The sequence below is a fragment of the Paracoccus sp. J55 genome (assembly GCF_000513975.1).
Taxonomy (GTDB): domain Bacteria; phylum Pseudomonadota; class Alphaproteobacteria; order Rhodobacterales; family Rhodobacteraceae; genus Paracoccus.
Genome location: NZ_AZVA01000004.1, coordinates 1 through 54,299, shown reverse-complemented (window position 1 = coordinate 54,299; position 54,299 = coordinate 1). Strand labels below are relative to the sequence as shown.

At 68.0% G+C, this 54,299-nt stretch carries 59 protein-coding genes, 2 tRNA genes and 1 riboswitch (1 of these 62 running past the window's edge); of the genes, 27 read left to right on the top strand and 34 right to left on the bottom strand.

Annotation, left to right across the window (positions count from 1 at the left end):
• On the bottom strand, positions 1–596 hold the start of the coding sequence (locus tag PARJ55_RS0105505; RefSeq protein ID WP_028712115.1) for a TonB-dependent siderophore receptor. The gene continues 1,309 nt to the left of window position 1, outside the view; the window shows 596 of its 1,905 coding nt (coding positions 1–596); its start codon is at positions 594–596; the stop codon falls past the left edge of the window.
• Between the two features lie 134 nt (positions 597–730).
• A riboswitch (cobalamin riboswitch) is annotated at positions 731–945 on the bottom strand.
• Between the two features lie 532 nt (positions 946–1,477).
• On the opposite strand from PARJ55_RS0105505, the gene PARJ55_RS0105500 reads away from it, so the two are divergent.
• Complete coding sequence (locus tag PARJ55_RS0105500) at positions 1,478–1,675, top strand: hypothetical protein (protein ID WP_028712114.1); 198 nt, start codon at positions 1,478–1,480, stop codon at positions 1,673–1,675.
• 398 nt (positions 1,676–2,073) lie between these two features.
• On the opposite strand, the gene PARJ55_RS0105495 is transcribed toward PARJ55_RS0105500, so the two are convergent.
• From PARJ55_RS0105495 to PARJ55_RS0105480, 4 genes are all read right to left on the bottom strand, one after another.
• Positions 2,074–2,161, bottom strand: a tRNA-Ser gene (locus PARJ55_RS0105495).
• A 124-nt stretch (positions 2,162–2,285) separates the two neighbouring features.
• Entirely contained in the window at positions 2,286–3,626 is a 1,341-nt protein-coding gene (locus PARJ55_RS0105490; RefSeq protein ID WP_028712113.1) for a HAMP domain-containing sensor histidine kinase, read from the bottom strand.
• On the bottom strand, positions 3,623–4,285 hold the full coding sequence (locus PARJ55_RS0105485; RefSeq protein ID WP_028712112.1) for a response regulator transcription factor: 663 nt from the start codon (positions 4,283–4,285) through the stop codon (positions 3,623–3,625). The genes PARJ55_RS0105490 and PARJ55_RS0105485 overlap by 4 nt, the downstream gene beginning before the upstream one ends.
• Before the next feature lie 24 nt (positions 4,286–4,309).
• A complete protein-coding gene (locus tag PARJ55_RS0105480) occupies positions 4,310–4,699 on the bottom strand; it encodes a hypothetical protein (protein ID WP_028712111.1) in 390 nt (129 codons plus the stop codon).
• A 129-nt stretch (positions 4,700–4,828) separates the two neighbouring features.
• On the opposite strand from PARJ55_RS0105480, the gene PARJ55_RS0105475 reads away from it, so the two are divergent.
• The 7 genes from PARJ55_RS0105475 to PARJ55_RS0105445 all read left to right on the top strand — a co-directional run bounded on the left by PARJ55_RS0105475 (position 4,829) and on the right by PARJ55_RS0105445 (position 14,553).
• Positions 4,829–5,713, top strand: a complete 885-nt coding sequence (locus tag PARJ55_RS0105475; protein ID WP_028712110.1) for a hypothetical protein — start codon at positions 4,829–4,831, stop codon at positions 5,711–5,713.
• A gap of 219 nt (positions 5,714–5,932) precedes the next feature.
• Entirely contained in the window at positions 5,933–7,486 is a 1,554-nt protein-coding gene (locus tag PARJ55_RS0105470) for a glucan biosynthesis protein (protein ID WP_232215665.1), read from the top strand.
• 5 nt (positions 7,487–7,491) lie between these two features.
• Positions 7,492–9,630, top strand: a complete 2,139-nt coding sequence (gene mdoH, locus PARJ55_RS0105465) for a glucans biosynthesis glucosyltransferase MdoH (protein WP_230378505.1) — start codon at positions 7,492–7,494, stop codon at positions 9,628–9,630.
• The gene (locus tag PARJ55_RS0105460; RefSeq protein WP_028712107.1) at positions 9,627–10,760 is read left to right on the top strand and encodes an OpgC domain-containing protein; all 1,134 of its coding nucleotides are present in this window, start codon (positions 9,627–9,629) and stop codon (positions 10,758–10,760) included. Before mdoH ends, PARJ55_RS0105460 begins: the two co-directional genes overlap by 4 nt.
• A gap of 68 nt (positions 10,761–10,828) precedes the next feature.
• On the top strand, positions 10,829–12,496 hold the full coding sequence (locus PARJ55_RS0105455) for a formate--tetrahydrofolate ligase (protein WP_028712106.1): 1,668 nt from the start codon (positions 10,829–10,831) through the stop codon (positions 12,494–12,496).
• 3 nt (positions 12,497–12,499) lie between these two features.
• Complete coding sequence (locus PARJ55_RS0105450; RefSeq protein WP_028716920.1) at positions 12,500–13,105, top strand: nicotinate-nucleotide adenylyltransferase; 606 nt, start codon at positions 12,500–12,502, stop codon at positions 13,103–13,105.
• Positions 13,102–14,553 carry a D-alanyl-D-alanine carboxypeptidase gene (locus tag PARJ55_RS0105445; protein WP_028712104.1) on the top strand — a complete coding sequence of 484 codons (1,452 nt, stop codon included), beginning with the start codon at positions 13,102–13,104 and terminating at the stop codon, positions 14,551–14,553. Before PARJ55_RS0105450 ends, PARJ55_RS0105445 begins: the two co-directional genes overlap by 4 nt.
• Here the strand turns inward: PARJ55_RS0105445 and PARJ55_RS0105440 are convergent.
• Positions 14,550–14,972, bottom strand: a complete 423-nt coding sequence (locus PARJ55_RS0105440; RefSeq protein ID WP_028712103.1) for a tellurite resistance TerB family protein — start codon at positions 14,970–14,972, stop codon at positions 14,550–14,552. The genes PARJ55_RS0105445 and PARJ55_RS0105440 overlap by 4 nt on opposite strands.
• Positions 14,973–15,061: 89 nt before the next feature.
• On the opposite strand from PARJ55_RS0105440, the gene PARJ55_RS0105435 reads away from it, so the two are divergent.
• Complete coding sequence (locus tag PARJ55_RS0105435) at positions 15,062–16,654, top strand: lysine--tRNA ligase (protein ID WP_028712102.1); 1,593 nt, start codon at positions 15,062–15,064, stop codon at positions 16,652–16,654.
• 140 nt (positions 16,655–16,794) lie between these two features.
• Entirely contained in the window at positions 16,795–19,089 is a 2,295-nt protein-coding gene (locus PARJ55_RS0105430; RefSeq protein ID WP_028712101.1) for a hypothetical protein, read from the top strand.
• Between the two features lie 39 nt (positions 19,090–19,128).
• Here PARJ55_RS0105430 and PARJ55_RS0105425 read toward each other — a convergent pair whose 3' ends face one another.
• From PARJ55_RS0105425 to PARJ55_RS0105400, 6 genes are all read right to left on the bottom strand, one after another.
• Complete coding sequence (locus tag PARJ55_RS0105425; protein WP_028712100.1) at positions 19,129–19,614, bottom strand: HugZ family protein; 486 nt, start codon at positions 19,612–19,614, stop codon at positions 19,129–19,131.
• Between the two features lie 56 nt (positions 19,615–19,670).
• Positions 19,671–20,684, bottom strand: coding sequence for an oligopeptide/dipeptide ABC transporter ATP-binding protein (locus PARJ55_RS0105420; RefSeq protein WP_028712099.1), 1,014 nt, complete (start codon positions 20,682–20,684; stop codon positions 19,671–19,673).
• Positions 20,681–21,736 carry an oligopeptide/dipeptide ABC transporter ATP-binding protein gene (locus PARJ55_RS0105415; protein ID WP_028712098.1) on the bottom strand — a complete coding sequence of 352 codons (1,056 nt, stop codon included), beginning with the start codon at positions 21,734–21,736 and terminating at the stop codon, positions 20,681–20,683. Before PARJ55_RS0105415 ends, PARJ55_RS0105420 begins: the two co-directional genes overlap by 4 nt.
• Before the next feature lies 1 nt (position 21,737).
• Positions 21,738–22,661 carry an ABC transporter permease subunit gene (locus tag PARJ55_RS0105410; RefSeq protein ID WP_028712097.1) on the bottom strand — a complete coding sequence of 308 codons (924 nt, stop codon included), beginning with the start codon at positions 22,659–22,661 and terminating at the stop codon, positions 21,738–21,740.
• A gap of 3 nt (positions 22,662–22,664) precedes the next feature.
• Positions 22,665–23,582 (bottom strand): oligopeptide ABC transporter permease OppB, encoded by a 918-nt coding sequence (gene oppB / locus PARJ55_RS0105405; RefSeq protein ID WP_028712096.1) that lies wholly within the window; start codon positions 23,580–23,582, stop codon positions 22,665–22,667.
• Positions 23,583–23,646: 64 nt separating this feature from the next.
• A complete protein-coding gene (locus PARJ55_RS0105400) occupies positions 23,647–25,251 on the bottom strand; it encodes a peptide ABC transporter substrate-binding protein (protein ID WP_028712095.1) in 1,605 nt (534 codons plus the stop codon).
• Between the two features lie 138 nt (positions 25,252–25,389).
• Between PARJ55_RS0105400 and cobU the strand changes: the two genes are divergently transcribed.
• The 5 genes from cobU to PARJ55_RS0105375 all read left to right on the top strand — a co-directional run bounded on the left by cobU (position 25,390) and on the right by PARJ55_RS0105375 (position 30,299).
• Positions 25,390–25,923, top strand: a complete 534-nt coding sequence (gene cobU, locus PARJ55_RS0105395; RefSeq protein WP_028712094.1) for a bifunctional adenosylcobinamide kinase/adenosylcobinamide-phosphate guanylyltransferase — start codon at positions 25,390–25,392, stop codon at positions 25,921–25,923.
• Complete coding sequence (gene cobT / locus PARJ55_RS0105390) at positions 25,920–26,876, top strand: nicotinate-nucleotide--dimethylbenzimidazole phosphoribosyltransferase (RefSeq protein WP_028712093.1); 957 nt, start codon at positions 25,920–25,922, stop codon at positions 26,874–26,876. The genes cobU and cobT overlap by 4 nt, the downstream gene beginning before the upstream one ends.
• A complete protein-coding gene (gene cobS / locus PARJ55_RS0105385) occupies positions 26,869–27,636 on the top strand; it encodes an adenosylcobinamide-GDP ribazoletransferase (RefSeq protein ID WP_028712092.1) in 768 nt (255 codons plus the stop codon). The genes cobT and cobS overlap by 8 nt, the downstream gene beginning before the upstream one ends.
• A 120-nt stretch (positions 27,637–27,756) precedes the next feature.
• Positions 27,757–28,380, top strand: coding sequence for a TRAP transporter small permease subunit (locus tag PARJ55_RS0105380; protein WP_028712091.1), 624 nt, complete (start codon positions 27,757–27,759; stop codon positions 28,378–28,380).
• The gene (locus tag PARJ55_RS0105375; protein ID WP_028712090.1) at positions 28,377–30,299 is read left to right on the top strand and encodes a TRAP transporter large permease subunit; all 1,923 of its coding nucleotides are present in this window, start codon (positions 28,377–28,379) and stop codon (positions 30,297–30,299) included. Before PARJ55_RS0105380 ends, PARJ55_RS0105375 begins: the two co-directional genes overlap by 4 nt.
• 105 nt (positions 30,300–30,404) lie before the next feature.
• Here the strand turns inward: PARJ55_RS0105375 and PARJ55_RS0105370 are convergent, their stop codons facing one another.
• Positions 30,405–31,529 (bottom strand): TRAP transporter substrate-binding protein, encoded by a 1,125-nt coding sequence (locus tag PARJ55_RS0105370; protein WP_028712089.1) that lies wholly within the window; start codon positions 31,527–31,529, stop codon positions 30,405–30,407.
• Between the two features lie 246 nt (positions 31,530–31,775).
• On the opposite strand from PARJ55_RS0105370, the gene nrdR reads away from it, so the two are divergent.
• Positions 31,776–32,240, top strand: coding sequence for a transcriptional regulator NrdR (gene nrdR / locus PARJ55_RS0105365; RefSeq protein WP_028712088.1), 465 nt, complete (start codon positions 31,776–31,778; stop codon positions 32,238–32,240).
• Positions 32,241–32,254: 14 nt separating this feature from the next.
• Entirely contained in the window at positions 32,255–33,247 is a 993-nt protein-coding gene (gene ribD, locus PARJ55_RS0105360; RefSeq protein ID WP_028712087.1) for a bifunctional diaminohydroxyphosphoribosylaminopyrimidine deaminase/5-amino-6-(5-phosphoribosylamino)uracil reductase RibD, read from the top strand.
• 179 nt (positions 33,248–33,426) lie between these two features.
• Here ribD and PARJ55_RS0105355 read toward each other — a convergent pair whose 3' ends face one another.
• From PARJ55_RS0105355 to PARJ55_RS0105345, 3 genes are all read right to left on the bottom strand, one after another.
• Complete coding sequence (locus PARJ55_RS0105355; protein WP_028712086.1) at positions 33,427–35,418, bottom strand: capsular polysaccharide biosynthesis protein; 1,992 nt, start codon at positions 35,416–35,418, stop codon at positions 33,427–33,429.
• Between the two features lie 4 nt (positions 35,419–35,422).
• Entirely contained in the window at positions 35,423–36,601 is a 1,179-nt protein-coding gene (locus tag PARJ55_RS0105350) for a polysaccharide biosynthesis/export family protein (protein WP_198019315.1), read from the bottom strand.
• Positions 36,602–36,700: 99 nt separating this feature from the next.
• Complete coding sequence (locus tag PARJ55_RS0105345) at positions 36,701–38,101, bottom strand: capsule biosynthesis protein (protein WP_371257418.1); 1,401 nt, start codon at positions 38,099–38,101, stop codon at positions 36,701–36,703.
• Positions 38,102–38,330: 229 nt separating this feature from the next.
• Between PARJ55_RS0105345 and PARJ55_RS0105340 the strand changes: the two genes are divergently transcribed.
• The 8 genes from PARJ55_RS0105340 to PARJ55_RS0105305 all read left to right on the top strand — a co-directional run bounded on the left by PARJ55_RS0105340 (position 38,331) and on the right by PARJ55_RS0105305 (position 44,298).
• Positions 38,331–38,924, top strand: a complete 594-nt coding sequence (locus tag PARJ55_RS0105340; RefSeq protein ID WP_028712083.1) for a riboflavin synthase — start codon at positions 38,331–38,333, stop codon at positions 38,922–38,924.
• The gene (locus PARJ55_RS0105335; RefSeq protein WP_028712082.1) at positions 38,924–39,502 is read left to right on the top strand and encodes a hypothetical protein; all 579 of its coding nucleotides are present in this window, start codon (positions 38,924–38,926) and stop codon (positions 39,500–39,502) included. Before PARJ55_RS0105340 ends, PARJ55_RS0105335 begins: the two co-directional genes overlap by 1 nt.
• Positions 39,492–40,610 (top strand): 3,4-dihydroxy-2-butanone-4-phosphate synthase, encoded by a 1,119-nt coding sequence (ribB, locus tag PARJ55_RS0105330; RefSeq protein ID WP_028712081.1) that lies wholly within the window; start codon positions 39,492–39,494, stop codon positions 40,608–40,610. The genes PARJ55_RS0105335 and ribB overlap by 11 nt, the downstream gene beginning before the upstream one ends.
• A gap of 4 nt (positions 40,611–40,614) precedes the next feature.
• Positions 40,615–41,166: a 6,7-dimethyl-8-ribityllumazine synthase gene (locus PARJ55_RS0105325; protein WP_028712080.1), complete on the top strand. Its 552-nt coding sequence runs from the start codon at positions 40,615–40,617 to the stop codon at positions 41,164–41,166.
• Positions 41,163–41,663, top strand: coding sequence for a transcription antitermination factor NusB (nusB, locus tag PARJ55_RS0105320; RefSeq protein ID WP_028712079.1), 501 nt, complete (start codon positions 41,163–41,165; stop codon positions 41,661–41,663). Before PARJ55_RS0105325 ends, nusB begins: the two co-directional genes overlap by 4 nt.
• Before the next feature lie 109 nt (positions 41,664–41,772).
• A complete protein-coding gene (locus PARJ55_RS0105315) occupies positions 41,773–42,078 on the top strand; it encodes a hypothetical protein (RefSeq protein WP_028712078.1) in 306 nt (101 codons plus the stop codon).
• A 415-nt stretch (positions 42,079–42,493) separates the two neighbouring features.
• Positions 42,494–43,429: a YdiY family protein gene (locus PARJ55_RS0105310; RefSeq protein WP_028712077.1), complete on the top strand. Its 936-nt coding sequence runs from the start codon at positions 42,494–42,496 to the stop codon at positions 43,427–43,429.
• A 380-nt stretch (positions 43,430–43,809) separates the two neighbouring features.
• Complete coding sequence (locus tag PARJ55_RS0105305) at positions 43,810–44,298, top strand: MmcB family DNA repair protein (protein WP_028712076.1); 489 nt, start codon at positions 43,810–43,812, stop codon at positions 44,296–44,298.
• Here PARJ55_RS0105305 and PARJ55_RS0105300 read toward each other — a convergent pair.
• Positions 44,279–44,506, bottom strand: a complete 228-nt coding sequence (locus tag PARJ55_RS0105300) for a DUF6324 family protein (RefSeq protein WP_028712075.1) — start codon at positions 44,504–44,506, stop codon at positions 44,279–44,281. The genes PARJ55_RS0105305 and PARJ55_RS0105300 overlap by 20 nt on opposite strands.
• A gap of 113 nt (positions 44,507–44,619) precedes the next feature.
• Between PARJ55_RS0105300 and PARJ55_RS0105295 the strand changes: the two genes are divergently transcribed.
• Both PARJ55_RS0105295 and PARJ55_RS0105290 read left to right on the top strand, forming a co-directional pair.
• A tRNA-His gene (locus tag PARJ55_RS0105295) sits at positions 44,620–44,696 on the top strand.
• A 204-nt stretch (positions 44,697–44,900) separates the two neighbouring features.
• Positions 44,901–45,650: a hypothetical protein gene (locus tag PARJ55_RS0105290; protein ID WP_028712074.1), complete on the top strand. Its 750-nt coding sequence runs from the start codon at positions 44,901–44,903 to the stop codon at positions 45,648–45,650.
• A gap of 536 nt (positions 45,651–46,186) precedes the next feature.
• On the opposite strand, the gene PARJ55_RS23240 is transcribed toward PARJ55_RS0105290, so the two are convergent.
• The 17 genes from PARJ55_RS23240 to PARJ55_RS21495 form a co-directional block, all read right to left on the bottom strand.
• The gene (locus tag PARJ55_RS23240; RefSeq protein WP_232215664.1) at positions 46,187–47,326 is read right to left on the bottom strand and encodes a Hint domain-containing protein; all 1,140 of its coding nucleotides are present in this window, start codon (positions 47,324–47,326) and stop codon (positions 46,187–46,189) included.
• A gap of 1,042 nt (positions 47,327–48,368) precedes the next feature.
• Complete coding sequence (locus PARJ55_RS0105280; RefSeq protein WP_232215663.1) at positions 48,369–48,644, bottom strand: pyocin activator PrtN family protein; 276 nt, start codon at positions 48,642–48,644, stop codon at positions 48,369–48,371.
• Complete coding sequence (locus PARJ55_RS0105275; RefSeq protein WP_028712071.1) at positions 48,644–49,285, bottom strand: HNH endonuclease signature motif containing protein; 642 nt, start codon at positions 49,283–49,285, stop codon at positions 48,644–48,646. The genes PARJ55_RS0105280 and PARJ55_RS0105275 overlap by 1 nt, the downstream gene beginning before the upstream one ends.
• Complete coding sequence (locus tag PARJ55_RS0105270) at positions 49,282–49,521, bottom strand: hypothetical protein (protein ID WP_028712070.1); 240 nt, start codon at positions 49,519–49,521, stop codon at positions 49,282–49,284. The genes PARJ55_RS0105275 and PARJ55_RS0105270 overlap by 4 nt, the downstream gene beginning before the upstream one ends.
• Positions 49,518–49,838 carry a hypothetical protein gene (locus PARJ55_RS0105265; protein WP_028712069.1) on the bottom strand — a complete coding sequence of 107 codons (321 nt, stop codon included), beginning with the start codon at positions 49,836–49,838 and terminating at the stop codon, positions 49,518–49,520. Before PARJ55_RS0105265 ends, PARJ55_RS0105270 begins: the two co-directional genes overlap by 4 nt.
• Positions 49,831–50,079: a hypothetical protein gene (locus PARJ55_RS0105260; protein WP_028712068.1), complete on the bottom strand. Its 249-nt coding sequence runs from the start codon at positions 50,077–50,079 to the stop codon at positions 49,831–49,833. Before PARJ55_RS0105260 ends, PARJ55_RS0105265 begins: the two co-directional genes overlap by 8 nt.
• Positions 50,072–50,263, bottom strand: a complete 192-nt coding sequence (locus PARJ55_RS0105255; RefSeq protein WP_028712067.1) for a hypothetical protein — start codon at positions 50,261–50,263, stop codon at positions 50,072–50,074. Before PARJ55_RS0105255 ends, PARJ55_RS0105260 begins: the two co-directional genes overlap by 8 nt.
• Positions 50,256–50,423 carry a hypothetical protein gene (locus tag PARJ55_RS23880; RefSeq protein ID WP_156929429.1) on the bottom strand — a complete coding sequence of 56 codons (168 nt, stop codon included), beginning with the start codon at positions 50,421–50,423 and terminating at the stop codon, positions 50,256–50,258. The genes PARJ55_RS0105255 and PARJ55_RS23880 overlap by 8 nt, the downstream gene beginning before the upstream one ends.
• Entirely contained in the window at positions 50,416–50,781 is a 366-nt protein-coding gene (locus PARJ55_RS23875; protein ID WP_028712066.1) for a hypothetical protein, read from the bottom strand. The genes PARJ55_RS23880 and PARJ55_RS23875 overlap by 8 nt, the downstream gene beginning before the upstream one ends.
• Positions 50,778–50,993, bottom strand: coding sequence for a hypothetical protein (locus PARJ55_RS0105240; RefSeq protein WP_036713838.1), 216 nt, complete (start codon positions 50,991–50,993; stop codon positions 50,778–50,780). Before PARJ55_RS0105240 ends, PARJ55_RS23875 begins: the two co-directional genes overlap by 4 nt.
• Before the next feature lie 58 nt (positions 50,994–51,051).
• Entirely contained in the window at positions 51,052–52,035 is a 984-nt protein-coding gene (locus tag PARJ55_RS0105235) for a DUF2303 family protein (RefSeq protein WP_028712064.1), read from the bottom strand.
• 12 nt (positions 52,036–52,047) lie between these two features.
• Entirely contained in the window at positions 52,048–52,419 is a 372-nt protein-coding gene (locus tag PARJ55_RS0105230; protein ID WP_028712063.1) for a hypothetical protein, read from the bottom strand.
• A gap of 227 nt (positions 52,420–52,646) precedes the next feature.
• Entirely contained in the window at positions 52,647–52,961 is a 315-nt protein-coding gene (locus PARJ55_RS21500) for a hypothetical protein (protein WP_051416160.1), read from the bottom strand.
• 181 nt (positions 52,962–53,142) lie between these two features.
• The gene (locus PARJ55_RS23870) at positions 53,143–53,307 is read right to left on the bottom strand and encodes a hypothetical protein (protein WP_155987263.1); all 165 of its coding nucleotides are present in this window, start codon (positions 53,305–53,307) and stop codon (positions 53,143–53,145) included.
• Positions 53,304–53,699, bottom strand: a complete 396-nt coding sequence (locus tag PARJ55_RS0105215) for a hypothetical protein (RefSeq protein WP_028712062.1) — start codon at positions 53,697–53,699, stop codon at positions 53,304–53,306. Before PARJ55_RS0105215 ends, PARJ55_RS23870 begins: the two co-directional genes overlap by 4 nt.
• The gene (locus PARJ55_RS23865; protein ID WP_028712061.1) at positions 53,696–53,962 is read right to left on the bottom strand and encodes a hypothetical protein; all 267 of its coding nucleotides are present in this window, start codon (positions 53,960–53,962) and stop codon (positions 53,696–53,698) included. Before PARJ55_RS23865 ends, PARJ55_RS0105215 begins: the two co-directional genes overlap by 4 nt.
• Before the next feature lie 214 nt (positions 53,963–54,176).
• On the bottom strand, positions 54,177–54,299 hold a 123-nt coding region (locus PARJ55_RS21495), incomplete at its 5' end, for an ATP-binding protein (protein WP_036713836.1).

Below are 54,299 nucleotides of genomic sequence, written 5' to 3'. Positions count from 1 at the left end.
TGGCGCGTCGCGGCCGAGAGGCTGATCTGGCCGCGCGCGCCCATGGCGCGAAGATGGGCGCTGGCGGCGCGGGTGCCCTGACCGCCGATCTCGACCCCACCGCCATAGCTCAGCCCCGGGGCCGAGGCGCGGCGGGTGGTGATCGCGATCACCCCGGCGGCGGCATTGGCGCCGTAGATCGTCGATTGCGGGCCGCGCAGCACCTCGATGCGCTCGACATCCTCGGTCAGCAGGCCGCCGAACACATAGTCGCCGCTGCCGGGGGCATTGGCCTCGACCCCGTCGATCAGCACCAGCACGTGATTGGCTTCGCCGCCGCGGATGCGGACCTTGGTCAGGGTCTCGCCGGTCGAGGTCACGGCCAGGCCGGGCAGGTCGCGCAGCGCGTCCTGGACGGTGACGAAGCCGCGCTCTTGCAGATCCCCGGCGGTCAGGATGCTGTGGGCGCGGCCATAGGCGCTTTCGGCGACCGGCGACAGGCCGCCCGACAGGATCACGGGGTCGAGCATGACGGGCGCCTGGCTCTCCTGGCCCGTGGCGGCGGCCGGAAGGAGCAGGGCGGCGGCGGCCAGCAGGGAGACCGGGGTTCTGAACATTCCAAAGCCTTTCCAGCACGGGGCCCGGCCCCGCGATTTGCAGAACTGCCCTGCGGACAGGCCCGACAGCCCGGCCGCGGGACGGCGACTGTCACCTCTGCGGAACGGCCGCTTCCCGGGCGCGCCCCGCGCCGGAAATGGGTGATCGCTGCGGCAGGTCTCCTGGCTTGCGGATCGTTGCTCGGGCCGGCCTTCCCGGGGGTTGCCCAGTGGCGCCTGCGGCCTTCGCTCACCGCATACAGTTGCGGGGGCAGCCCCGGCCTTGCCCTGGCCGTCTTGCGGCCGGCGGGCGCACCGGTGTTCCCTTTTCATCCGGCATGGCGCCGGAACCGTAGCGGCCTTGCATTGCCGCAGGGCGCCGCGGGCTGTCAAGCGCCAATCCGGTGCCGCCGCGCGGCCGCGACAATCCGCCGGGTGGAACCGGCCGCTGAAGCGCGCCGCGGGGGCAAGGACGCTTTGGTGCCGGAGGGATCGGTGCCCCTCTGCCTGCTGCGGGATGGAACCGGCGGAACCCGCCCGCCTGCGGCGCGGGAAGGCGCCGCCTGCCGGAAAAGGGGGCCGGAATCGGGAAGCCGCCGCGGGTTCCGCGCCGGCCCGAGAACCTCGCCACCGCCGGAGGGCGCGGCCGGGGCGCCGGCCGCGGATGGCACGGGCGCGCCGTCCATTCCTGAGCGTTTTCCACGGGACGCAAAATCCGAACCCGACAGTTCGCATCAGGAAAATGTCACCGAGGAATTCTGTCAACTATATGTTTTTGCTAGATTATTTATTGACCTTCCGCGAATCCCTCTCTATATCCGGCTCAAGGTCGCCAGCCAGCGGAAAGCCAGCCAGCCACCACAGGACCCAGCCAGCCAGCCAGCCAGCCAGGAGAAACAAACATGGCAAAGACCGCTTGCAACGCCTGCGCGTTCTATGAGGATCACGTCGCCAACTCCGCCAGCACGCTTTCGGATTCCGGCCTGTGCCGCGCCAACCCGCCGGTCACCCAGAAGGATGCGGATACCAGGGGCTATTGGCCGGTCGTCAAGTCGAACGACTGGTGCGGACAGTTCGCCACCAGCTTCGCGGCCGAGTGAAGCGTCGCCACCGACGCTGCAAGGCAGCCTCCGGGCTGCCTTTGGCGTTTCGGGGTCGTGCACCCGGCCCCGTCCATCTCGGCACGGCAGGCCGGATCGGCGGCGTCGGTCAGATTCGCTGGCTGAAGGTGGGGATGGGCGTGACGCGCCGCACGGTGATGAACTGGATCGCAGCCGGGCAGATCGAAAGCAGCCGGCACGGGCAACCGTCCTGGTGCGCTCACGGCCCTGCGACAGATCGCGGGCGGGGCAGGGGCTAGCTCTGATCCATTCCAGCGCGTGGCGCATCCGCATCACTCACGACCGCACTCGGCAGCAGCCAACCGCAGAGATAAAGGCGGGCATGATGGCGGGTATGCCGCTTGATAGCGATTTTTCTTATAAATATCAATTGATTGTGGCGGATGGAGTGGGATTCGAACCCACGGAACCTTTCGATTCGCTGGTTTTCAAGACCAGTGCCTTAAACCACTCGGCCATCCATCCGCATCAAGCCCCCAGGCCGGCGCTCCTGCCGGGCAAGGCATGGCAACGGCTTGCCGCTTGCGACGTTCACAGACCCGACATGAAACCGGAAGTCAAGCCTGCGCGTCGGCCCGGATGCGGCGTGCTAGCGCGCCCCCTTCGGCAAAGCCGGAATGCCCGGCAGGCACAGGGCCGCGCAAAGCCCGCCCAGGGCCGAACGCTCAAGCGCCAGCCTGCCGCCGTGCAACGCCGCAAGGTCGGCGACGATGGCTAGGCCGAGCCCGCTGCCGGGCGGGCCGGCCTCGTCCAGACGGGCGCCGCGGGTCAGGGCCCGCGCGTGATCCGCATCCGACATGCCGGGCCCGTCATCCTCGATCAGCAGGCGCAGCCGCTCGCCCTCGGAAAGGGCGGTGATGCGGACCCGGCGCGAGGCCCATTTCACCGCGTTCTCGACCAGGTTGCCGATCATCTCCTCAAGATCCTGCCGCTCGCCGGCGAAGGCGGGGTCCGCTTCGGCCCGGATCTCGACCTGCAAGCCCGCCTCGCGGATCGGGCCGCCCAGCACCAGCAGGATGTCCCGGATCACCGGGACGACCGGAGTATGCTGGCCCAGCAGGCGCGGCGCGGCCGAACTGCGGGCACGGCGCAGATGCCAGCCGATCTGCCGGTCCATGCGCGCGATCAGCGCATGGCCGGGATGATCGGCCGGCAGGGCATTGTCCAGCGCCGCCAGCGGCGTCTTGAGCGAATGCGCCAGGTTGCCGACATGCTCGCGCGAGCGGGCGAGGACGGCGCGGTTCTGTTCCAGCAGCCCGTTGATCTCGGCGGCCACGGGGCGCAGCTCGGCCACGCCGGGCAGGGGCAGCGCCTCGGCCCGGCCGGCGCGGATGTCGCGGAGGTCGCGGCCGAGCCGGTCGAGACTGCGCAGCCCCGCCGCCACCTGCAGAAGGCTGGCCAGCGCCAGCGCCAGCCCCAGCACGGCGAGCGAGACCGCCAGCGGCCGGCGCAGCCGCGCCATGGCGGCGTCGATCTCGGCCCGCGGCGCGGTGACGGTCACGGCCAGCGCCGAGGCGGAATCGGGCAGGGTGAAGGCGTGGCGCGCCACCCGCAACGGCTCGCCCGCGGGGCCAAGGCCGGGGCCGCCCTGAAAATCCGCCTCGGGCGGGTTCAGCACATTGTCGAAGAGCGAGGGCGATTTCGCCACCACCTGGCCGTCCTGGGTCAATTGCCAGAACCAGCCCGAAAGCGGCATCTCGAATCGTGGATCGGCGGGCGCGGGACCGGCCGCCAGCCGGCCGTCGGCGCCGATCGTGGCGCCCGCGATCAGCGCGTCGGCCACCGCCTCGGTCTCGGCGTCGAAGCGGCCGGTGATGAAATCCTCGAGGATCGCGGCGATGGCCAGATAGCCCGCGACCAGTGCCACCCCGGTCAGCAGCGCCGCCAGCCCGATCAGCCGGGCGCGGATCGAATCGCGCGGCAGGATCAAGCGTCGGTCCTCAGCACATAGCCCTCGCCGCGCCGGGTCTCGATCAGCCCGTCGCCGATCTTCCTGCGCAGCCGGCCGATCACCACCTCGATGGACTTGAAGTCGCGGTCGGCGGCGGAATCGTAGAGGTGATCCGACAGCTCGCTGCGGCTGACCACGCGGTTCTGGTGATGGATCAGATAGGCGAGGATGCGGGTCTCGAATGCGGTCAGCTTCAGCGCCAGCCCGTTGCGGGTGATGACCCCCAGCTGGGTGTCGAGCCGCAGCGGCCCGGCCTTGATCACCGCCTGCGCATGGCCGGCGGCGCGGCGCACCAGGGTCTGGGCGCGGATCACCACCTCTTCCAGCCGGAAGGGCTTCACCGCGTAATCGTCCGCGCCGGCGCGGAACCCCGCCACCTTGTCGGTCCAGTCGCCGCGCGCGGTCAGGATCAGCACCGGCATGGTCACGCCGCCCTCGCGCCAGCGGGTCAGCACCTCGATGCCGGGCAGGCCGGGCAGGCCGAGGTCGAGAATCGCCAGGTCATAGGTCTCGGTCGAGCCGAGGAACTCGCCCTGCGTGCCGTCGGCGGCGATGTCGCAGGCAAAGCCGCCGTCGCGCATGGCGGCGGCCAGCTGCGAGGACAGCGTCGGGTCATCCTCGACGATCAGGCATTTCATGGCAGGCATTTCATGGCAGGCACTTCATGGTTTCGGACCCTTCCGGCGGGCATCGGTCAGCCCGGCCCCCGCCACTTCCAGGAAATCGCCGCGATGCGCGTCCAGCCGGATCAGCAGCACGTCGCGTTTCGGCGTCAGCAGGCGCAGCTCGTGCACCAGCACCACGCCGCGGGCGCGCTCCTCGGGGCGGGGCGGCACGATGCGCGCGGCGATCAGCCGGCCGCGGAACCGTTCGGCGACGATCTCGGCGGCGCGGTGCAGCGGCAGGATGCGGAGATCGCGCCGCTCCAGGCTTTCGAACTCGGGCGCCCAGTCCTCGGGCCATGGCGGGCCGCGGTCGTGGCGCTCCTCGGCAAGCGCCGGCAGGGCCAGCACGGCGGCAAGGGGCAGGGACAGGATGCGCATACGGTTCATCGCCCCTATCTAATGGGCGAAATCCAAACGAAAGCCAAACGGGTCGTTGGCATTCGGTTGGTCGGGCGGCGGCTATCAACCGATTCGTCCGGGGCCGCTGAAGATGCCCCGAGAAGGAAGGAACCAGAGATGAGCAGAACATTCTCGACCTCGATCGCGCTTTCGGCGCTGCTGGCCGTGCTGTCGGCGCCGGTGCTTGCGCAGGAGACGCCGCCGGCGGCACCGCCCGCCGCCGAGGCGCAGGCCCCGGTGGCCCTGCCGCAGGCGCTGCAGGATGCGGGGCTTGGCGACGTGACCAGCAAGCGCGGACCGCGCGGCAGCACAAGGATCGAGGGCAAGCTGGCCGACGGCACGCAGATCGATGCCATGCTGGACGCCGAAGGCCAGCTGCGCGGCCTGCGCGCCCGTGGCGAGGCCGCCCTGCCGCAGGCGCTGATCGATCAGCTCGTGCCGCAAGCCGTGCGCGACAGCGCGGTCTTCGGCGAGTTGGGCACCCTGCAGGCGGTGTTCTCGGGCGAGCGCGGCGTGATGCTGGCGGGCCGGGACGGCGACAAGAACAAGGTCCGCGCCGCCTTTGCCCAGGACGGCACGCTGCTGCGCTTTGGCCGCGGCGATGCCGATCGCGGCGAACGGCATGGCAAGCGCCATGACGACCGGCGGGACAAGGGCTTCCATCACCGCGGCCATGACCGGCGCGAGGGTCATCGCGACCGGCACCAGGGCCCGCGCGGGGATCGCGGCGGCGAACGGCCCGCCCCGGGCCGCGACATGCCGCCGGCGCCCGCCGGGACCGCGCCCGAGGCGCCCGCGCCGCAGCAGCAGGGTGCGCTGTCCCCCGTCCAGCTTGACCGGGGCGAACTGCGCATGGCGCTGACCTCGGCCGGCTACAGCCGCATCGGCGAGATCATGCAGGACGGTCCGCGCGTCGTGGCCCTGGCCGTGAACCCCGAAGGCGAGCCGGTCGCGGTCGAACTGAACCCGCGCGGACAGGTGATGCGGGAAATCAACCGTTAAGGCAGGATACGGGCAAGACGGGCCGCGCGGGCTTTCCGGCGCGGCCCTTTCCCGCGCGTTTTCGATCAACTCTCGGCAAGAGCCTGCCTTTCGACGCGAAAAGGCTTGCCTGATCCGCGCGGCAATGCGAAATCCCCCCGGAATTTCCGGGCTTTTCCGCCCGAAGAATGGGGTCGGTCGATGCGTCGTCGCGAATTTGTCATCTCTGCCGGAGCGGCCATGACGGCCGTCAGCGCGCTGTCTTCCTCGCTGGGGGCGGCCCTGGCGCAGGAAAGCCCCGAAGCCCCGCCGGAACCCGCCGCCGAGCCGGTCGAGACGGTCGAGACGGTCGAGGAGGCCGCGCCCTTCGGCTTCGAGAACGTGGTGGAGATGGCCCGGGACCTGGCCGCCAAGCCCTATGAATATCGCGATGCCGAGCTGGTCGGCAGTTTCGCCAACCTGACCTATGACCAGTATCGCGGCATCCGCTTCCGCCGCGACCGCGATCCCTGGGCCGGCAGCCGCGACTTCGCGCTGGACCTGCTGCCGCCCGGCGCCATCTTCCACGAGCCGGTGGATATCAGCCTGGTCGACGAAGGCGTGGTGATCCCGGTGCGCTTCGATCCGCACATGTTCGACTTCGACCCGGCGCAATTCCCCGACGGCGTGGATTACGAGACGCTGGGCAGCATGGGCTGGTCGGGATTTCGCCTGCGCGCGCCGCTGAACCGCCCCGACGTCATGGACGAGATCGCGGTCTTTCAGGGGGCGAGCTATTTCCGCGCCGTGGCCCGCGGCACGCTTTACGGGCTGTCGGCGCGCGGGCTGGCTATCGGCACCGGCAGCGCCGAGGGCGAGGAGTTCCCGCTGTTCCGCGGCTTCTGGATCCACAAGCCCGCCTCGCAGGACCGCTCGGTGCTGGTCCATGCGCTCCTGGACAGCCGCTCGGTCTCGGGCGCCTTCCAGTTCCGCATCATTCCCGGCGCCGAGACGGTGTTCAACACCCGGGTGGCGCTGTTCCCGCGCCAGGACATGCGCAATGTCGGCATCGCGCCGCTGACCTCGATGTATTGGTTCGGGCCGACCGACCGGTCGCGCGTGGACGATTACCGCCCCGCCGTGCATGACAGCGACGGGCTGCAAATGCTGACCGGCAGCGAGCAGCGGCTGTGGCGGGTGCTGTCGGGGCACAGCACGCTGCAGATCTCGGCCTTCATGGACAATGATCCGCTGGGCTTCGGCCTTGCGCAGCGGGCGCGCGACTTCGAATTCTACAAGGATGCCGAGGCGCGCTATGAAAAGCGGCCCTCGGCCTGGATCGCGCCGCAGGACGACTGGGGCAAGGGCACGGTCACGCTGGTCGAGATCCCGGTCGAGAACGAGTTCAACGACAACATCGTCTCGTTCTGGCAGCCGGCCGACACGCTGCGCAAGGGCAATCGCTACGATTTCGACTACATTCTTACCTTTGCGGCGGAAGTGCCTGACCGGGCGCCGATTTCCCGCGTGATCGAGACGATGTCGGGCAAGGCGGTCAACAATGCCAATGCCCGGACCTATATCGTCGATTTCGATCTGGATCTCTTCGGCTCGGAGGACCCGGTGCCGCAGCTGCGCGCCTCGGCCGGCCGCATCGGCCACAGCTATCTGCTGCGCCTGCCCGAACAGGGGCGGATGCGGCTGGCCTTCGAATACCTGCCCGAGGGCGCCAGGCTGGCCGATCTCTCGGCGGTGCTGAACGGCCCCAACGGGCCGCTCAGCGAAACCTGGATCGCCCGTTGGACCCGCGAGTGAGCAGGGTGAGCGCGACATACAGCCCCGGCCCGCTGCCCCTTGCGGCGGAGGAGAGCTGGGAGGCGCTGGACCTGCCGCAGCCCGAGGGGCCGGCGACGCCGCCCGAGGCGCCGCTGGAGATGCCCGAGCAGGATTTCCGCGGCCGCCCGCCGCAGGGACCGGACAGCCGCTGGCCTTCGCCCGGCACCGTCGCGGCGCGGCTGGTGGCCTTCGGCGGCGCGGCGGCGATCGCCTGGATGGGCTGGCGGCAGATGGTGCTGACCTTCGGCACCAGCACGACCTGGCTGCAATCGGTGCTGCTGGTGCTGTTCGCGCTGACCTTCACCTGGGTCGGCTTTTCCTTCGCCTCGATGCTCGCCGGGCTTTTCGCGCGGCGGCTGCGCACGCCCGACGGGCCGAACGAGGCCAGGATCGCCGTGATCATGCCGGTCTATCACGAGAACGCGGCGGCCACGACCGGGCTGCTGGCCGCCCTGGCGCGCGACCTCTATCGCGTCGGGCTGGCCGGGCGGGCCGAGATCTTCGTGCTCTCGGACAGCCGCGAGCCGGGCGCCGTCTTCGAGGAGATGGCGGCGGTCAGCCGGCTGCGCGACATCTCGCCGGTGCCGGTCTGGTATCGGCGCCGCCGCAGCAATACCGGCCGCAAGGCGGGGAATGTCGGCGAATTCGTGCGCCGCTGGGGCGGGCGCTACGACCAGATGGTGGTGCTGGACGCCGACAGCATCCTGGGCGCCGCGACGATCAAGACGCTGTCGGCGCGGATGAACGCCGACCCGGCCATCGGCCTGATCCAGACCATGCCCATGCTGGTCGGCGGCCAGACCATCTTTGCCCGGCTGACGCAATTCGCCGGCCGCATCTATGGGCCTGCCATCGCCCGCGGCGTGTCCGCCTGGTCGGGCGACAGCGGCAATTTCTGGGGCCATAACGCCATCATCCGGGTCGCCGCCTTCGCGCAATGCTGCGGGCTGCCGGAGCTGCCCGGCAAGCCGCCCTTCGGCGGCACCATCCTGAGCCACGACTTCGTCGAGGCCGCTCTGCTGCGCCGCGCCGGCTGGAAGGTGCGGCTGGACCACGACCTGCGCCAGAGCTTCGAGGGCTGCCCGCCCACGCTGCTGGACATGGCCGTGCGCGAGCGCCGCTGGGCGCAGGGCAACCTGCAGCATGCGCGGCTGATCTTCTCGCGCGGCTTCGCCTGGATCAGCCGGGTGCATTTCGTCATCGGCATGCTCGGCTTTCTGATGTCGCCGATCTGGCTGGCGATGATCCTCGTCGGCCTTGCGCTTTCGGCCAACGTGCTGCTGTCGCGGCCGGATTACTTCCCGCAGACCTATCAGCTGTTCCCGACCTGGCCGACCTTCGACCCGGTGCGGATGCTGTGGCTGTTCGTCGCCGCCATGTCCTTCCTGCTGGTGCCGAAATTCATCGCCATCTTTCGCGCCTGGCTGCGGCCGCTGGCCAAGGATTCGGGCGGCAACGTGCGGCTTCTGGCCTCGGCCATGTTCGAGATCGTGCTTTCGGCTCTGATCGCGCCGGTGCAGATGCTGATCCAGACCCGGCAGATCGCCGAGATCCTGCGCGGCCGCGATTCCGGCTGGGAGGCGCAGGTCCGCGCCGGGCAGATGCCGCCCTGGCGCGTGGTGCTGCGCCGCCATGCCATCCATGTCGTCACCGGCACCGCGACGCTTCTGGTGCTGGCCTTCCTGGCGCCCTGGCAGCTGGTCTGGCTGTCGCCGATCTTGGCCGGGCTGATCCTGTCGCCGCTGACCTCGCGCTGGTCCGCAAGCCCGGTCTTCGGCCGCTGGGCGCGCCGGCAGGGCCTGCTGGTCACCCCCGAAGAGCGCGAGCCGCCCGAACTGCTGACCGCCGCCAATGCGCTGGACTTCCGCATCGGCGGCATGCTGCCGCGCGAGGGGCTGGGCCAGCTGGGCCGCGACCCGGCGCTTCGCGCCCGCATCATGGCGCTGCTGCCCGAGGCGCCGCGCACCCCCATCGCCGAGCGGCTGGACGCGATCTCGGCCGAGGCCAAGATCGGTCATGCCGGCTCTCAGGCCCAGGCGCTGAGCTTTCTCAGCCCGGCCGAGCAATTGGCGCTGATCGAGAACCGCGCGCTGATCGAGGCCTTCGCAAGGCTGCCGCAATGAACCGTATCGTCGCCCTGGACATGCTGCGCGGCTATGCGCTGGTCTGCATCATGCTGGACCACATGCCGATCGGCGTGCTGCGCAAGCTGACGCTGACCAATTTCGCCGTCTTCGACGCGGCCGAGCTGTTCGTGCTGCTGTCGGGCTTCCTGGTCGGCATGGTCTGGGTCAAGGTCGAGGCGCGTCAAGGCCGCCGCACCGCGCAGCTCCGCTTCCTGCGCCGCGCCGCGCAGGTCTGGCTGGCGCTGATCGCCGGGGCGATCCTGCTGGCGCTGTTCTCGGCGCTGCTGTTCAAGCTGCAGATGAACCATACCGCGGTCTGGTTCCAATACGCGCGCTGGATCGTCGAGCATCCCATCGGCTATGTCGCCACCGTGGCGCTGATGTGGATGCAGCCCAACCTGCTGGACGTGCTGGCGCTTTACGTGCTGCTGATCGCCACCGTGCCGGTGACGGTGCCCTTCATGCTGCGCTGGCCCTGGCTCGCCATGGCGGTCTCGGTGGTGGTCTGGATCTTCGCCCAGCCGCTGAACGCGCTGATCCCGAACCAGCGCCCGGGTCCGGGGCTGCTGTTCAACCCCTTCGGCTGGCAGATGCTGTTCTTTGCCGGCGTGGCCATGGGCGCCTTCCGCGACCGCATCATGCCGGTGCTGCGCCGGCATTCGGCCCTGCTGACCTGGATCTCGGCCGGCGTGCTGCTGTTCGGCCTGACCATCGTGATCGCCTGGAAGATCGGCGCGCCCGCCAAGCCGGTCAGCCAGGTCCTGCGCCAGATCACCGGCGGCATCGACAAGTGGTCGCTGGATTTCATGCGCTTCACCGCCATTCTGGCGGCCAGCTGGATCGTGGCGGTGCCCTTGGCGCGGCCCTTCGCCTGGATGGCCGCGACCGCGCCGGGTGTGGCGCTGGCCGAGATCGGGCGCGGCGGGCTGTTCTCGTTCATCGTCTGCGTGATGCTGTCGATCTGGGGCGACGCGCTGGACATGACGGCTCCGGCCGGGCCGCTGAATTTCTGGCTGCGGCTCGGCATCGACATCTGGCTGGTCACCGCCTTCTGGGCCATCGCGGCGGTCTGGATGCGCCGCGAGGGCTGGCTGCCGCCCCTGCAGGCGCGGCTGGGACTGCGCTAAGGCGGCGGCGGGGGCTTGCTTCGCCCGGCGCAAGCCGCTCAACTGTCCGCGCAAACCGAGGAGGGATCATGAAATCGGATATCCAGATCGCCCGCGAGGCGCGGAAACTGCCCATCGCGCAGATCGCCGGCCGGCTGGGCCTGGCCGAGGCCGATTTCCTGCCCTATGGCCATGACAAGGCCAAGGTTTCGCATGAGGCCGTCGCCGCGCTGGCCGGGCGGCCCCGGGGCCGGCTGATCCTGGTCACCGCGATCAACCCGACGCCGGCGGGCGAGGGCAAGACCACGACCACGGTCGGTCTGGGCGACGGGTTGAACCGGATCGGCAAGCGGGCGACGGTCTGCATCCGCGAGGCGAGCCTGGGGCCGAATTTCGGCATGAAGGGCGGGGCGGCCGGCGGCGGCCATGCGCAGATCGTGCCGATGGAAGACATGAACCTGCATTTTACCGGCGATTTCCACGCGGTGACCAGCGCGCACAACCTGCTGGCGGCGATGATCGACAACCATATCCACTGGGGCAACGCGCTGCGCATCGACCCGCGGCGGGTGACCTGGCGGCGGGTCATGGACATGAACGACCGGGTGCTGCGGCAGATCGTGGTGGCGCTTGGCGGGCCGGCCAATGGCGTGCCGCGCGAATGCGGCTTCGACATCACCGTCGCCTCCGAGGTGATGGCGATCCTGTGCCTTGCTTCGGACCTGGCCGACCTGCAGGCGCGGCTGGGCCGCATCGTCATCGGCCAGACCTTCGAGCGCAGGCCGGTGACGGCGCGCGACCTGGGGGCCGAGGGGGCGATGACGGTGCTGCTGCGCGACGCCCTGCAGCCGAACCTGGTGCAGACGCTGGAGAACAACCCGGCCTTCGTCCATGGCGGGCCCTTCGCCAATATCGCGCATGGCTGCAACTCGGTCATGGCGACGCGCACGGCGCTGGCGCTGTCGGATTACGTCGTGACCGAGGCCGGCTTCGGCGCCGATCTGGGGGCCGAGAAATTCCTGAACATCAAGTGCCGTCTGGCCGGGCTGCAGCCCGACGCGACGGTGCTGGTGGCGACCGTGCGGGCGCTGAAGATGAACGGCGGCGCCGCCCGCGCCGATCTGGGGACCGAGGACGTCGCGGCGCTGCGCGCGGGCTGCGCCAATCTGGGCCGGCATATCGAGAACCTGCGCCGCTTCGGCCTGCCGGTGGTGGTGGCGATCAACCATTTCGCCGGCGATACCGAGGCCGAGATCGCGGCGCTGGCCGATTATTGCCGCGCGCAGGGCGTGCAGGCGGTGCTGTGCCGGCACTGGGCCGAGGGCGGCAAGGGCGCCGAGGACCTGGCCCGCGCCGTGGTCGCGCTGGCCGAGGGGGGCGCGGATTTCGCGCCGCTCTATCCCGACGACATGCCGCTGGCCGGGAAGATCGAGACCATCTGCCGCCGGATCTATCGCGCGGGCCAGGTCGAGTTCCTGCCGCATATCATCGAGCGGCTGGAGGAATGGCAGGCGGCGGGCCACGGCCATCTGCCGGTCTGCATGGCCAAGACGCAATATTCCTTTTCCGCCGATCCGGCGGCGCTTGGCGCGCCCGAGGGCTTTACCATCCCGGTGCGCGAGGTGCGGCTGGCCGCAGGGGCGGGTTTCGTGGTGGCGATCTGCGGCGACATCATGACCATGCCCGGCCTGCCGCGCGAGCCCTCGGCCCTGCGGGTGGGGATCGATGCCGACGGCCATGTGCAGGGCCTGTTCTAGGGCATGCGGGCAGGCTTTCCCATCGCCCGGCCGGGGATGACGGTCGGTCTTCTGGGCGGCTCGTTCGATCCGGCGCATGAAGGCCATGCGCATATCACCGAGGAGGCGCTGCGCCGCTTCGGCCTCGACCGGATCTGGTGGCTGGTCAGCCCCGGCAACCCCCTCAAGCCGCACGGCCCGGCGCCGCTGGACGAACGCATCGCGCGGGCGCGGCGGATCATGCGCGATCCCAGGGTCGAGGTCACCGGCATCGAGGCGCGGCTGGGCACCCGCATGACCCGCGACACCATCGCCGCGCTGCAACGGCTTTATCCCGGCGTGCGCTTCGTCTGGCTGATGGGGGCGGACAACCTGGTGCAGTTCGACCGCTGGGACCGCTGGCAGGACATCGCCGCGCGGGTGCCGATCGGCGTGATCGCGCGGCCGGGCTGGCGGATGCCGGCGCGGTTCTCGCGCGCGGCGCGGATGCTGTGGCGCGCGCGGCTGCCCGAGTCGCGCGCCCGTGAACTCGCGCGCGCTAGGCCGCCGGCCTGGGCGATGATAAACCTGCCGCTGAACAAGCTGAGCTCCACCGCGATCCGCGCGCTGGGGCCGAAAGGACGCGCATGAACGGATGGACGCGGCGTGGCTTCATGGCCGGGCTGGGGCTGCTGGCGCTGGCGCCCCGCATGGCGGCGGCGCAGCAGGTGGCGCCCGCCGGCTTCGACGCCGAGGCGCTGGTGGCCGGGGCCGGCCTGGGCGGCGCGGTGGGCTGGGCGGTGATCGATCCCGCCTCGGGCCAGCTCATGGCCGAACGGCAGGCGGACCGGCCGATGGCGCCGGCCAGCACGCTGAAGGCGGTGACGGCGCTTTACGCGCTGGACCGGCTGGGCGAGGGGCACCGTTTCGCGACCCGGGTCATTCGCGCCGGCAACACGCTGATCCTGGCGGGCGGCGGCGATCCGGTGCTGGACACGGATGCGCTGGACGCCCTGGCCGCGGCAACCGTCGCGGACGAGCAGGCCGCGGGCCGCGCGGCGCCGACCGCCCTTGCCGTCTGGGGCGGGGCGCTGCCGCGCATCGGCCGGCTGGACCCGGCGCAGGACGAGCATCTGCCCTACAACCCCTCGATCTCGGGGATGATCCTGAACTTCAACCGCGTGCATCTGGACTGGCGGCGCGGCGACAAGGGCTATCAGCTGTCCCTGCAGGCGCGGGGCCGCAAGCTGTCGCCGCGGGCCTATACGGCCTCCGTCGCCGCGGTGGACCGGGCCCTGCCGCTGTTCACCTATGAGGCGGGCAAGCTGGAGAGCTGGACCATCGCGCGGCGCAGCCTCGGCAAGTCCGGCAGCCGCTGGCTGCCGGTCCGCCGCCCCGAGCTTTATGCGGGGGACGTGTTCCAGACCCTGTGCCGGGCGCGCGGGCTGGCGCTGCCCAATCCCGAGGTGATCGAGATCCTGCCCGAGGGGGTCGAGATCGCGCGCCACGAAAGCCCCGAGCTGCGCCGGATCGTGCGCGACATGATGGAATACTCCACCAACCTGACCGCCGAGGTGATCGGGCTGGCCGCCAGCCGGGCGGGCGATACGGCGGTCTCGGCCGCTTCCATGGCGGACTGGCTGCGCGGGCAGGGGATCGCCGGCGACTTCGCCTTTCACGACCATTCCGGCCTGTCGCCCCGGAACCGCGTCACGGCGCGCGTGCTGGCGCAGCTGGTCGCCGGGCCGGGCGCGGCGCGGGGGCTGCGCGGGCTGATGAAGACGATCCCGCTGCGGGACGCGCAGGGCAAGCGCAAGCAAAGCGACATCGCCGTCGAGGCCAAGACCGGCACCTTGAACTTCGTCTCGAACCTGGCCGGCTATGCGCAGCGCCCGGGCGGGCGGGAACTGGCCTTCGCCATCCTGACCGGCGACGAGCCGCGCCGCGCGGCCAGCGAGGGGCAGGAGCTGCCCGAAGGCGTCACGGGCTGGACCAAACGCTCCAAGACCCTGCAGCAGGCGCTGATCGAGGGCTGGGTCGGCGAGTTCGGCGCCCCGGCGATCGCCACGGCCGCGCCCGAGCTTGAGGGCAGGCCCTAGAGCAGGCGGTGCCGGGCGCGGGCCGCCAGTTCGATGGCCGCGGCGTGCAGGCGCTCGATATCGAGCTGGTCGCGGATCTCGGCCAGCATCTCGGCCTCGATCTCGCCCAGCCGTCCATCCGAGGCTGCCACGTCGCAAGCGAGCACATAGGCGGTGTCATAGAGCTTTTCCGGCAGCGCGTCGCGGACCAGGCCGAAGAGGGCGTCCAGCCCGTCCTCTTCCTCGAACAGCGTCACCACGGTCTGCGACACGGCGCGGATGCGGTCGATGTCGTAATCGGCAAAGACCGGGGTATGGTTCACCGCGCGTTCGATGGCCAGCAGTTCGGCGGTGCGCGGGTTCTGGTCCGAGGCCGAGACCGCCACCATGACCGCGACCAGCGCGTCGCAGGGCGAGAACGAGGGCAGGCTGTCGGTCATGGCATTTCTCCTTGCGTTTCCGGGGGTAATTATTGACCATCCGCCAGCGTTTCAATACGGGGAAGTTCCGAGCCAATGGAGACCCGAAAATGACCGCCCTGCGTGACGCCGCGATGAAATCCAAGGCCTGGCCTTTCGAGGAGGCTCGCCGCGTGCTGAAACGCTATGAGAAGAAGGACCCCGAAAAGGGCTATGTGCTGTTCGAAACCGGCTACGGCCCCTCGGGCCTGCCGCATATCGGCACCTTCGGCGAGGTGGCGCGCACGACCATGGTGCGCCGCGCCTTCGAGATCATCTCGGACATCCCGACGCGGCTGTTCTGCTTTTCCGACGACATGGACGGCATGCGCAAGGTGCCCGACAACGTGCCCCAGCAGGAGATGCTGCGCCAGCACCTGCAGGAGCCGCTGACCACCGTCCCGGACCCGTTCGGCGAATATGACAGCTTCGGCGGGCATAACAACGCCATGCTGCGCCGCTTCCTGGACACTTTCGGTTTCGAATACGAGTTCATCAGCGCGACCGAATTCTACAAGTCGGGCCAGTTCGACGAGACGCTGCTGAAAGCGGCCGAGAAATACGACGCCATCATGGAAGTGATGCTGGCCAGCTTGCGCGAGGAACGCCAGCAGACCTATTCCTGCTTCCTGCCGATCAGCCCCAAGACCGGCAAGGTGCTTTACGTGCCGATCAAGCATGTCGATGCGAAAGCCGGCACCATCACCTTCGACGACGAGGACGGGCAGGAGCTGACCCTGCCGGTCACCGGCGGCCATGTGAAGCTGCAGTGGAAGCCGGATTTCGGCGCCCGCTGGGCGGCGCTGGATGTCGATTTCGAGATGTATGGCAAGGATCACAGCACCAATACGCCGATCTATGACGGCATCTGCAAGATCCTGGGCGGCCGGCCGCCCGAGCATTTCACCTATGAGCTGTTCCTGGACCAGCACGGTCAGAAGATCAGCAAGTCCAAGGGCAACGGCCTGTCCATCGACGAATGGCTGACCTATGCGGCGACCGAGAGCCTGAGCTATTTCATGTTCCAGAAGCCCAAGACCGCGAAGCGGATGTATTTCGACGTTATCCCCAAGGCGGTGGACGAATACCACCAGCAGTTGCGCGCCTATCCCGACCAGACGGTCGAGCAGCAGTTGGCCAACCCCGTCTGGCACATCCATGGCGGGAAGGTGCCGGAATCGGACATGGTGGTGCCGTTCCAGATGCTGCTGAATCTCGCCTCGGTGGCGGGGGCCAAGGACAAGACCGGGCTCTGGGGCTTCATCCGCCGCTATGCGCCCGAGGCCAGCCCCGAGACCAACCCGGCGCTGGACCAGGCCGCGGAATTCGCCGTGCGCTATTTCAACGATTTCGTCGCCCCGACCCGGACCTATCGCCAGCCTTCCGAGATCGAGCGCCGGGCGCTGGAGGATCTGGCCGGACGGCTGGCCGCCTGGGAACAGCCGGCGGATGCCGAGGCCCTGCAGACCATGGTCTTCGCCATCGGCCGCGAGCACGGATTCGAGCCGATGAAGGACTGGTTCCAGGCGCTCTACCAGGTTCTGCTGGGTGCCGATCAGGGGCCGCGCTTCGGCGGGTTCATCGCGCTTTACGGCGTGGACGAGACGCGGGCGCTGATCGAGCGGGCACTGGCCGGCGAACTGGCGGGTGAGGCAACCGCCTGATCCTGCGCAGGAATCTCATGTTGCGCGCGGCCGTGTTGCCGCGCGCGCATGGTTAACGACCGGTTAACGCGACATTGCCAGAGTCCTGACAGACCGCGCGGGCATCTGCCTCGCATGATCTGGAATAGGGAGAAATTGGCATGACCATTGCGATTATCGGCAACCAGTCGTTGATGCCGCGCGCCTTCCGGCTGGGCCTGAATCAGTGGTCCCAGACCGATGGCCGGGCCGGGTCTCCGACCTGGGCGGGTGCGGCGAACGCGGCGGTCGTCCCGGCGGACGAGGATTTCGGCAGTTGTCTCGAAATCCTCAAGCTCGAGACGGTGACATCCATCCGCTACATGCAGCGCACGCCGATCAATCCGGGCAGCTATCTGCGCGTCTCGGCGCGGGTGAAGGCCATCGCCGGCAACCTGCCGCAGGTGCGCATCGCCGCCTTCGCCGGCAATGCCGCGGGCGAGAATGTCGCGGGCGTGACCCAGATGGGCCCCGCGGCCACGCTGCCGGGCTATGGGCAGGTGGTCGAGGTCTCGGCCATCGTCGGCACCGGCCGGCGTGCGGGCGTGGACATGCCTTGGGGGCGCAATGCCACCTTCGGCCATTTCGGCCTGGACCTGACCGGCGACAACAACGGCTCGATCCGCATCGAGAGCATCGTCATCGAGGACGTGACGGCGGCCTTCGTGCCGGGGATGCTGGACTGGGTCGACGTGCGCGATTTCGGCGCCATCGGCGACGGCGTGGCCAATGACCGGGGCGCCTTTGTCGCCGCCGACCAGGCCGCCGCCGGGCGTCAGCTGCTGGTGCCCGAGGGCCGGTATTTCATCGGCTCGGACCTGAGCCTGTCCGCGCCCGTCCGCTTCGTCGGCACGCTGACCATGCCGCGCGCGGCGCGGCTGGCGCTGACGCGCAGCTTCGACTACCCGACCTATGCCGCAGCCTTCGGCGATGAGACCGAGGGGATGAAACGCGCGCTGCAGGCGCTTCTGGGCTTTACCGACCATTCCATGCTGGACCTGTGCGGCCGCAACGTGCATCTGGTCGAGCCGATCACCATTTCCGGCTCGGCCCCGAGCATGACCAGCTTTGCCAACCGCCGGGTCATCGCCAATGGCCAGATCAGCATCGTGCCCGGCCCGGCCTGGGACAGCCGGGTGGTGAACTCGGTCGCGACCTACAATCCCGGCCAGTCGCTGACGCTTTCCGCGGTCGGCAACATCGCCAATATCGAGGTCGGCTCGCGCGTCAGCGGCAACGGCGTCGGGCGCGAGGTCTATGTCATGGCCCGGAACGTGGCGGCCGGCACGCTGACGCTGTCGCAGCCGCTTTACGGCGGGCAGGGCACGCGCAGCTATACCTTCACGCGCTATCGCTATGCCATTGATTTCTCGGACATGGAGCAGCTCAGCCGCTTCAATTTCGACGATATCGAGTTTCTGCTGGAGGGCAATGCCAGCGGCGTCATGCTGGCCAAGACCGGTAACATGAACTGTTTCCGCGACTGCTATTTCACCCGGCCCAGGGATCGCGGCATCACCTCGATCGGCTCGGCCTGCCAGGGGATGCTGGTCGATCGCTGCGAGTTCCTGTCCAACGAGATGAGCGATCTGGCGCAGAACCGCACCACCGTCGCGCTGAACGTCAACAACAACGACACCAAGATCCGCCACAGCCGCTTCATCCGCTTCGCGCATTTTGCGGTGATGAACGGCGGCGGCCACATGATCGAGGGCAATCACTGGTTCCAGGGCGACAACGCCCAGAACGGCGTGCGCTTCGGCGGGCTGATCCTGACCCAGACCAATGTGCAGACCACGGTGACCGGCAATTACATCGACAATTGCTCGATCGAGTGGACGAACGAGCACGACCCCCGCCCGAATTTCGAGGGCGAGGAATATTCCTTCGGCGGGCTGACCATCACCGGGAACACCTTCCTCGCCTCGAACACGACGCTGGGCTTCAACTGGCTGGTGGTCAAGCCCTACGGCACCGGTCATTTCATCCACGGCCTGGCGGTGATGGGCAATGTGTTCAAGTCGCTGTTCAACAAGATCACCCGCATCGACCGGGTGGACACCACCTTTGCCGACCTGAACTATCAGCGGATGCGCAACATCCAGTTCCAAGGCAACATGTTCAACGGCGTGAACACCTATGTCGCCAACCCGGTGGACATCACCCACAGCCAGGCCACGGCCTCGAATCGCTGGCTGATCACCGTGGACAAGGCGCTGCCCTTCAACGGCTGGGTGCGCAATGTCGAATCCGTGGTCGCGACCAGCGCCATCACCAATGCCGCCAACGCCCGGATCAGCGAGATGCCCTGGGTGCAGACGCAACTGGCGGCGAACCAGCGCCAGATCGCGCTGAACTGGAACGCGGCGGCGCGGGGGGCGGTCAGCATCCGGGCGCGGATGGACAACCCGGACTAAGGCGGTCCTTTCAGGATTTCTCCCAAGGCCCCCGGCGGATCACTCTGCCGGGGGTTTCAGCATGTCCGGCGGCCGGAGCCTGAACGCCTGCCCGAAACCGGCATTGAGCAGGCCCGAAAGCGGCTCAATGCGCCAGAAGCGGAAGTCCGGCAGGTCGAGATAGACCCTGGCCTTGGGATCCTTCGCCAGCCAGCGGGCGCGGCGGTCCTGGTCCGGGTCGGCGGGGACGGCCCGGCCGAGGACCGACAGGCGCGCATGGGTCATGGCGTCGCCCTTGGCCGCTTCGGCCGCGATCAGCAGCCCGGCCCGCGGGTCGGCCGCCAGCGCGCGGGTATGCGCCGCCAGTCCCGACAGCAGGGCCAGCGGCGTGCCGTCCGCATCGGTCTGCAAGGCGATGCGGGTGACCAGCGGCACGCCCGTCTTGGGGTCGAGCGTGCCGAGGCTGGCATGGCGCGCGCCCTCCAGCAATTGCCGGGCCAGGGCGCGGGCCTCGTCGGTGGTTTCGCGAATCGGGTCCATCTTCATGGCGCCATGCTGCGCCGGTCCCGGCCCGGCCGGCAACCGGTCTTTGACGGCATGGGTCAGGCGCTCGCCGCCAGTTCCTCGGGACGCAGCGCGCCGGGGAAATGGCAGGCGGTCAGGTGCCCGTCGCCCAGAAGCGCCGGCCGCTCGGCGGCGCAGAGGGCCTGCGCGCGCGGGCAGCGGGTGCGGAACACGCAGCCCGAGGGCGGGTTCATCGGCGAGGGCAGCTCGCCCCGCAGCGGGATCATCCGCTTGTCGCGTTCCAACTGCGGGTCGGGGATCGGCACGGCCGAAAGCAGCGCCTGGGTATAGGGATGCTGCGGATCGGCATAGAGCGCCTGCGACCCGGCCAGCTCCATCACCCGGCCCAGATACATCACCAGCACCCGGTCGCTGATATGCTTCACCACCGAGAGGTCATGCGCGATGAAGATCAGCGCCAGTCCCAGGTCGCGCTGCAGCTCGTCCAGCAGGTTGATGACCTGGGCCTGGATCGACACGTCCAGCGCCGAGACCGGCTCGTCGCAGATCACCAGCTTCGGCTGCACGATCAGGGCGCGGGCGATGCCGATGCGCTGGCACTGGCCGCCGCTGAATTCGTGCGGATAGCGGTTGATCTGGTTCGGAAGCAGGCCGACGCGGTCCATCATGTCCTTGACGCGGCGCTTGACCTCGTCGCGGCCCAGGCCCTTGTGATGGGTGGCCAGCGGCTCGGCGATGATCTGGCCCACGGTCATGCGCGGGTTCAGGCTGGCCAGCGGGTCCTGGAACACCATCTGGATCTGGCTGCGGTATTTCAGCATCCCTCGCGCCGAAAGGCCGATCAGGTCGGTGCCGTCCTGCCAGATCGCCCGGCCCGACGCCGGGACCAGGCCGGTCAGCGCCCGCGCCAAGGTCGATTTGCCCGAGCCCGATTCGCCGACGATGCCCAGCGTCTCTCCCGGCATCAGGGTGAAATCCACCCCGCCGACGGCATGCAGCAGGCGTGGCCTGGCCCAGGGCAGGGCGCCTTGCGCGGGAAGCTGGAAGGTGACGCGCAGGTCGCGCGCCTCGATCAGCGGCTTGGCGGTCATGGCTTGGCCTCCTGAAGCATCCCGGCCGGCGCCTCGTCCAGATCGGCGGCGGCGGGCTCGGGCAGGTCGGGCTGCGGGGCATGGCCGGCGCGCACCGTGGCAAGGCCGGCATGGCAGGCCCGCTCGCGCCCCGGCGCGAAGGGGTCGAGCGGCGGCATGGTCTCGCAGACCGGCATGGCATAGGCGCAGCGCGGCGCGAAGGGACAGCCGGGCGGCGGGTTGGTCATGTTGGGCGGGCTGCCGGGAATGGCGGTCAGCCGCTCGCCCTTCTGGTCCACGCGCGGGATCGCCGCCAGCAGGCCCTGGGTATAGGGATGCGCGGGGTCGGCGAAGATCGGCCCGACCGGCGCGCGCTCCATCACCCTGCCGCCATACATGACCATCACCCGCTCGCAGGCGCCGGCGACCACGCCGAGATCATGGGTGATCAGGATCATCGCCATGCCGAATTCGCGGCGCAGATCGGCCAGCAGTTCCATGATCTGCGCCTGCACGGTCACGTCCAGCGCCGTGGTCGGCTCGTCCGCGATCAGCAGGTCCGGACGGCAGAGCAGCGCCATGGCGATCATCACCCGCTGCCGCATGCCGCCGGAAAACTCGTGCGGATACAGCCGGATGCGGCCGCGCGCGTCGGGGATCTTCACCGCGTCGAGCATCCGCGCGGCCTCGGCCACCGCCTCGCGCTTGCCCAGGCCCTTGTGCAGCATCAGCACCTCGGCCATCTGGTCCGAGACGCGCATATAGGGGTTCAGGCTGGTCATCGGGTCCTGGAACACCATGGCGATGCGGCGGGCGCGGATGCGGTTCAGGACCTTGGGCGGGGCGTTCAGGATCTCGGTGCCGTCGAAGCGAACCGAGCCCGTGGCGCGGCCGTTCCGCGCCAGCAGGCCCATGATCGAGAACGCCAGTTGCGACTTGCCCGAGCCCGATTCGCCGACGATGCCCAGCGTCTGGCCGCGTTCCACGTCCAGGTCGATTCCGTTCACGGCCGAGACCTCGCCGTCGGTGGTGGCGAAGCGCACGGTCAGGTCGCGGATTTCCAGCAGCGCCATGTCAGCGATCCTTCGGGTCCAGCGCATCGCGCAAGCCGTCGCCGACGAAGAAGAAGGCAAACAGCGTGATGCAGAAGAAGAACAGCGGAAAGGCCAGCTGCCAGAGCGTGCCGTAGTTCATCGTCCCCGCCCCTTCGGAGATCAGCGCCCCCCAGGAGGTCAGCGGCTCCTGCACGCCAAGGCCCAGGAAGCTGATGAAGCTTTCCGACAGGATCATCAGCGGCACCAGCAGCGTCGCATAGACCGCGACCACGCCCATCAGGTTCGGCACGATATGGCGCAGGATGATCCGCCATGCTGGGACGCCGGTGGCGCGGGCGGCCTCGATGAATTCGCGGTTCTTCAGGCTCAGGGTCTGGCCGCGCACGATGCGCGACATGTCCAGCCAGGAAATCAGGCCGATGCCCAGGAACAGCATGGACATCGAGCGGCCGAAGACCACCAGCAGCAGGATCAGCACGAACATGTAGGGGATCGACATCAGCACATCGACCGCGCGCATCATCACCGCATCGGTGCGCCCGCCGACATAGCCTGCCGTCGCGCCGTAAAGCGTGCCGACGACGACCGCGATGCCGGCGCCGATCAGCCCGACCATCAGGCTGACCTGCGTGCCCTGCACCGTGCGCGAGAACAGGTCGCGGCCCAGGTCGTCGGTGCCGAAATAATGCCCGTTCGACCAGCTGGGCGCGCCGAGCTGCGCGGCCTGGCCCATGATCGAGAAGTCCATCTCCTCGTTCGACCAGGCGGCCAGCTGGTTGCCCAGCAGCGCGAACAGCCCGACCAGGACCAGCACCGCGAGGCTGACCATGGCGGCCTTGTTGCGGCGAAAGCGGCGGCGGGCGTCGGCCCAGGGGCTGCGGCCCCTGACCTCGGGTTCGGCAAGCCGCGCGGCCAGCGATTGCATCTGACGGCTGTCGATCATGGCTCAATACCGGATCTTCGGGTCGATCCAGGCGTAGAGCACATCGACCACGAGGCTGAAAAGGATGGTCAGCGCGCCGACGAGGATGGTGATCCCCATCATCACCGCATAATCGCGGTTCAGCGCCGAATCGACGAAGCTGCGGCCGATGCCGCCGGTCGAGAAATACATGTCGATCACCACCGATCCGGTGATCATGGTGACGAAGGCGGGGCCAAGGTAGCTGATGACCGGCAGCATGGCGGGCTTCAAGGCATGGCGCAGGATCACCGCGCGTTCGGGCAGCCCCTTGGCGCGGGCGGTGCGGATGTGGTTCGAGCCCAGCACCTCAAGCATCGAGGACCGCGTGATGCGCGCGATCGAGGCCATGAAGCTGGTGGAGAGCGCCACGACCGGCATGATCCAGTAGATCGGCCCGCCCCAGCCGCCGCCCGGCAGCCAGCCGAGCCACAGCGTGAAGACCAGCACCAGCAGCGGCGCCATGACGAAATTCGGCAGCACCTGCGCGCCGATCGAGATGCCGACGGCCAGGTAGTCCATCCAGCTGTTCTGCCGGATCGCCGCCGCGACGCCCAGGGCCACGCCGACCGCCACCGCCACGACAAAGGCGATGCCGCCATAGGTCAGCGTCACCGGAAAGCCGGCGGCGATGATCTGGTTCACCGAACGGTCGGGATAGACGAAGCTGGGACCGAAGTCGAAATGCGCCACGATCCCCCAGACATAGCCCGCGATCTGCCGCCAGAGCGGCTCGTCCAGCCCGTATTTCGCGTTCAGGTTGGCCAGCACCTGCGGCGGCAGGGCGCGTTCCTGCGTGAAGGGCCCGCCGGGCGCGGCATGCATCAGCAGGAACGAGACGACGATCAGCAGAAGCAGCGTCGGAATGGCGACCGCGAGCCGCCGCAGGATGAAGCCGAACATGCGCAGGTTCCCGATGACAGGTGCCGGACGTGTTCAGGGGCAGCCGCGCGGCCACCCCCGGGGGTCATTTCTGGATGCGGTAGATGTCCTTGGCATACCAGTCGTTCATCACGTTCTCGGTCGGCAGGCCCTTGATGTCGTCGCGGATCATGTCGACCTTGGAATATTGATAGACCGGGACCAGCGGCATGTCCTCGGCCAGGATCTTCTCGGCCGCGGTATATTGCTCGTTCGGGTCTTCCGAGGTCTTGGACTGGTCCATCAGCCTGTCGAATTCCGGGTTGGAATACTTGCCGTAGTTCATGCCCGTGCTGCGGAAATAGTCGAGGAAGGTCGAGGCCTCGTTATAGTCGGCGCACCAGGCATAGCGGGCCATCTCGAAATCCTGCGACTGCATGCGGTCGGTATGCACCTTCCATTCCACGTTGTTCAGCGTCAGCTCGACGCCGATCTGCTTGTAGAACTGCTGCGCGGCGACGGCGATCTTCTTGTGGTTCTCGTCGGTATTGTATTGCAGGGTCAGCTTCAGCGGCTTGTCGGGACCGTAGCCGGCCTCGGCCAGCAGCGCCTTGGCCTTTTCCAGCCGCTCGGCCTGGGACCAGCCGGCATAGTCGATCTCGGGCATCTGGAAGCCCTCGATGGCCCAATGCGTCCAGTTATAGGCCGGCTTCTGGCCGCCCTGCAGGATCTGGTTCACCACCACGTCGCGCTGCATGGCATAGCTGAGCGCCTTGCGCACCCGCACGTCCTTCAGCGCCTCGGGGCCTTTCTCGCTGACGTTCAGAAGATAGGCATAGGTGCAGGAATAGGGGATCGAGACCGCCTGGTCGGGGAATTGCTCCTTGAGCCGTGGATATTGCCCGGCCGGGATCTGCACGCGGTCGAGCTCGCCCGCCTGATAGCGGGTCAGCGCGACGTTGTTGTCGTTCACCGTCAGGCCCTTGATCCGCTCCATGATCACATTGTCCGCGTCCCAGTATTCCGGGTTCTTCTCCATGCTGATCTGCACGCCCAGGTCGTGGCTTTTCAGCACATAGGCGCCGTTGCCGACCAGCTTGCCGGGCTGGGTCCAGCTGTCGCCCTCGGCCTCGACCACCTTCTGGTGGACCGGGAAGGTCGAGCCATGCGTGACCATTTTCGGGAAATAGGGCGTGGGGGTGGTCAGCCTGACCTCCAGCGTGTGGTCGTCCACGGCCTTGACGCCCAGCTCCTCGGGCGTCTTCTCGCCCTTGACCACCGCCGTGGCGTTCTCGACGTTCATCAGCTCCATGAACCAGGCATATTCGCTGGCGGTGGCCGGATCGGCCAGCCGCCGCCAGCTATAGACGAAATCATGCGCGGTGACCGGATCGCCATTCGACCATTTCGCCTCGGGGCGCAGGTGGAAGGTATAGGTCAGCTTGTCCTCGGACAGGTCGAAGCCGGTCGCGACGCCGGGAACCGGCGCGCCCTTCTCGTCCTCGTTCAGCAGGCCCTCGAAGAGCTGGCGGATGATGTCCGAGCCCTCGACATCGGTGTTCTTCTGCGGGTCGGCGGTCTTGATCGCGTCCAGCAGCCAGAAGGTATAGGATTGGTTCTCGGCCAGCTTCTCGCCCTCGGCGGGCTTCACGGCCAGCGCAGGCAGGGCCATGCCTGCAACCAGAGCGGTCGTCAGGAACAGTCGGATCATGGGGCACCTCTCTGATGTTCATAGCGCGGTTCTTGCTGTCCATGCCGCGCGGATGACCGAAATTGAGCCCAAAACCTGTAAGACAGCAAGAGAGATTTCCGGCTTTCGCAGGGCCCGCCCATGTGAAACAACACGGACATGAGCAGCGATCCGCGCATCATCATGGTCACCGGCGGCGCCCGTTCGGGCAAGTCCGCGCTGGCCGAATCCATCGCCGCCCGTCACCCGGGCGCGCGGATCTATATCGCCACGGCCGAAGCCCGGGACGACGAAATGACGCAGCGTATCGGCCGGCACCGCGACCGGCGCGGCACCGGCTGGCAGACGGTCGAGGAGCCGCGCGATCTGGCCGGCGCGCTGGCGCGCACGGACGGGCAGGGGGTGCGGCTGGTCGATTGCCTGACGCTGTGGCTGTCGAACCTGATGGCCGACGGGGATGATCCCGCCCCGCAGGTGCGCCGGCTTTGCGCGGTGCTGGGCGCGCAGAACAGCCCCGTGGTGCTGGTGACGAACGAGCTGGGTCTGGGCATCGTGCCCGAGAATGCGCTTGCCCGCCGCTTCCGGGACGAGCATGGCTGGATGAACCAGGCGGTGGCCGGGGTCGCGGACGAGGTCTGGATGGCCGTCAGCGGCCTGCCGCTACGCCTCAAACCGCAAAGAGGGACATCGTGAAAGAGTTCGACGAGACCGCCGCCGCCGCCGCCCGCGACCGCCAGGACCAGTTGACCAAGCCCCCCGGCTCGCTGGGCCGGCTCGAAGAGCTGGCGGTGTTCATGGCCGGCTGGCAGGGCCGCGAGCGGCCGGCGATCGAGCGCGCGCAGGCGCTGGTCTTTGCCGGCAATCACGGCATCACCCGGCAGGGCGTGAACGCCTTCCCGGCCGAAGTCACCGCCCAGATGGTCGAGAATTTCCGCAAGGGCGGCGCGGCGATCAACCAGCTTTGCCGGCTGGCGGGGGCCGAGCTGCAGGTCATCGCGCTGGACCTGGACCGGCCGACCGGGGATTTCACTGAAGGCATGGCGATGGAGGTCGACGAGCTGGTCGCCGCCATCCAGACCGGCAAGAACGCCGTGGACCCGAAGGCCGACGTGATCCTGCTGGGCGAGATGGGGATCGGCAATTCCACCGTCGCGGCGGCGCTGGCGGCGGCGACCTTCGGCGGCACGGCCGAGGACTGGGTCGGGCCCGGCACCGGCGCCGACGACGCGGTCATGGCCAACAAGCTGCGCGCCGTCGCGGCCGGGCTCAAGCGCCACAAGGGCGCTGCGACGGCGGCCTCGATCCTGGGCTCTTATGGCGGGCGCGAGCAGGCGGCGATCTGCGGCGCGGTGATCCGGGCGCGCGAGCTGGGGATCCCGGTGATCCTGGACGGGTTCATCTGCTCGGCGGCGGCGGGCGTGCTGCTGGTCAACGACCGCAACGCGCTGGACCATTGCCTGATCGGCCATGAAAGCGCCGAGCCGGGCCATCGCCGCCTGATCGCGGTGATGCAGAAGAAGCCGGTGGTGACGCTGGACATGCGCCTGGGCGAGGGCTCGGGCGCGGCGGTGGCGCTGATGATCCTGCGCGCGGCGCTGGAATGCCATAACGGCATGGCCACCTTTGCCGAGGCCGGGATTGGCTAGGCTTCCGGCCGAGGCGGCGCTGGCGCTGGTCTGGCTGACCCGGCTGCCTGCGGGGCGGCTGTTGCCCGCGACGCCGCCCGCCCTGGCGCGGGCGGCCTGGGCCTTTCCGCTGGCGGGGCTGGCCGTCGGGCTGATCGGCGCCGCCGTTCTGGCGCTGGCCGCCTTTGCCGGGTTGCCGGCACCGGTCGCGGCGCTGCTGACGGTGGGCGCCATGATCCTTGTCACCGGCGGGCTGCACGAAGACGGGCTGGCCGATTTCGCGGATGGCAGCGGCGGCGCCACGCCCGAGCGGCGGCTGGAGATCATGCGCGATTCCCGCATCGGCAGCTATGGCGTCCTGGCCCTGATCGTGACCATCGGGCTGCGCCTGGCGGCGGTTGCGGCGCTGTTCGGCGACCCGTGGCTGGCCGCGGCAGCCCTGGCCGGGATGGCGGCGGCCTCGCGCGCCGGCATGGCGACGGGGCTGGGGCTGATGCCGCCGGCGCGGCGCGACGGGCTGGGCCATGCCGCGGGCCGGCCGGGGCGCGGCACCGTCGCAGCGGCGCTGGCGTTGGGCGCCGCGGCCTTGCTGCTGCCGGCGCTATGCCTACCGTATCCGCCGGCGGCCTGGCTTCTGCCGGCGGCGGCCATGGCGGCGGCGCAGCTCTGGCTGGCGCGGCGGGCGATGCGCGGGCTCGGCGGGCAGACCGGCGACGTTCTGGGCGCCATGCAGCAGGCGGGCGAGGTCGCGGGGCTGGTCGCCCTGACCGCGCTGGCCTAAGCGCCGTTACGTCGCTTTGCTTTTTCTTGACCGCCTTTAGGGGTTCATTCATACGAAACGGCTACATCAAGGGGGAAACCCCTGCTCGCGGGCCACAAGAACATTGAGGGAGGTTTTCACATGGGCGCCCTGCTGGGGCTTTCTCGCGGCATCGACCGCGTCAATTCGGTCATCGGCCGAAGCGTGAGCTGGCTGATCCTCGTCGCCGTTCTGGTCAGCGCCGGGAACGCGGTCATCCGCAAGGTGCTGAACACCTCGTCCAACGCCTGGCTGGAGCTGCAATGGTATCTCTTCGGCGCCGCCTTCCTCGGGGCCGCCGCCTATACGCTCAAGGAAAACGAGCATATCCGCATCGACATCATCTATGGCCTCTGGAGCCGGCGCCGCCAGCACTGGATCGACCTGATCGGGCATGTCTTCTTCCTGATGCCCTTCGTCACGCTGATGATCTGGTATCTCTATTCCTGGGCGATGCGCTCCTATTACCGGGGCGAGGTCTCGACCAATGCCGGCGGGCTGGTGCTGTGGCCGGCCAAGATGCTGCTGCTGGCCGGCTTCGTCATGCTGTTCTTCCAGGGCATTTCCGAGATCATCAAGAAGATCGCCGTCATGCGCGGCATCATCGAGGATCCGAACCCCTTCGTCTCGGCGCATGAGGCCGCGGCGCTGGAAAGCGAGACCATGGCCCGCGAGATGAAGGCCGCGCTGGAGGAAGACCGGCAGGACGGGGAGACCCGCAAATGATGGTCTTCATCGCGCAGAACATGGCGCCGATCATGTTCGCCTCGCTGGTGATCTTCCTGCTCTTCGGCTATCCGGTCGCCTTCGCGCTGGCCGCGAACGGGCTGTTGTTCTTCGTCATCGGCGTCGAGCTTGCGCCGCTGTCGGGCGGCAACATCAACCTCAGCTGGCCCTTGCTGAACGCCATGCCGGAACGGTTATGGGGGGTGATGTCGAACGAGACATTGCTGGCCATTCCCTTCTTCACCTTCATGGGCATCGTGCTGGAGAAATCCGGCATGGCCGAGGACCTGCTGGACACCATCGGCCAGCTTTTCGGCCCGATCCGCGGCGGTTTGGCCTATGCGGTGATCATCGTCGGCGCGCTCTTGGCGGCGACGACCGGCGTGGTCGCGGCCTCGGTCATCGCCATGGGGCTGATCTCGCTGCCGATCATGCTGCGCTACGGCTATGACCGGCGCATCGCCTCGGGCACCATCGCCGCCTCGGGGACGCTGGCGCAGATCATCCCGCCCTCGCTGGTGCTGATCGTGCTGGCCGACCAGCTCGGCCGCTCGGTGGGCGACATGTACAAGGGCGCGCTGATCCCCGGCCTGGTGCTGACCGGCATCTACATGTCCTATATCTTCGTGATGTCGATCATCCGGCCGAACAGCCTGCCGGCCCTGCCGAAAGAGGCGCGGACGCTGGGCTCGGGCGTGACATCGCTGCTGATCGCGCTGGCCCTGACGGCGGGCGGGGCCTGGCTGGCCTTCCGCTGGCTCTATCCGACGCATGGGCGGGATGCCGACATCCTGGCGCCGGCGCTGGCGGTGATCGTGATCTATGTGCTGGCGCTGCTGGACCGGGCGCTGAAGATCAACCTGATGTCGCGGCTGGCGCAGCAGGTCATCATCGTGCTCATCCCGCCGCTGGCGCTGATCTTCCTGGTGCTGGGCACGATCTTCCTGGGCATCGCCACGCCGACCGAGGGCGGGGCCATGGGCGCGGTCGGCGCGCTGCTGCTGGCAGGGGTCAAGAACCGGCTCAGCTATGACGTGATCCGCCAGGCGCTGCTGGCGACCACGCGGCTGTCGGCCTTCGTGATGTTCATCCTGATCGGGGCGCGGGTGTTCTCGCTGACCTTCTACGGCGTGAACGGGCATATCTGGGTCGAACACCTGCTGACCTCGCTGCCCGGCGGAGAATACGGCTTCCTGATCGCGGTCTCGGTGCTGGTCTTCCTGCTGGCCTTCTTCCTCGACTTCTTCGAGCTGGCCTTCATCATCGTGCCGCTGCTCGCGCCGGCGGCGCAGGCGATGGGTATCGACCTGATCTGGTTCGGCGTGCTCTTGGGCGTGAACATGCAGACCAGCTTCATGCACCCGCCCTTCGGCTTCTCGCTGTTCTTCCTGCGCTCGGTGGCGCCGAAATCCCCCTATCGCGACAAGGTCACCGGCCAGATGATGCAGCCGGTGACCACCGGGCAGATCTATTGGGGCGCGGTGCCCTATGTCTGCATCCAGCTGGTGATGGTGGGCATCGTCATGGCCTTCCCGGGGCTGGTCATGCATTACAAGGGCGCGCCCATCGATACCTCGAATGTCCGCTTCGAGATTCCCTCGGGCGGCGGGCTGGGGGGCTTGGGCGGTCTTGGCGGGCTGGGCGATCCCTTCGGCCAGCCCGCCGCGCCCGGAACTGCGACCCCTGGAACCGCGACCCCTGGAACCGCGGAACCCGGGACCGCGGCACCCGGCGGTATTCCGGCCCCGGGCGGGCTGGACGGTCCGCCGGATTTCGGCGCCCCCGCGACCCCGGCCGAGCCGCAGGACGGAGCGCCGGCCCCGGCGCCCGCCGCGCCTGCCGCTCCCGATGGCGGGCTGGGCGGCCTGTCGGGCCCGCCGCCGGGCCTGACCGCGCCGCAGCAGCCGGCGAACGACTGACGGGAAGGGCGGCCCCAGGGCCGCCTTTCCCTTGGCCTGCGCACAATGGAAAGGGCCGCCGCGATCTTCTCGCGGCGGCCCCGGTCGTTCCGGCAGCGGTTCGGCTCAGAGCGTGCCGTTGCGCTGCTGGATCATCATGAAGGTGTCATAGGTATATTCGGAAGTCTGGTTATAGAGATACCAGTCGCCCCGCGCCACCTTGATCGACTCCCAGATCTTCTTGAAGGGTTCGTTCGAGGCCTCCAGCTCGGCATAGACCTCGTTCGCGGCCTTGTAGCAGGCATCCAGGATCTCGGCGCTGAACGGACGCAGCTGGGCGCCCGAGGCCACCAGCTCCTTCAGGGCGATCGGGTTCAGGTGGTCGTATTTCTGCAGCATGTCGGCATCGACCGCCTGGCAGGCGGTGTGCAGCAGCGACTTGTAATTCTCGGGCAGCGATTCGTATTTCTCCTTGGCGAAGAAGAAATGCACCGTCGGGCCGCCTTCCCACCAGCCGGGATAGTAGTAATAGGGCGCGACCTTGAAGAAGCCCAGCTTCAGGTCGTCATAGGGCCCGACCCATTCCGAGGCGTCGATGGTGCCCTTTTCCAGGGCCGGATAGATGTCGCCGCCGGCGATCTGCTGCGGCACGGCGCCCAGCCGTTCCAGCACCCGGCCGGCAAAGCCGCCGACCCGGATCTTGAGGCCCCGCAGGTCGGCCACCGCGTTGATTTCCTTGCGGAACCAGCCGCCCATCTGCACCCCGGTATTGCCGCCCGGCAGGCCGAAGATGTTATGGTTGGCCAGGAATTCGTTATAAAGGTCGATGCCGCCGCCATGGTATTGCCAGGCGTTCATGGCCCGCGCCGACAGCGCGAAGGGCACCGCCGAACCCAGCGCGAAGGTCGGGTCCTTGCCCCAGCTGTAATAGCCGACCGTGTGGCAGGCCTCGACCGTGCCGTCGGTGACGGCGTCCTGCGCCTGCAGGCCGGGGACGATCTCGCCGCCCGCAAAGACCTGGATCTGGAACTTGCCGCCGGTGGCCTCGGACAGGTATTTCGACAGCACCTCGGCGCCGCCATAGATGGTGTCCAGCGATTTCGGGAAGGCCGAGGTCAGGCGCCATTTCACCTCCGGCATTTCTTGCGCGATGGCGGGCGCGGCCAGAGCGGCCCCGGCGACCGCCGTGGCGCCGCCGACCGTGGCGCGGGTCAGGAAGGCACGCCGGCCAAGCTGGTTGGATTCTTTCATGGGTTCCTCCGCGTTGATCGGCCTTCTCCTGGCGGCCGATATGCAGGGGAATGTTGCACGCGGCCGATACCCTGTCGAGACGCCCCGGCCGGATTTTTTGCCCGATCCGGGGCCCGCCGCCGGTTGCCGCAGCATCAGTCCGGGCCGCGCCGGGGATCGCCGATCTTGTGGCCGCATCATCGGACTACCCAAGCGATTTGGGCTTGCCTATACTGGCGGGGGTCCGGGACTTTGGGGGAACAAGGGATGCGCTGTCCTTTCTGTGGAAATGTCGATACGCAGGTCAAGGATTCGCGTCCGGCCGAGGATAACGTGGCCATCCGCCGCCGCCGCTTCTGCCCGGCCTGCGGCGGCCGCTTCACCACCTATGAGCGGGTGCAGCTGCGCGATCTGGTCGTGGTCAAGTCCAGCGGCCGGCGCGAGGATTTCGACCGCACCAAGCTGGAACGTTCGATCCGCATCGCCATGCAGAAGCGCCCGATCGAGCCCGAGCGCATCGACCAGATGATCTCGGGCATCGTGCGCCGGCTGGAAAGCATGGGCGACACCGACATCCCCTCGAAGGTCATCGGCGAGATCGTGATGGAGACGCTGGCCCGGATCGACACCGTGGCCTATGTGCGTTTCGCCAGCGTCTACAAGAACTTCCAGGCGGCGGACGATTTCGACAAGTTCGTCTCGGAGCTGCGCCCCCACGCGGTCGAGGAGTGAGCGACCGGCGCCACATGCGCCACGCGCTGGCGCTGGCACGGCGCGGCCTTGGCAATGTCTGGCCCAATCCGGCGGTGGGCTGCGTGCTGGTCCGCGGCGGCGCGGTGGTCGGGCGCGGCTGGACCCAGCCGGGCGGAAGGCCCCATGCCGAGGCGATGGCGCTGGCCCAGGCGGGCGCGGCGGCGCGCGGCGCCACCGCCTATGTCACGCTGGAGCCCTGCGCCCATCACGGCAAGACCCCGCCCTGCGCCGAGGCGCTGGTGGGTTCGGGGGTCGCCCGCGTCGTCACCGCCCTGACCGATCCCGACCCGCGCGTGGCCGGTCGCGGCCATGCCATCCTGCGCGCCGCCGGGATCGAGGTGGCCGAGGGTGTCTGCGAGGCCGAGGCGCGCGAGGTGCAGCGCGGCTTCCTGAGCCGCGTGCAGCGCGGCCGGCCGATGCTGACGCTGAAGCTGGCGGCCAGCTTCGACGGCCGCATCGCCACCGCCTCGGGTGAAAGCCAGTGGATCACCGGGGCGCGGGCCCGCCGCCACGTCCATGCGCTGCGCCTTGGCCATGACGCGGTGATGGTCGGCGGCGAGACCGCGCGCGCCGACCGGCCGGGGCTGAACGTGCGCGGCTTCGGCCCGGTGCGGCAGCCGGTGCGCATCGTGGTCTCGGCGCGCGGCTTGCCCGATCTGCCCGCCGAGGGGCCGGAGCATGGCCCGCTGTGGCGGGTCGCGGGCGACCCCGAGAGCTTCATGGCCGAACTTGGCGCGCGCGGGTTGACCCGGGTGCTGTGCGAAGGGGGCGGGGTGCTGGCGGCGGGCCTCTTGCGGGCGGGCATGGTCGATCAGTTGATCGGCTACAGCGCCGGCATCGTGCTCGGCGGCGACGGCCGGGCCGGGATCGGCGCGCTGGAACTGGCGCATCTGGCCGAGGCGCCGCGCTTTCGGCTGGTCGAGACGCGGCGGATCGGCCCCGACCTCATGCATCGCTGGCTGCGCGATGAAGCGGGGGACTGTTGATCCCGAGCAGGCTGCTGAAAAAGGATTTTAAGAGGGCGGCGCGGCGGAAATCGTTCTAGATCCAGCGAAGATCGGCCTGAAAAATGAGGCGTTTTTGACCGATTTAAGGCGGATTTCCCGGTTCCTCGCCCGCGTTGTCCCTGTCGCACGACTTTTTCAGCAGCCTGCCAGGGCGTGGTCTAGCGCCGCCAGAGCCAGGCGTAGCTGCTGAGCGCGCCCTGTGCCTTGGCCAGCCAGCGCAGCCCCGGGCCGCCCGCGGCCAAGCCGGGATCGCCCAGCCGTTCCACGGCGATCTCGGGCGGGCAGGGCAGGCCGCTGACCGGGTCGAAATAGCGCGGATAGGCGATCAGGGCGCAATGGATCAGCACCGCCAGATCGGCCCGCACCTGCCGCCGCGCCGGAATCGGACCCAGGTCGCGGGTCAGCCCCCAGCCGGCATAGAAGGGCGCGCCCAGCGTGGTTACGGGCAAGCCGCGCAGCAGCGCCTCGAACCCCAGGGTCGAGGTCATGGTCCAGACCTCGTCGACCTGGCCCATCAGCGCATCGGCGGCAGCGTTGCGGGCCACGACATCTGCCAGCCGGCGCATCTCGGCCTCGGGGATCAGGCCGGGGCGCAGGCCGGCCTCGACATCGGGATGCGGCTTGTAGATCAGCACCGCATCCGGGTTCTCGACCCGGACGCGCTGCAGCAGGGCCAGGTTGGTGCGCACTTCGCCGGCGCCGAGGCGGATCGAGGCGTCGTCCTCGACCTGGCCCGGCACCAGGATGCGATGCCCTGCCGGCAGCTCGGGCATCCGGCCGCCAAGGTTGTATTTGGTGATGCCGGATTCGACCAGCCGGCGGGCCAGATGCAGCGCCCGATCACGCCCGCCGGGGGGCAGGGGCCCGGTCATCAGCCGCTCGAAGCGGCTTTCGCGGCCGGGGTCGTAATAGATCCCCAGGTCGTCGGCGACCAGCGACAGCGGCGGCACCAGCGCGGCGCCGAGCCCGCGCGAGCGCAGGAAGCCGTCTTCGACCCGCAGCGCGCCGGGGGTCTCCTCCGCGCGGCCGGCCCAGGCCAGGGTCACCTTGGGCCCGGGTTTCGCGGTGAAGCGCAGGCCCCGGCCGCTGCCGAAGAACCGCGCCATGAACGGGCGTTTCCACAGCCGGATGCCATAGGCCAGGTGCCCGGCATGGTCCTGGCACCAGGCGCGGGCCTCGGCCTCGATCTGGCGCAGCGCGCCCTCGAAATCGGTGAGCCGGTCGCGGCAGGGATCATACCAGACCGGCGCCAGCAGGTGGCTGGCCGCGAAGAGCTGTTCGATGCTGGCCGGGCGGCGGCGGGGCATGGGATGCTGGTCGTCGCTGAGCCCCCAGCCGGCATAGAAGGGCCGCCCGAAGACGCGGGGCCGGTGCCCGGCCAGCATCGCCTCGTAGCCCAGCTGCGAGGACAGCGCATAGACCCGCGCCGCACCCGCGAGCAGCGCCCAGGGCGAGAGGGCGCTGTCGCAGAAGAGCTCGCCCGGGCGCAGGTCCTCTGCGGTGAAATGGCCCGGACGCAGGCCACGCGCCGTCTCGGGGTGGCTGCGGATCACCAGCGGCAGGCCGGGATTCTCGTCGCGGGCCGCGGCCAGCATGTCCAGGAAGTCGGCCCGGGTGGCGCCCAGCAGCGAGGCGTCGCCCCGGGTCTGGTCGATGACCAGCACATAGCCGGGGGCGGGCGGTTCCAACCCCGGCAGATGGGCATTGTATTTCGACAGATCCGCGGCGATCAGCCGGGCGATACCCTGCCGGGCGGCGTCCAGATGCGCCCGGCTTTGCGGCGCATGCACCAGGCTTTCGATCAGCGAGGGCGCCTCGGGGTCGAAATGCAGCCCGACCGGGTCGATCAGCAGGCCGATGGGGCCGCGCCGCGCCACCGGCCCGCGCGCCCGCCCCGGCAGGACCGAGCGCAGGAAGGCGTCCTCGACCCGCACAAGCCGCGCGCCGCGCCGGGCGGCAAGCGCCTTGCCGCGCCAGGCGGTCGAGCTGTCGCCCCAGATGCCGACATGATCGTCGCGACCCGGCAGGCCGATGCGCGGCGACCAGCCGGCCAGTTGCAGGATGCGGCGCAGGCGCGGGCGGGTCAGGAACCCGGCATTGCATATGAAAAGCCGCCGGGAATCCCCGGCGGCCCTGTCCTTCGGCAGCATGTGCTTACTCGAAGGCGCTGTTGGCGGTACCGACCTCGGCGGCGGTGCCCAGGATCGACTGCAGCGTCTTGCGCCACTGCACGAAGGGCGCCTCGGTCACATAGACGGTATCGCCGTCGCGGATGACGAAATCGCGCGCCAGGAACATGCCGTCGGGCTTGGTCAGGTCCAGCACATAGGCGACGCGCTGGGTGCCGTGGACGTCGTTGCGGCCCAGCACGGCGCGCGCCACGCCCTGCGGCTCGTCGCGCAGCACGAAGACGCCCTTCGGATCGGCCAGCGAGGTGCTGAGGCCGCCGACCATCGCCACCGCCTCGATGGCGTTGATCTGCTCGTTGCCCAGCGGCACCTTGGTCTGGCCCCCAAGCGCGCCAAGCGCGGTAAAGCTGCGCTCGTCCTCCTCGACCAGGATGACGTCGCCGGGGCGCAGCGCGATGTCGTTGCGCGCGTTGGAGTAGAGGTCGCGCAGCCAGACCTTGCCGCTGGCATTGCCGCGCTTGACGGTCACCACGGCGATCTCGGGCTCGATCGAGACGCCGCCGGCCTTGGACAGCATGGCCGAAAGCGTGCGGGTCGGGCGTTCGATCGGATAGACCCCCTGGGCGGTCACCTTGCCCATGACCGAGACGGTCGCGCCGTCGCCCGCGACGCGGGTGACCATGACCTGCGGGTCGGGGGTCTGGGTTTCCAGCTTCTGGGTGATGATGCGGCGCAGCTCCTCGGGGCTGTTGCCCGCCGCCAGCACCCGGCCGGCATAGGGCACGAAGATATAGCCCTGGCTGTCCACCTGCAGCTGGGTGAGCTGGGTCGAGCTGGAGCCCATCGAGGCCAGCAGCCCGTCATCGACGTTTTCCCAGATCGACAGGCCCAGCACGTCGCCGGGACGGATCTCGTCGGCGCCCACGGCGGAGGCCGAGCGGAAATCGGCCGAGAAACCGTAGGCGGGCGTGTAATTCGCCGCCCGGTTCACCCGGTCGTCGACATGGACGATATGCGAACTGCCGCCCTTTTCCACCGCGCCCGACATGATCTCGTTCTTGGTGGGACCGGAACGCGGCAGGCCGCAGGCCGAGACCAGAAGCATCGCCCCGACAAGCGCCGCCTGGGTCAGGCGTGCGGCGAGCGAGCGCGCGCGAAAAGGCGCCGCACCGGTGCCAAGGGGCGAAAAACTAACGTGCGTCAAACTGTTACTCCTGTCCTCTCGCGCGATTCCCGGATCGCAGGTCGTATTTTTCCGGCACGTTACCGCAGCGTCTCCGGGTTTTCCATATTTTTGCCCCGCTCAATCGTCTCGCGTGCCCATCTGTTGCCGATATTTGCCGCGTCCGGCGAAAAGCGCCTGATAGGGGTCCTCGGGCGCCAGCATCATGTCCACGACGATCCGCAGCGCATGCGCGCGCGAATGCGAGGCGTAGAAACCGCCCGGCACCTGGCTGCTTTCCAGCAGGAAGTCGCGATAGCGCCGATAGGCCAGCGCATGCGGCGGGCGCGGATCGTGCAGGAATTCCGCCAGGCTCTGGTCCGAGACCAGACCCGGCTTGTCGAAGACCGCGCTGCCCATGGCCTTGACCGGCAGGCCGCGCCACAGCGCCTGCTGGGCGGCGGTCGAGTTCACCGTCACCGCCGCGCGCGCCTGGTTCATCAGCCGCGCCAGCTTGCCGCCGCGCACGAAATGCACCCGCTGTTCGATCCCCAGCGCCCGGGCCTTTTCCAGGATGGCCTGACGGATTCCGCCGCGCCCGTCCTCGAGCGGGTGGGCCTTGAAGACGATGCGATGGTGGCAGGGCGCCGAGCGGGCGAATTCGATCAGCACCTCGTCGGTGAACTCGGCCATGCGGGAATAGGGCGAATGGGCGACGAAGTTCGAATCGTGTTCCAGCTGCATCAGCACCAGCACATAGGGAAAGCCGCCGCGGCGCACCGCGCCGGCCTCGCGCATCCGCGCCAGCGCGTCGAAGGGCGTCAGCAGGAAGCGGCGCAGGTTCAGCCGGAATTCCTGGAACACGCCGATCTGGCGATGGGTGCGATAGCCCGGATAGCGCCGGTTCGCCACCAGCACCATGAAGTGGTAGAGCGCGCCATAGAACTTGTGCTGGCGCATGTCGCCCCAGCGTGCCGGCGGGCGATTCATCTCGCCGACGCGGTTGCGCAGCGCGTTGCGCATCTCGCGCAGGGGGATGCGCATCAGCGCCGAATGGCCGTTCGAGCCGCCGCGCTCATAGGTGATCCAGAACGGGCGCAGATAGCCCTCTTCGAAGACATGCAGCACCAGGTCGTGGCGCTGCGCCGCCTCGCGCGCCGCGGCATGGACGGGGCGCACGTCGCCGTAAAGCACGATGTCGGTCACGCCCTTCTCGGCGATGATGCGGTCCAGATGCGCCGGCCAGTCCGCGGGCCCGCCGGCATGGCGGATGAAACGCGCCTTGTCGGACCAGAAGAATTCGTCCCCGGCGTTGAATCCCACCCGCCAGACCTGCGCCCCGGTGTCGCGCAGCAGCCGCCCGACCCGGTCGAAGAACGGGCCGTGCGGGCCCTGCAGCATCAGGAACACCCTTTTCTCGGCCGGCAGGGCCGCCGTCGCGGCCACGGCGGCAAGCGGCCGGCCGGCGGGCGCGGGCGGTCTGGCGGCCTGCGGCGCGGGTTTCGGCGGGGTGGCACGCAGCTGGCGTGATCCTGTCGTCATGGCATTCGGCATCGGAGCCCTGGAATCTGGTTCATGCAGGAATTGGGCTTTTCGCTACAGGCGGGGCCCGGCCACCGGGGTCATGCCTCCTCTGATTGCACCAAAAACCCGCCTCTGTCACGGCCTTTCCCGATTCTCGCTTAACCGGCGTTAACACCTGTTGCGGCTTTGCTTGAAGATCGCGCCCCAAGGCTCTAGTTCTCGGGCAGCACGAAGGAAGGGGGCGTCCATGTTTACCGGCATCATCACCGATATCGGCGAGGTTTCCCGCGTCGAGATGCGCGGCGACATGCGGGCGCGGATCTCGTGCCATTACGAGATGGCGGGGGTGGACCTGGGCGCCTCGATAGCCTGCGACGGCATCTGCCTGACCGTGGTCGAGAAGGGCGCCGACTGGTTCGACGTGGATATCTCGGCCGAGACCATCTCGAAGACCAATATCGGCGCGAACGGCTGGGCGCCGGGCCGGCGGCTGAACCTCGAGCGCGCGCTGCGCGTCGGCGACGAGTTGGGCGGTCATATCGTCTCGGGCCATGTCGACGGCGTGGCGGTGATCGAGGAGATGCGCGACGAGGGCGACAGCACCCGCATCACCTTCCGCGCGCCCGAGGCGCTGGCGCGCTTCATCGCGCCCAAGGGCTCGGTGGCGCTGAACGGCACCTCGCTGACGGTGAACGAGGTCGCGGGCAGCCGCTTCGGCGTGAACGTCATCCCGCACACCCAGGCGGCGACCACCTGGGGCGAGGTGCGGGTCGGCGACGAGGTGAACCTGGAGATCGACACGCTGGCGCGCTATGTCGCGCGGCTGGCCGAGGCGGGCTGATGGCGGGCATCGGCCATAATCGCGGCCCCAGCCTCGACCCCGCACCGGGGCGCGGCTTTCGCGCCCATGCCTGGGCGGTGGCGCGGCGCGAGCTGCTGGGTGCCCGGCTGCCGGTCGAGGTGGTGCGGATGCAGGTGCGCCGGGCCAGGCAGCTGGGACTGGACTACAAGACCTATGCCGGGGTGCGGGCGACGACCGGGCGGGACCTGGTCGCCTTTCTTTATTCGACGAACGCGCTGGGGGTGTTCCGCGACGGCCAGCCGGTCGGCGCCGCCGAGCGCCGGCGCATCGCGCAAAGCGCGGCCGCGCCGCATCTGGGCTGCGCGCCGGGGCTTGCGCCGGATGCGCTCGCGGTGCAGATCGGGGCGGTCTCGGCCGGGCACCTGCCGCCCTTCGGCGACAGCTGGTCGGCGGTCCGGGACAGGATGAAAAGCTGGCTGCGGGCGCAGGGCCTGCCCGGCGACGCGGTGCTGATGATCGGCGAGACCGACCATGAGCGGGAAATGATGACGGCGGGCGGTCTGGCGGGTTTCGTCACCGGCCAGAGGTTCTTTGCAGGAGCGGCGGATGCAATATGAAAAGCCGGGACCGGTCGAGCGCGACTGGTCCGACGCGATCTCTCCCATCGAGGAGATCATCAACGAGGCCCGCAACGGCCGCATGTTCATCCTGGTCGATCACGAGGACCGCGAGAACGAGGGCGACCTGGTCATCCCCGCGCAGATGGCCACGCCCGATGCGATCAACTTCATGGCCACGCATGGCCGCGGCCTGATCTGCCTGGCCATGCCGGCGGCGCGCATCGATGTGCTGGGGCTGCAACTGATGAGCCCCAAGAACTCCAGCCGGCACGAGACCGCCTTCACCATGTCGATCGAGGCGCGCGAGGGCGTGACCACCGGCATCTCGGCCCATGACCGCGCCCATACCGTGGCGGTGGCCATCGACCCGACCAAGGGGCCGGCCGATATCGCGACGCCGGGCCATGTCTTTCCGCTGCGCGCCCGCGACGGCGGCGTGCTGGTCCGCGCCGGCCACACCGAGGCGGCGGTGGACGTGGCGCGGCTGGCCGGGCTGAACCCCTCGGGGGTGATCTGCGAGATCATGAACGAGGACGGCACCATGGCCCGGCTGCCGGACCTGATCGCCTTCGCGCAGAAGCATGGCCTGAAGATCGGCACCATCAGCGACCTGATCGCCTATCGCCGCCGCCACGACAACCTGATCGCCGAACGCGGCCAGCGCGCGGTGCATTCCCTGCATGGCGGCGACTGGATGATGCGCATCTTCGCCGACGAGACCACGGGCGCCGAGCATATCGTGCTGACCAAGGGCGACCTGACCGCGCCCGGCCCGGTGACGGTGCGCATGCACGTGCTGGATCCGCTGCACGACGTGCTGGGCATCGGGCGCGAGAATGCCGGCACCCTGGACGCGGCCATGCGCATCATCGCCGAAGAGGGCCGGGGCGTGGTGGTGCTGTTCCGCGACCTCGAGCCGCGCCTGCCGCGCCAGGGCGAGGTCTCGTCGCATGTGCTGCGGCAATACGGGCTGGGGGCGCAGATCCTCTCGGCGCTGGGTCTGTCGGAACTGGTGCTGCTGACCAATTCGGCGCCGGTCAAGGTGGTCGGGCTTGACGCCTACGGGCTTTCGATCCATTCCACCCGTTCGATTCCCAAAGAGTGACCCCATGGCCGCCAGCATCGAACATTACCAATTGCCGCTGCCCCGGATCGAGGGCGGCGCGCGCCTGCTGATCGTGGTGGCGCCCTATTACCGCCAGATCGCCGACGGCCTGATCGCCGGCGCCCGCGCCGTGGCGGAAGCCGCCGGCGCCGCGGTCGATCTGGTCGAGGTGCCCGGCGCGCTGGAAATCCCCAGCGCCATCGCCCTGGCCGCCGGCCGCAATCTTTATGACGGCTATGTGGCGCTGGGTTGCGTGATCCGGGGCGAGACGACGCATTACGACACGGTCTGCAACGACAGCTCGCGCGGGCTGACGCTGCTGGGCCTGCAGGGACATTGCATCGGCAACGGCATCCTGACGGTCGAGAACGTCGAGCAGGCCGAGGTCCGCGCCGACCCGCTGGGCCAGAACAAGGGCGGCGGCGCGGCGGCTGCGGCGCTGCACCTCGTCGCGCTCAAGCGGGGCTGGGCGGCGCAGTCGCCGCGCGGCGATGCCGCGCCTCCGCGCGACGTGATCAAGCTGGCCGGCGAAATCGACGGGCCGGGCAGCGCATGAGCGGGGCGGGCGACAAGACGCGCCGCGAGGGCGACCGGCAGGCACGGCAGGCCCGCGCCGCCGCCGCGCGGCTTTACGCGGTGCAGGCGCTGTTCCAGATGGAGGCTGCCGGCCTGTCCGCCGACCGGGTGCAGCGCGAATTCCTGAACTGGCGCATCGGCCGCGAGGACGAGGACGAGGACATGGTCTCGGCCGAGGCGGATCAGGCGCTGTTCACCCGAATCGTCGATGATGCCGTCACCTGGCAGTCGCGCATCGACCAGATGACCGACCGGGCGCTGGTGGCGAAATGGCCGATCAACCGCATCGATCCGGTGCTCCGTTCGGTCTTCCGCGCCGCCGGGGCCGAGCTGGTGACGCCCGGGACCCCGCCCAAGGTGGTGATCACCGAATATGTCCGCCTGGCCCAGTCCTTCTTCGCCGAAGGGCGCGAGTCGAAATTCGTCAATGCCGTGCTGGACCACATGGCCCGCGAGGCCCGGCCCGAGGCTTTCTGAAGCGCCGCGCGCGGGGGACGGGGCATTCTGACGCGGCCGGCGTTTTCCCTTCGGCAGCCGGGGCATTCGCGCTAGAATGCGGGGACTCGTCCGCAGCCCGGGGAAGGACATGCCGCAACTGGTCCGGCTCTATCTGGTCAGCATCGCCGTCGGCCTTGCGCTGGCGCTGATCTTCACCGCGCTGCTGCTGGCGCTGGACGTGGCCACGCTGCGGCATCTGGTGACCGCGACGCGCGGCGGCTGGATCGCGGTGCTGATGCTGGTCTTCTTCCACACCATCCTGTTTTCCGGCGTGCAGTTCGGCATCCGCGTCATGCTGATGGCGCGCCGGGACGGCCCGCGCGGGGGCCTGAGGCAGAAGATTCGCCGCCCGCAGGCGCCCGCCTTGGCCTCGGTCGCGGCGCCCCGGCGTTGACGGTCCGGCACCGCCCGCATTTTTGCCGCGCCACTGTGGGTCTTTCGCAACAATTTTACCTTGCCGGAGGCGCTTCAGAACTGCCTTTTTTTCAGGCAGGCGGTTTTCGTCATCCTCGTGATTCGCGCCCGTCATTTTTCGTGAGCCTTGTGGTGTCCTATTACCAACTGACCGGGCAGGAGAAATTTTCACGCAACCTGAAGGAGAGATGGTTCCATCACTTTTTGCCGTGGTCCATTTTCCGCCGAGCCGCCGGTTCCGAAGAAACTTCACGTTTTTGAGAGTCCGGCCCCAGTTTTGCAGGGCTCTTTATCGTCCTGCGGCGGGGTTCTACCTCTGACCCAGCAGAGATGCTCGTGGCTTCGGGAAAGCCGGCGCCACGGACACGAAACGGTTCGGAAAAGGACTGACCAAGATGAAGACGCTTGCTTACCTCGCCGGTGCCACGGCGCTTGCCGCCGCCTTCTCGGCCCCCGCTTTCGCGCAGCCGGAGATCGCCACGGGCGCCAACGCGACCGGCATTTCGGATGTCAATGAACAGATGAGGGACGTCGAAGAGGCGGTCCGCGACGATTTCGACCGCTCGTCGGACGCCTATCGCTTCGGCAATCCCGAGCGTCGGGACGGCCTCTACGGTTCGGTGGCGCTGAGCTATGTCGGCCGCACCGGCAACAGCGAAAACCAGGACTTCAGCCTGGCCGGCCGCCTGTCGCACAACCAGGGCCCGTTCTCGCAGTCGGTGGGTATCCTGCTTGAATACGGCGAGAACAACGCCGGCGACACGGATACCGAGAAGACCTATGTCATCTATGAAGGCATGTACAGCTTCAACGACCGTTTCTATGCCTTCGCCCTCGGCCGCCTGGCGACCGATGCGCTGGCCAACGATCCGGTCAGCCTGGCCACCGATCAGGACTTCAGCGATCTGGACGGCCGGCTGAAGCGGGACGCCTATTTCGGCGTCGGTCCGGGCTATCGCATCATCAACAACGACACCACCGCCTGGCGCGTGCAGGCCGCCATCGGCGTGCGCTACACCAAGGCCGTGGACGTCCTGTCGGTGGATCCGACCGACCCGCTTACCGGCACCTATGAATACGACACGAACACCGAGACCGGCTACCTGCTGTCCTCGCGGTTCTACCACCGTATCAACGACAATTTCTTCATCACCAACGATACGGACTACCTGACCTCGGACAGCAACGACACGGCCACCAACGAACTGGGCCTGAACTTCAAGATGTCCGAAGCCTTCGCGACCCGCGTGTCCTACAAGACCGAATATGTCTCGGATCGCGCGATCCGCACCGACAACACGCTGGGCGTGTCGCTGGTCTACGGCTTCTGATCCGGAAGCCAACCCTCCTCTCTCTCACGGGCGGCCTTCGGGCCGCCCTTTTTTGTCGCCGGCAGCAGCGGGCACGGTGCGGGGAAGAGTGCGCTTCCTCGCGGGGCAGGGGATCAGGCGGGGAAAAGAAGGCGGCGGGAACCGCAGCGACCGTGGCGGCGCAGGTTTCCCCGAAAGCCTGGATGTCCAGGTGGGAACCGGATAACGGGACCAGGGCCCCGACAGAGCCAGCCCCCTCGGTGAAGTTATAGGCCAGTGAGAAAAATGGCCGCGCACGAGAAGAGCAGAAACCCGCCAGCCCCCTAGATAGGGCGGCTGCTCGCCTGCCGCAAGGGCGGGATGGGCTTGCAAGATGTTTCCGTTTCGTTCATGTTCGGGACATGAAGCGCGCCGCCGATCTGCCCTCCGACCTGCCCGACGATCTGCTGCCCGCCCTGCCGGGCCAGCGGTTGGCGCGCGGCGTGGCGCGGCTGCTCACCGGGCTTGGCCATGCGGCGCTGCCGGAATTCGTGCCGGCGGGCGGGTTGCGGGTCGATGTGATCTCTGTCTCGCCCCGGGGCGAGATCTGGGTGGTCGAATGCAAGAGCTGCCGGGCCGATTTCGTCTCGGACCGCAAATGGCAGGGATACCTGGAGTTCTGCGACCGCTTCTTCTGGGCGGTGGACGCCGGTTTCCCCGAGGATCTGCTGCCCGAGGGCTCGGGCCTGATCCGCGCCGATCCCTGGGGGGGCGAGCTGATCCGCATGGGCCCCGAATCGCGGCTGGCCGGCGCAAGGCGCGCGCGGCTTCTGCGCGACATCGCCCGGGTCTCGACGGCGCGGCTTCTGGCGCTGACCGATCCGAGGGGGATCAGCGGCGCGGCTTCCTGACGCCCTTGCCCGGCTTGGCGGGGCCGCCGATGCTGCGGGCGGCCTCGGCGGCGGCCAGCAGTTCCTCGGCGATTTCCTCGGCTTCCTCGGGGTCGAAATCCAGCGGCAGGTCGATATTCTCGCCCTCGACATAGATCCTGACCATGCCGCGGTCGGTGGGACCGATCTGCAGATTGGCGGCGATATCGCTTTGGCTGTTGATGCTCATGGGACTCTCCTGGCGCCTGGCCCTTGGATCTGGGGATTTTCCTTAACCCGCATGCGAAAAACCGGCAAGACGGGCTTGCGCAGGCGGCGGGCTGGGGCTAGATACCCGCCTGTGCCGCCTTAGCTCAGTTGGTTAGAGCGCTAGATTGTGGATCTAGAGGTCCCCCGTTCGAGCCGGGGAGGCGGTACCACCGCAATCACCCATCTGTCAGGCATTTCCCGTCGCCATCCGGCTGCGAAATCCGCGCTGCCGCGCCCATGACCGGGCCCGCTCGGCACGGCCGGGTGCGGGAGAAGGATTTTCTCTGTCCGCCGCCGAAAAAACACGTCTTATCTTGTCGTGTTTTTAGGCCGGCCATGCTACCGTGGCCTTGAGCTATTCGGAGGATTTCCCGATGCGGCAGAAATGTCCCGGTTTCAGGATCATCGGTCCCGAGGGCTGCCCGGTCGCGCAACGTGCGGCGCTGGCGCTGGTCCTGCGGGGGCAAAGGATCAACTGGCTGGTCGGAGCGCGGGCTCGGCTGGTGGTCGAGCAGGCGAACGGCGTGGTGATGGCGATCGAGGACGGGCTCGCCATGATCGAGCTGATCGAGGACCTGCATCCCGACCGGCGCCTGCATCCCGCCAATCCCGAGCTGCGCGCCAGCCACCGCGAGATCATGGGCGGTGCCTTGTGCGCGCAAGGCGCCCTTGCGGCGGTGATCGCGGCGCGGAACCTGCGCGATCTGGACATCGCGGTGCATGACCTGCGCAACCGGCTGGCGCGGATCGAACATGCGCTGCCGGACGGCGACCCGAACCCGCCGCTGGCCAACCTGGACGTCGCGCTGCTGCCGCTGCTGTGGCGCATCGCCCTGCTGGACCTGCGCCACGACACCCATCTGGCCGACGGCATGCCGCGCTGCAACCGGCGCCTTGCCGCCGCGCTGCGCCATCCGGCGGTGCGGCAGGTCCTGGACCGCGGCGCGGGGCGGCGCTTCCTGGAAGAGGTGGCCCGGCGCGGCGCGGTCCTGGCCCTCGACGATCCGGGCAGCGCATGGGAGCGGCATTTCGAACCCGCCAGGGGCAGCGCAACGGACGGCGCCCTGCTGTTCCTGCGGCCGGGCGCCGGGGCCGGTCCGGTGATGACCCGCAACATGGGATAGGCCGGACCGCTGCGGGCTTGGCCGGCACTGCCATTGCCTGCCATAGCGACCGCCTTGCGATGCAAGGACCGGAGGCGGTCAACGGTAAAGGGTTCGGCCCATGGCTTCGGCCGAACTGCCGGCAAGGTTCTGGAACGGGCGGCGCGGCTGTCCGTGGCGCCGAGGGACTGGCGGAACAAGTAAGAAAGCGATGTGAGAGCGGCTTCCAAGAGACAATCCGGAAGTCAAGAAAAACCCTTGGCAAGGGCGGCCGAAGACGGCAGGGCCGCCTTCGATCCCGGCCGACAGATCGGAGCGGCAATCAAGCGCGCCGGGCGCTGAAACTGCAGCGGGCGGACCCCGAGGGCCCGCCCGATCAGAGGGGTCAACCACACCGCCGTTTGACCACGATGGGCATATTGCCGAGAGCGCGCCATGCGGCAACCTGCCGTCTTGGTTAGCATCGGCAATTGAATCGAGCGATCTGCAGCGCCCTGCTGCGGGACAGCAAAGGGCCACGGATTTCTCCGTGGCCGCGCGGCAGCTCTGCGCCCCGATCAGCAGACCAGCGGGCGATGGTGCTCGATGTGACGGACCGTCAGCTTCCGGGCCTTGCGGCCCGAAGGCAACGGTCGTGCGGGCTGCGGCACGAACTCCTTTTCGCGAAGCTCGGGGAACAGGGTGAAGATCTCCTCCCGCGCCGCCTGGCCCACCGACTGAAGCGCCTGCGCCCCGGTATAGAGCGATTCGGTCGGCGCGCCGTTCGATGTCACCACCTCGTGCCGGTCGAAAAGCAGATGGAAATATTCGACCTCGTGCAGGTCCTCGGCGACATCGACGCCCTCGATCTGCAAAAGCTGCTTGGCCGCGACCAGCACCTCGGTGGCGCCGAACATCTTCAGGGCCACTTTCGACCGGACAAGAACCCGGTGCTGGGGCGACACCAGAAGGTCCGAGGACGGGGTTTCCGTCCCCAAGGCACCGGCCTTGATGCGGATGGGCAGCAGCTTCGGCGTCGCCTTCAGCGCCGAGGCGCCGAGTTTCACCGACCCGATCCAGCGGAGGGGCTGATGGCCGTTATCCAGCGTCTGAACCAGATCTCCCACCTTGAGACTTTCGATCGGCCGCGAGCCATCGGCGCATTCGATCAAGGTGCCGCGAACGAAACAGACGATGTCCGTTTCAAATATGTCGGCGTTGAAGCCGATGGTGGCTACGGTGTTGTCGATCGGCGTGGCCGACAAGACCTCGACCTTTGAGAATCGCGTGATGCTGTCCCAATCGTTCACGGTGCTCGCCGATGGGCGAAAGAACAGATCACCGTTGCTCATCTGAATGAGAACGCCGTTCTGCTGCACCACGGAAGGATTGCCGTCTTCATCATGCACGGTGATCGCAAAGCGGGCGCTTACGAAGGTCGTTATCGTGACCCCACTTTGCGGGTCGCCAGCGGGATCAGTATAGGAAAACTGGCTGGCCGGCTGTTGAGCGGTGCCCTGATAGGTCGTCTTAAAATGATTGCCACCGCTGGTATAGTAATCCCCGGTCAATTCTACCGGCTTGATTTCATCCTTGCCTTCGGCCGTCCAGCCGACGATCTGGTTGGCTTGGGTCTGACTGATATTGCTGCCGGGCGTTGGATCAAGCAATGGTTGACGATTGCCGATCCACATGAGGTTTACGGTTGTATCAGGCACTGCACTCTCCTCGTGCAAGTTACCGATCCGCTTGGCGTAATGAGAGAAAAATTGTTCTGCTCACCCGCCTTGGAGGGTGTTGCTTTAAGCTCCATGGGACTCAACTTGTCCTTTTAGTCAGGTTGCGGAAAAGCTCGGAAAGCGGCGCGGGCAGGGCGAAAGAAGCGGCCGGCATATAAACAGCAGAAAGCCCCGCAGAATGGGGAGCTTTTGCATTTCGACCGAGAGCTATTCATGCGCTTGTTTCTTCACGTCCTCGGGCGGCGCGATTTTGTCGAACCGTGCCCCGACGGTCCGTTTGTCGCCAGTCGCCCGCAAATATATCTCTGCGAGCCTGGCCAATTCCGAGGGTCCGAGAAGCTTGCGGCCTGCCGCATCGTTTTTCCATCTTGGACAGCCGCGACACGCCCCCATGGCGCGGGTCGTATAAATGCAGGTCCTCAATGCCGAGAAGCTGGCCCCCCGGCGAATGTCGCGCTCGCCGCGGGGTGGTGTAGGGAAGATCCGCTCGTGATTGTGGCCCATCGTCTGCACGACTTCAGCATTTGGGCCTTCACCTTGCCGATCCGTTTGGTGGATCGCATCCGCCAGGGTGGCGCCGCCAGCCCGCGCGCCCTCCTTCTTCTCGAAGCCGGCCGTCTTCTTCCGGCCTCCAACCAGGCCTACCCGGCGGGTCGGCTTTCGACGCGGAGGCCCTTCTGCCGTCTCGCATTATCCGGACCTGTGCGGTATAGACGACGGTGCTGTCCTTGAGGCGGCGCTCGGTGATGGTCCTGTCGGATGTGCTCAGGTCTCTGCGAACCTTGCCAATCCCAGGCAAAGCAAAGACGAGAACCGGACCAAACCAGTAAAAACAAGGCAGGATCAGACGGCCCGACCAGTGTTGAAAATGGCTGAAACGGACAATTTCATCCGTAAAAACAATAGCGCGCGGCTGTCCGTTGCGCCGATGATGGACTGTCGGGACAAGTCAGAAAGCGACGGAAAATCATATCGCTAAGGGCGGTTTGGAAATTTAAGCAAAATTTTTAGCAAGAGCGCCCTATCGGCCGAGCGCTCTGGCTTCCTTCCGGGCCGATTCCGCCCGCGCATCGATGTAGGCTGCAAGGTCCGAAAGATGCACCATCTTCGCGCCCTTCTGGCTGTTCTCCATCCGAACAAGCGGCAGTGGGATCTCGCCGGTCGAGACCTTCCGCAGGAAGACGGGCAGGGTGAGCGGGGCGAAGAAGTCCTGGCACACCACATCGGCGCCGATCATCGCCCGGCCTTCGTATTGGGCCATGAGCAGCCAGATGGTATTGATTCCCTGCTTGCCCATCACGCCTTCCCCTTCCTGACCTCGCGGGCACGATACTCCAGCTTGGCGGTCGCCATGATCGCCGGTTTCAGCTCGGCCGGCGCGCTGTCGTAGTTGCGCCCGAACCGACCATTGAGCCGCGGCAGCATCGCGCGCGGCACGGCCTCCCAGTTGCTCGGGTCGGTATTGGTCCTGTCGCCGTCCAGGCATTTCAGGGCATGGCCGGCCGGGATCGGACCATTCTCTTGTTCCCAGAGGTATCGGTGTTTCATGACCCGGCGGGTGTCGGCGCCCGTGTGAGGGTTGGTTTCCGCTACGATGATCCAGACGTAGCCGTCCTTGGGGTCGATAGATTCATGTCCCGGTCCGCGCCAGGTGTGAGGCCTGCTCCCCGGCTTGAAGGTCGTCGCCATTACCTTGGCCCTGACATGGTCAGGCATCGGCTTGCCCTTGTTATGCGATACCTGGCCGGGAACGAACTGCCCGGTGCGCCCGGTCAGCCATCCGTTGCGCTTGCAGAGGGCTTTGAAATTCGAGAGCGAGACATCCTGCCGCATGAAGCGGGCGCAGAACAGGGTATAGGCTTCCGCCCGCGGCAGTTCCTTGTGCGCCTCGATCCAGGCCAGCTCCTCGGGTTCGTAGACAATGGCGCGCCCCTTCATGGCTCGCTTGCTCCGATTTTGGGCAGCATCGGCAGGATGCCTTGGCCGTGTTCGGCAAACAGCTTCGCCGCCTTCAGCTGCAGATCAGCATTGCCGACGATGCGATCGGCGACGGAAACGATCGCATCCGCGCGCTTCGCCTCCTGTTCGATCTGCTCGGGTGTCAAGGACTCGTCGGCCAAGCGTTCCAACTGAGCGAACAAGTGGTTGTTCAGATCTCCGAGCTTGTTTTTCATGACGTGACTCCTTCGATGGCGGCCAGCTTGCGCTCGGCGGCGGCTATCCAATTGCGGAAGGCCTGTTGCAGGCCCGCCGTTCCGCTCGAGCTGATGCCGTGCATGCGGATGGTGTTGGTCCACGCCTTGTCGTGGATCCGGGCGCCGTAGGTGGCGCGCAGATGGTCGGCGAGGGCCTCGGCGGCTGCGCGGTGCTGGCGGTGCTGATCCGCCCAACCTGCGGCGTTGTCACCGATCATCGGCAGAGCATCCAGGCGCTGACGCAGGTCGGCAATGGTGGATTGCACCAGTTGCGGATCGATGCGGTGCTTAGGCATCGAGCTTTCTCCCCTTGTTTCCCCAGAAGTCGGTGCAGGCGGCGATGGCGTGCCGCGCCATGGCCTCAATCGCGGCCTCAGGCCTGCCGCCCGTGCGCATCGTGATCAGGACGAATGCGCACATCAGGTCAGCGGCTGCGGTTGCAGCATCGCCGCCCAGGTTCCCGGCGTTGAGGCTGGCGGTCACCACGAGCGCTTCGATGCGCTTCTTGATCGTCTCTTCGTCGTGACGGTCAGCCATGGTCTTCCTCCCCAGCCGCGACCCACAGGCAGACCGCGATGGCCGTGACGCCCGCGATGGTGGTCGGCCAGAAGCCGAACGCCGCTCGCATCAGATGGAGGACCACATAGATCAAGGTGATCGCCAGCGCCGTGGTCAGGCCATCGATAAGCGTGCGCAGCATGCGTTTGAGCCGGTCACCCATCGCCTACCTCGCATTCCATCGGCTTCTCGCCCTCGGCGGTCGGCAGGAAACCGGTGCCGCGCAGCCATTCCCATTCCTCGTCGGTGCCGAGGTATTCGACCCACTCGCCCTCGCCGCGCATCTGGCCGGGGCCGGCCTGCTTGATCCAGCGATCAGACATCTGCCTGGCCTCCCGACAGTGCGCGCAGGGCGGATTCGGACAGGCGGAACAGATACATCGCCTCCTCGCCGGGATCGCCGGGAATACCTAGCCGTTCTGTCCGAGCCGCCAGTAGCACCTTCGCTGCCTCTGCGATCCTCGGCGGCGCCTCGCCGCGCTGGTTCCACCGCCTCGCGGAATCCGCCTTCGCCAGCGTGAACCGCACATCTGGGTCGCCCTTGGCGGTGCCAACGACATCCTTCGTCCACCGTGGCGTCATGGTGGTGTTGCAGGCAAAGCTGTTGCACCGGACGGCGGCGCCGGTGTAACTCGCGGGCCCGCCGCAGAATGGGCAGGGCAGAAGTTCTGTCCCGTTCATCCCGCATACTCCCAGCAATCCATATCCGCGTCGGCGCAGGCTTCCGGCCCGTCCTCGCGCTGATCGGAATCGGCCCAATAGGTCGGTGCGACCTCCCGGGCGTATTCCTCGATGGATGAACCGTCGGCGAACTCGGTGCCGCCGACCAGCACCATGTGATTGACGAAGCGCTCGATGAACGCCGCCTCGGTCATATCTTCCTTGTCGGACATTGTTCCGCTCCTCTGACCATTCGGGATGGCAGCGCCGCAGCGCTGCGCACCGGAAGGGTCAATCCGCGCCGATCTCCGGCCGGCCCATCATCAGGGGCACGCCGGTTTCGCCCTGGGCGTAGTGCATCGCCTCCCGGGCCGCATCGCGCAGCGCCGCATCGGGGTTGTAGATCGAGGCGATGAACTTCACGTCCTGGCCGGCCTTGCGATAGCGGAAGCGCACGGCGAGACGGTAAAGCGCGCCTTCCTCGAAAACCGGGATCGCGATCATGAAGAGGTTCGGCAGGGTCAGCGGGCTTCCGTCCGGGCTGCGATGCTCGGTCAAGAACTGCACCTGCGCCTCGCCGGTGTCCCGGTTGGTCTTGACCTCGATGTGCCCGACCTCGTGGATCTTCAACTCGCGCGACAGCAGGTTGATCGCGGCATACTGACCGAACCGCCCCTGGATCTTGGCGGCGATGTCGATCATCCGCTGTTCCCAGTCCTCGATCTGGTCACCAGGCTTGCCAAGCAGGGCGGGGGTGGGGTCGAGGAAGTCGCTGGCCTGGGCCTCGATGAATTCGCCGAACACGTCCTTGTCGAGGGCCTTGCCGTCAATCGCGCTCCAGCGCTTCCATTCTTCGGAAACGGGGAAGTCATAGACCGCGCGGTGCCGGCCATAGTTCGCGGCCGGGTCGCCGGCTTCCGGCGCAACCACCGGGGCGCCCTGGCCGTGGTAGTCGATCACCGAAATCAGCTTGGGCGCAGGATGGATCTGGCCGAACAGTACGGTATCGGCGCCCTTGAAGCGATTGGTCCAGCTGATCAGGCTATCCAGATCGGCCAGGACCGCCTTGCCGGTGCGCTGGCGCGGCTTCAGCGCCTCCATCACGGCGCGGTGCTTGGCAGTCAGATCCTCGATGCGCAGGCCCTCGGGCACGGCGGCGATAAAAGGCGCCTCGGGCGTATCCGCCGTCGGCATGCTGATCAATTGCACCTCGCCCAGGCGGGGCATCTCGGCCAGCAGCGTCTCGGCGATGTTCTTCGGGGTTTCGGTGGTCATGTGGACTGTCCTTTACTCGGCCGCGCGCAGCTCGCGCCGGCCGTTGCCGGCGTCGCGGATTTCCATGCGGGATTGCGCGGGATTGTGGGTGGTGATGCCGCCATCGCCGGTCATCCAGGCGACGGCCTTGCGCTTGGGCGACTTGGGCCCGACGATCTTGTCATCCATCGTCATCTGCGTCGCGCCGAAGGGATCGACGGAAACATCGATGGTGATCGTGATCTTGCCCTTAGCGGTGGTCGAATACTGCTGCGCAAAGCTGCGCATCTCGACATTGTTGGCCTCGATCCGCGACAGCAGGTCGGGCAGGTAATCGCCGCCATCGGCAAGCGATAGCATCTGGTCGAGGCTGCGCAGCTGCGGCGCGGAAGATGGGATCTCCATAACGTCCTCTGATCTGAAAGGTTGGGAAGGAACCGGCCCGGCACCTCGCCGGGCCGCAGGCATGCGCGGCCCCCGGCTACCAGCCGTCGCCGTAGCCGTAGCCGTCGCCGTAGCTGCTATGTATCGCGCTGCCCTGCTGGATCACCGGAACGCCCGGTGCGTCGGATGTAGCAGATGCTCCCTGATCAGCGATCAGGGAGGGGACCTCGGTGCTGTCCGTACCCATGTCACGCGCCCGCCAGGTGCTTGTCCCAGACGGCCGGGACAGCGTCGATCAGATGCACGACCGAGCCCACGGGCGCGTGCAGCGTCCCGGCCGGGTCCAGCTTGGTGTTGGCCTTGGGCCCTTCCAGGGCCAGCTCGCCCAGACCGCGCGAGGTGCCCCAGCGGCGGATGCACTGCGCGCCGGTGACGGTCAGCATGCCACCCTCCAGGCTGCAGTAGCCGACATAGACAAAGCCGCGATCCAGCACCGCGATCTGCGGTTGACGGTCGGTGGCCTCGGGCGCCGCGACAGGTGCGGCAGCGGTTGCGGTGTTCATGGACAATTCCTCTTTCTGCAAAGCCCGGAACCGCCGGGCGTGGTGTGAAAGGAAAGGTGCTGGCCGCCCTGGACACGGGAGGGAGGGAGGAAGCTCAAGCCAGAGCGGCCAGCCAGTGGGGATGCGACGAAAGCAGCCAGGCGCACCCATCTCGACGAAGGACCGAAGCCCTCCGACAATCTCAGACCTGATCGGCAAGCACCTTGCGGGCTTCGACCAGCAATTCGGAATTTCCCAGATGCGCCAGCTGCTCAGCCATGCGCCGAACCAGATCCCGCAAGCGCAGGTTCTCCTCGATCAGCGCCGGCGCGCGCTCGGCCATCAGCTGCGGGTCCAGGATCGTCACGGCCGAACCCCCGCCGATCCCTCCGACAGCGCCACCCAGCCCGCCTCGCGCGCCTGCACGGCTGTCGGCGCCACAAAGTCCAGCACCGCGCCCCAGTCGATCTGACCGAGCAACACTCCGGCCCCGATCCCCAGGATCACCAGCAGTACCGCGCCGAGCCAGATAAAGACCATCGCCCAGGACACCGGCCGCCGCTGATCGGGTTCGCCCCAGCCAAGCCCGGCCTCGGGAACGCCATGGATGCGGACCAGATCATCGGGCGCATAGTCATGCACCGGCACACCAGCCCCGCGCCGATAATGCACCCCGCGCAGTGCGATCTCCTCGGCTTCGGCCTCGACCCGCCGCCGGCGCGCATCCAGAACCGAGCCATGATTGCGGGCGGGCGTCATGCCGCACCCCGGCGCTTGAACCGGACGGCGGACACATCGACCAGGTTGATGGCCACGGACCGCTCGGGCTGGCGAATGGCCGCAAAGCAGTTCGAAATCCCGTCCATGGGCATGTTGGCCAAGTGCCCGAACAGCGTGTCAGCGTCCTTCGCGCTGACGTTGCAGATCATGAGCTCCTGCCCATCACGAAAACGAACCGTCAGATCACCAGCCGCCGAAGCCTCGGCCGCCTGCGTCTCGGTCTTGAGGGGTGCTGTCGTCACCGGAGTTCTCCCAGTCGGCGGGGTGCCGATGGGGGGAACGCTAATTTGGCAAATGCCAAACGTGTCAACGGCGGAGCAAAAGTCGGCCGGGGCGGCGGCGTAAAGTCCGGCCAGTTGGGGGGTGCGCCATGGCGCGCGCGCTGGCCACATAGCTGGCGCGAGCCATGGCGCACTGGCCCCTTAGGGCCAATCGTGGGTAGATATTTTATGGTGATCAGCGCTGTTTACGGGCTGTGCTGTTGGCGAGGCGATAGCTTTCGCCGTTCATCTCGATGATGTTGACGTGGTGGGTCAGTCGGTCGAGCAGCGCGCCGGTGAGACGCTCGGAACCGAAGGT

Bases quoted from the DNA above. Each gene is read 5' to 3' on its own strand.
- PARJ55_RS0105500 (WP_028712114.1), top strand. From the start codon at position 1,478: ATGGCAAAGACCGCTTGCAACGCCTGCGCGTTCTATGAGGATCACGTC.
- PARJ55_RS0105235 (WP_028712064.1), bottom strand. From the start codon at position 52,035: ATGACCACCGAAACCCCGAAGAACATCGCCGAGACGCTGCTGGCCGAG.
- PARJ55_RS0105260 (WP_028712068.1), bottom strand. From the start codon at position 50,079: ATGGCTGACCGTCACGACGAAGAGACGATCAAGAAGCGCATCGAAGCG.
- PARJ55_RS0105270 (WP_028712070.1), bottom strand. From the start codon at position 49,521: ATGAAAAACAAGCTCGGAGATCTGAACAACCACTTGTTCGCTCAGTTG.
- PARJ55_RS0105370 (WP_028712089.1), bottom strand. From the start codon at position 31,529: ATGAAAGAATCCAACCAGCTTGGCCGGCGTGCCTTCCTGACCCGCGCC.
- PARJ55_RS0105240 (WP_036713838.1), bottom strand. From the start codon at position 50,993: ATGTCCGACAAGGAAGATATGACCGAGGCGGCGTTCATCGAGCGCTTC.
- PARJ55_RS0105345 (WP_371257418.1), bottom strand. From the start codon at position 38,101: ATGACGACAGGATCACGCCAGCTGCGTGCCACCCCGCCGAAACCCGCG.
- PARJ55_RS0105455 (WP_028712106.1), top strand. From the start codon at position 10,829: ATGAAATCGGATATCCAGATCGCCCGCGAGGCGCGGAAACTGCCCATC.
- PARJ55_RS0105480 (WP_028712111.1), bottom strand. From the start codon at position 4,699: ATGAACCGTATGCGCATCCTGTCCCTGCCCCTTGCCGCCGTGCTGGCC.
- PARJ55_RS21500 (WP_051416160.1), bottom strand. From the start codon at position 52,961: ATGAACACCGCAACCGCTGCCGCACCTGTCGCGGCGCCCGAGGCCACC.
- PARJ55_RS0105340 (WP_028712083.1), top strand. From the start codon at position 38,331: ATGTTTACCGGCATCATCACCGATATCGGCGAGGTTTCCCGCGTCGAG.
- PARJ55_RS23880 (WP_156929429.1), bottom strand. From the start codon at position 50,423: ATGTCTGATCGCTGGATCAAGCAGGCCGGCCCCGGCCAGATGCGCGGC.
- PARJ55_RS0105430 (WP_028712101.1), top strand. From the start codon at position 16,795: ATGACCATTGCGATTATCGGCAACCAGTCGTTGATGCCGCGCGCCTTC.
- PARJ55_RS0105275 (WP_028712071.1), bottom strand. From the start codon at position 49,285: ATGAAGGGGCGCGCCATTGTCTACGAACCCGAGGAGCTGGCCTGGATC.
- ribD (WP_028712087.1), top strand. From the start codon at position 32,255: ATGCGCCACGCGCTGGCGCTGGCACGGCGCGGCCTTGGCAATGTCTGG.
- PARJ55_RS0105445 (WP_028712104.1), top strand. From the start codon at position 13,102: ATGAACGGATGGACGCGGCGTGGCTTCATGGCCGGGCTGGGGCTGCTG.
- PARJ55_RS0105440 (WP_028712103.1), bottom strand. From the start codon at position 14,972: ATGACCGACAGCCTGCCCTCGTTCTCGCCCTGCGACGCGCTGGTCGCG.
- PARJ55_RS0105420 (WP_028712099.1), bottom strand. From the start codon at position 20,684: ATGACCGCCAAGCCGCTGATCGAGGCGCGCGACCTGCGCGTCACCTTC.
- PARJ55_RS0105475 (WP_028712110.1), top strand. From the start codon at position 4,829: ATGAGCAGAACATTCTCGACCTCGATCGCGCTTTCGGCGCTGCTGGCC.
- oppB (WP_028712096.1), bottom strand. From the start codon at position 23,582: ATGTTCGGCTTCATCCTGCGGCGGCTCGCGGTCGCCATTCCGACGCTG.
- PARJ55_RS0105265 (WP_028712069.1), bottom strand. From the start codon at position 49,838: ATGCCTAAGCACCGCATCGATCCGCAACTGGTGCAATCCACCATTGCC.
- PARJ55_RS0105325 (WP_028712080.1), top strand. From the start codon at position 40,615: ATGGCCGCCAGCATCGAACATTACCAATTGCCGCTGCCCCGGATCGAG.
- nrdR (WP_028712088.1), top strand. From the start codon at position 31,776: ATGCGCTGTCCTTTCTGTGGAAATGTCGATACGCAGGTCAAGGATTCG.
- PARJ55_RS0105355 (WP_028712086.1), bottom strand. From the start codon at position 35,418: ATGCTGCCGAAGGACAGGGCCGCCGGGGATTCCCGGCGGCTTTTCATA.
- PARJ55_RS0105230 (WP_028712063.1), bottom strand. From the start codon at position 52,419: ATGGAGATCCCATCTTCCGCGCCGCAGCTGCGCAGCCTCGACCAGATG.
- PARJ55_RS0105290 (WP_028712074.1), top strand. From the start codon at position 44,901: ATGCGGCAGAAATGTCCCGGTTTCAGGATCATCGGTCCCGAGGGCTGC.
- PARJ55_RS0105425 (WP_028712100.1), bottom strand. From the start codon at position 19,614: ATGAAGATGGACCCGATTCGCGAAACCACCGACGAGGCCCGCGCCCTG.
- PARJ55_RS0105400 (WP_028712095.1), bottom strand. From the start codon at position 25,251: ATGATCCGACTGTTCCTGACGACCGCTCTGGTTGCAGGCATGGCCCTG.
- PARJ55_RS0105415 (WP_028712098.1), bottom strand. From the start codon at position 21,736: ATGGCGCTGCTGGAAATCCGCGACCTGACCGTGCGCTTCGCCACCACC.
- PARJ55_RS0105485 (WP_028712112.1), bottom strand. From the start codon at position 4,285: ATGAAATGCCTGATCGTCGAGGATGACCCGACGCTGTCCTCGCAGCTG.
- PARJ55_RS0105335 (WP_028712082.1), top strand. From the start codon at position 38,924: ATGGCGGGCATCGGCCATAATCGCGGCCCCAGCCTCGACCCCGCACCG.
- PARJ55_RS0105375 (WP_028712090.1), top strand. From the start codon at position 28,377: ATGATGGTCTTCATCGCGCAGAACATGGCGCCGATCATGTTCGCCTCG.
- cobU (WP_028712094.1), top strand. From the start codon at position 25,390: ATGAGCAGCGATCCGCGCATCATCATGGTCACCGGCGGCGCCCGTTCG.
- PARJ55_RS0105460 (WP_028712107.1), top strand. From the start codon at position 9,627: ATGAACCGTATCGTCGCCCTGGACATGCTGCGCGGCTATGCGCTGGTC.
- PARJ55_RS0105305 (WP_028712076.1), top strand. From the start codon at position 43,810: ATGAAGCGCGCCGCCGATCTGCCCTCCGACCTGCCCGACGATCTGCTG.
- nusB (WP_028712079.1), top strand. From the start codon at position 41,163: ATGAGCGGGGCGGGCGACAAGACGCGCCGCGAGGGCGACCGGCAGGCA.
- PARJ55_RS0105310 (WP_028712077.1), top strand. From the start codon at position 42,494: ATGAAGACGCTTGCTTACCTCGCCGGTGCCACGGCGCTTGCCGCCGCC.
- PARJ55_RS0105435 (WP_028712102.1), top strand. From the start codon at position 15,062: ATGACCGCCCTGCGTGACGCCGCGATGAAATCCAAGGCCTGGCCTTTC.
- PARJ55_RS0105280 (WP_232215663.1), bottom strand. From the start codon at position 48,644: ATGGGCAAGCAGGGAATCAATACCATCTGGCTGCTCATGGCCCAATAC.
- PARJ55_RS0105470 (WP_232215665.1), top strand. From the start codon at position 5,933: ATGACGGCCGTCAGCGCGCTGTCTTCCTCGCTGGGGGCGGCCCTGGCG.
- ribB (WP_028712081.1), top strand. From the start codon at position 39,492: ATGCAATATGAAAAGCCGGGACCGGTCGAGCGCGACTGGTCCGACGCG.
- PARJ55_RS0105315 (WP_028712078.1), top strand. From the start codon at position 41,773: ATGCCGCAACTGGTCCGGCTCTATCTGGTCAGCATCGCCGTCGGCCTT.
- PARJ55_RS0105410 (WP_028712097.1), bottom strand. From the start codon at position 22,661: ATGATCGACAGCCGTCAGATGCAATCGCTGGCCGCGCGGCTTGCCGAA.
- PARJ55_RS23875 (WP_028712066.1), bottom strand. From the start codon at position 50,781: ATGAACGGGACAGAACTTCTGCCCTGCCCATTCTGCGGCGGGCCCGCG.
- PARJ55_RS0105255 (WP_028712067.1), bottom strand. From the start codon at position 50,263: ATGGGTGACCGGCTCAAACGCATGCTGCGCACGCTTATCGATGGCCTG.
- PARJ55_RS0105450 (WP_028716920.1), top strand. From the start codon at position 12,500: ATGCGGGCAGGCTTTCCCATCGCCCGGCCGGGGATGACGGTCGGTCTT.
- PARJ55_RS0105380 (WP_028712091.1), top strand. From the start codon at position 27,757: ATGGGCGCCCTGCTGGGGCTTTCTCGCGGCATCGACCGCGTCAATTCG.
- PARJ55_RS0105215 (WP_028712062.1), bottom strand. From the start codon at position 53,699: ATGACGCCCGCCCGCAATCATGGCTCGGTTCTGGATGCGCGCCGGCGG.
- PARJ55_RS0105300 (WP_028712075.1), bottom strand. From the start codon at position 44,506: ATGAGCATCAACAGCCAAAGCGATATCGCCGCCAATCTGCAGATCGGT.